Source organism: Halolamina pelagica, from assembly GCF_900115675.1.
GTDB classification, from domain to species: Archaea; Halobacteriota; Halobacteria; order Halobacteriales; family Haloferacaceae; genus Halolamina; species Halolamina pelagica.
The window spans coordinates 1-54,722 of record NZ_FOXI01000001.1 but is presented as its reverse complement, the minus strand read 5'-3'; the positions used below and the strand labels follow the sequence as shown (position 1 = coordinate 54,722).

The window sequence follows — 54,722 nt, the reverse complement described above, 5'->3', positions numbered from 1 at the left end:
CGTCGGGTTCATCTTCGTCATCATCGCACGCTCGGAACTGTTCACCGAACACACGACGCTCGCAGTGATGCCAGTCCTTGACAAGCGGGAGTCGCTCGGGAATCTAGGGCGCCTCTGGGGACTGATTTGGCTCAGTAACGTGCTGGGGGGCGCCGTGTTCGTCGTGTTCGTCGTCACGTTGCTGCCGGATCTCGGGGTCGCGAACGCGGAGGCGTTCGTCACCATCGCCGGAAAGATGATTTCTCACGGGCCCAGATGGCTGTTCGTTGCAGGCATCCTCGCGGGGTGGCTCATGGGTCTGTTAGCGTGGCTGATTACCGCCGCGAAAGAGACCACAAGTCGCCTGCTCATCATCTGGCTCGTCACCGCCTCGATCGGTCTCCTCCACCTCCCGCACTCGATCGCCGGCAACGTCGAGGTGCTGTTCGGGGTGTTTATTTCTACCGAGATAACGGTACTCGACTACGTCACGTTCCTCGGGTTCGCGACTGTCGGGAACGTGGTTGGTGGGGGCGTCTTTGTGAGCCTACTGAAGTACGGGCACGTCGTTCGTGGTGGGGGCTGAACGTGTCGAAAGTCATCCCCACAGATCGTTCGAACCGCGGGTATGGTGGACTTCGTCCATCTGACCAGGGTGGAGCAAAGAGAGTAGATAGCCAAAAGTGGACGAGTTACTCTTCCTTCCGAACAGGAGAGATCGACGAGAGGGAGAACGGTTCCCCGGTCGGTGTTCGATAAATCCGGTTCGATCAACGATCGGCCGACGGTACATCAGCGTACAGGGGCCCGATACCGTTCCTCGTCGATCCCGACTGAAGTAGCAAAACAGCGTGATCATCGAAGCGGAGAGTACAGTCGTTCGTGAGGGAGAGACGAGCGATGGTCACGGGCAGCGCGCTGAATACGGGGAACGAGTTCAACAGTGCGTAATCGGTGGACGAGAGCCCCAACGGTGGCGACATGTTCGACGATCGGCAGCACAGGCTTACTGGATGGGGGGTACGTCGTGCTGAACCTCCGCCTCAGCCGCACTGGGTGGATCTGAGACCGATCACCCCTCGCTCGGGGGCTCAGTGTCAAACGGATGTCGCTCTATATAGAGGAACTCGAGCAGCAGGAGGGAGCTGAAAATGCCGACGATCCAGAGCAGTATTTCGATATCAGTCCGATAGAGATGATAGAGGACGATCGGTATCGCGGCCACGGTACCGACCAGGCCGAGGACGGGAACGAGGCGGTTCGATCCCGTTTCGTCGGCGAGTCGGAGGTTGACGAAGTTCGTCACGGCATCCGCGATCAGGAAGGCGACAGAGCCGAACTCGGTGATCTGCTTGAGCGTCCCGAGTGCGGCGAACGCCGCAGTCAACCCCCCCATCAGCAGCAGGGCATAGACGGGGATCCCCTCCCGGTTACGGAAGGAGAATAACCGGGGAATGGCACCTTCCGTTGCGATCTCGTGGACGAGCCGGGAGGTGCCAAAGAGCGTTGCGTTGATCCCCGAAGACGTGCTTTTCATCGCCGAGAGGATCACGAGCACGAACCCGACGGCGCCCAGGAGTGGAATGTTCGAGACGGCGGCTGCGAGTGCCGTCTCCTCGTGGGCCATGAGTTGTTCGGGGGACAGCTGGAGCGTAGCCATGAACGACACCGAGACGTAGATCAGGATGGCGATCGCGATCGAGATGTACATCCCGACCGGGAGGGTCTGTTCGACGTTTTCGATGTCGTCGTAGTCGTAGACCAGCAGCTGAAAGCCTTCGTACGAGACGAAAATGATTGCAAAGGCCGTGATGGGACTGAGATGTCCTCTATTGAAGAAGTCAACCGAGACGGGATCACCCCCGTAGAAGGCGATCCCGAGCGTGGCGAGCGAGAGCAGGATGACGATCTTGACATAGACCGCGATGTCCTCGAACAGGCCGGTCTCGTGAACCCCGGAGAGATTCAGCCCGACGAAGGCCCCGACCATGAGAACCGATATGATCGGCCGAAGCAACTGTGGCAGTTCGTTTCCGACGATAGCCTGTACAGCAGTGAGCGTGTACGCACCGAAGGCGAACGCGTACATCGCCATCACGCCGACGTACCCGACGACGAGCACCCAGCCAACGAAGCCTGCGATATGCACGTTGTCCGTCGCGTGTTCGACGAACGTGAACGCCCCACCGTGTTCCTCGTAGTGCAACGTGAGTTTGAGATACGAGTACGCGGTGAGGAGCGTGATGACGCCCGCGATGAGATACGAGAGCGGGACGGCGTTGCCCGCTTGGCTCATCGCGACACCCAGCACGGCATAGATCCCCCCCGAGACCATGCCCCCGACGCCCATCGCGACGACCTCCACGAGACCGAGCTTCTCCGAACGGTTTCGCCGTAGTAGGGAGCGAAGCGAAGCCATAGGATGTCCTGGTCAGTCGTTCGGTCTACTCCTCGGATTACCGGAACAGGTTATACAGCCATGCGAGGAGGGACGCCCCCACGAACCCCTCCGCGAACGCCCAGACAGCACCGACCAGCAATCCTTGATTCGTCGGGTCATACCCCAGATACACGTCGGAGAGGAGGTCCCGCCACTCATCACCCCACCCCCGACGCGCGGTCAACCCGAGCACGACGACGGCTCCGGCCCAGAGCGAACCCACTGCTTTCCCGAGTGCGTGCCCATCGACTCGACGGCTACTCGGAGCGCCCATACGTTCCGGTCCGTCAGCCTTCCACTTAATCAGTTGGCCGCGTTCCCACCGTCCGAAAACGGGGGAGTTGGACTACGAAGCATCGAGTCACTCCCGTAGTTCGAGATCCAGGGGATCCTCGATTTCCCCCATCACCGCTTCCAGAGCATCCGTCGCGGTGATCAACCCGACGATGTCCCCCTCGGTTTCCTCGGACACGAGAGCGAGTTCCTGATGTTCGTCCTGGAACCGATCGACCGCTTCGCTGATGTACGTGTCCTTGGGGATGGTCATCGGGGCTGCGGCGACGTCTTCAAACGTCACGTCGCCACGTCGCAACTCGTCTATCTTGTCGACGACCGCTGCGACATAGACGATGCCGCGAAAGTCCTCCGGGTCCTCCCCGATCACTGGAAACCGCGTGTGGGGGCTATTACCGATCCGTTCGAGGTTGGTCTCGACGGACGCGGTCGTCGAGAGGAAGACGATGCTCTCCCGGTCGGTCATGACCTCGCTCACGGGCCGCTCACCCACCGTGAAGGCGTTGATGATCTCCGATCTCCGTTCCTCGGCTATCCCCCCCTTTTCGAGCGTGGAACCGAGCCGATGGCGGAGGTCGGCCCGGGATTCGACACGGTCGCCCTCGGTTTCAAGCCACGCGCCGGTCATCTCGATGCCGAAGAGTCGGAGCGTCCACTTGGCGACGCCGTCCCCGATCCAGATGACCGGGTAGAGGGCCTTGGCAAACCAATAGAGTGGTGTTGCACCGTAACGAGCGACGAACTTCGTTCGTTCGACGCCGAGATACGTCGGGGTCTGTTCCCCGTGAGTCAGGTGAAGGAGGTTAATGATGAGGAATCCGAGAATGCCACCGGCACCGATCGACGCGAGCACCGTGTTCTCGAAAAACGGGGCGATCAGTGTCGCCAATGCTGGTTCCGCCACGATGCCGACGGCGATGCTCGTCGCGGAGATCCCGACCTGACAGCTCGTGAGATAGATCTCGAGGTCGTCGGTCATTGCCCATGCCCGCCGTAGTCCCGGCGTATCGAACTCCGATTCCGAGTACTGTCGGACGCGGGTGAGTGCGAACTCGATCGCGACGAAAAACCCGTTCGCCAGGATGAGCAAGAGGCCCGCAGACAGGCGGAGCGCTAGTTCAAGCCCGTTCATGGGTCATCGCTTCATTTCGAAGTTCCAAGACTTTTCGCGTTCGAACGGCGGCGGCCCATCTTTGCATAAACGTGGACGAAGAACTCGTGGTACCTGTCGAAGTCTGCTCACTCGAGTGATGTAGCCCGTGGCCCACCGTTTTCGGTGACTCCCTCGGTTCGGTTGCGTACCGTTCGGACGTCCTCATCAGCGGCACCGGCGTCGGTCACCCGATCGTGAGCAGTTCGTCGGCGTCCTCGACGACTCGTAAGCAGTCCGCCATCGTCGACCGCGGTCGGAGGTCGTCCGGTTCGATGTCCCGCGAGTCCAGGCAGGTGCCACACGCCAACAGCGTTCCGCCGTCGTTCGTGTACTTGCGCATCACCCCGTGGGGGTTGAACTTCTCGTGGTCGAGGTCGGGCGCGTCGACGCCGTCCCCGAGGAGGAACGTCTCCACCGAGTGGCCCGCGTCGAGCGCCGTGTTCGCCAGTCGAAACGCGTTCCAAACCCGTTCCGGATCGTTCGTCTCCAGGATCAGTCCGAGCTGCATGGTCGGGAGGAGGCAGAGCGAGCGCAAAGCGGTTGTGGCGATTCCCGCGGAGTAAGAAAGCCCGGCTGCGGACCGTGAGTATCCATCGCGGGGGCAGCATCGCCCGTGGGGCAGTACCGCGATCAGTTAGACGTACGGTTCCGGATCGAGGTCACGCTCGTCGCGGTACTGGTCGACGAACTCGGTCACGTCGAACTCCAGCATCTGCTCCTCGAACTCGGTCAGCGCGCGGTCGCTCTCGGCGTGGGAGACGGCGTGCTCCATCATCTCGACGACCAGTTCCACGATCACCTCGTGGAGCCGCCGGGCGTCGAAGTCGGTGATCCACACCATCGCGAAGCCCACGTCGCCCTCGTCCGTCGCGTCGGCGACGGCGATCCGTTCGGGGAACTCCTCCATCACCATTCCCATCAGGTGGGGGGTCCCGAAGTCCGGCATCTCCTCGCTGGTCGTCTCGACCACGTCGTCGAGGGTCTCCACCAGGAACTCCGGGAAGAACCGTGTCGGGGGGTGCATGTCCATCACGACGCCGTGGGAGTCCCCGCAGTCACAGTCGAGTTCGCGCATCCCGAGGTCGAGCGACGTGAGCGCGACCGTCTGGCCACACGGGAGCTCCAGCCGCCCGACGCCTGCGTTCGACATGGTCGAGGGAGGGGGCTGGCGGGCTAAAAGGCCGCCGTTCGCGGGTCGCTCCGCCCACCGGTCGACGTACCGAGGCTGCTTGCCTCCGCTCCTTCGGGTTCCCCGGTCCCGCCTCCGACACGCTTTACCCCGGAACACCCCCACCCTAAGCCATGCAAGAGGAGACCCGCGTCGAGTGGCGTCAGTGGGGCCAGGACGCCTTCGACGAGGCCCGCGAGCGCGCCGTTCCCGTACTGCTCTCGCTCTCGACGACGTGGTGTGTGGACTGCCACGAGATGGACGCCACCACCTACGCCGACCCCAACATCGCGGCCAACGTCAACGACCGGTTCGTCCCGATCCGCGTCGACGCCGACCGCCACCCGCGGGTGCGCGAGCGCTACGCCGCCGGCGGCTTCCCCTCCACCGTGTTCCTCACCCCGGACGGCGAGGTGCTCTCGACGGCCACCGCGCTCGCGCCGGACGGGATGCGCCAGGTGCTGGATCGCGTCGCCGAGAACTACGCCGAGAAGGGCGACGACGCCGGCCGCGTCCCGCGCGCGCTCTCGGGCGACCTCCCGCCCGCGGGCGAGGTCGACGCCGCGATCGAGGAGCAGCTGGCCGGCCAGCTCGGCGAGAAGTTCGACGAGCGGTTCGCCGGGTGGGGGCAGAACGCGAAGTTCCCCCTGGCCCGCACCGTCGAGTTCGCGCTCAAACGCGAGCGCGACCAAGCGCTCCGCAGCCTCGACGCCGTCCGGGATCACCTCCACGACGAGGTCGCCGGCGGCTTCTTCCGCTACGCTGGCCGCCAGGACTGGGGCGACATCCACCACGCGAAACTGCTGGACACGAACGCGACCCTGCTCCGGGCGTTCGCTCACGCCTACGTCTACACCGGCGAGGAGGTCTACCGGGAACCCGCAGCGTCGACCGTCGAGTTCCTCACCGACGACCTCTGGGCCGGCGTCGCGGTCGGCGGCAGTCAGGGGCCTGGCGAGGGCGCGGAGTACTGGCGGAAGGACGCCGCGGAACGGGCGAACGACCGCTCGCCCCGGACCGACCTCACGGCCTACGCCGGCGGCAACGCGCTCGCGGCCGACGCGCTGCTCACCTACCACGGCTACACCGACGACGAGCGGGCCCGCGAGTACGCCGACCGCGTGCTCGACTACCTCGAGCGCGACCTGCTCGAACACGGGTCCGTGGTCCACTTCCGGGAGCGCGGACGGACCGGCCCGCGTGACGTACTCTCCGACATCGCCGCCGTCGTCGGCGCGTTCACCCGCGCCGAGCAGGTCCTCGGCTACGGCGCCGACGTGGCCAGCACGGTCGCCGACCACGCGATCGAGACGCTCCACGCGGACGGCTCGTTCCGCGACGGGCCCATCGAGGGCCCCGGACTTCTCGACCGCCCGCTGCGGCCGCTGGACGGCAACGCCGCGATGGCGAACGCGCTGGTCGACCTCGCGACGCTGACCGGCGAGGAGTCGTACCGCGAGATCGCCCGCGAGACCGTCGGCGCCTTCGCCGGCGCCTCCCACCGCGTCGGCGTGCAGGTCGCGGAGTACGGAACGGCGGCGAGCCGACTCGTCCACGATCCACTGACCGTCGCCGTCGCCGACGACCCCGGGAGCGACCTCCACCGCGCTGCGCTCCGGGTCGCGGACCACGAGAAGGTGGTCGTCCCCGACGCCGACGAGTCGATCGCGCCGGATCTCGACCGTGGGACCGCACGCGTCGTCGGCGTCGACGGGACCGCGAGCGACCCCGAGGCGCTGATGGAGCGCGTCGCCCAGCGGGAGTAGTTAAGAAAACTCGACGAAACAGTCTTCACGAGTAAACGTCCGGTGAGTTTTTGAGGTACCGGCGTGTGAGAGGTGGTCATGGCAAGCTTGCGTGATCTCGGGCTCTCGGAGTACGAAGCCCGGGCCTACCGGGCGCTGCTGGACGACTCTCCCAGTACGGCGAAGGAGCTCTCGAAGTCCAGTGACGTCCCCATGGGCCGGGTGTACGACGTGCTGAAGGATCTGGAACGGCGGGGGCTGGCACGGAGTCAGGCCGCGAGCCGGCCCAAGAAGTACGTCGCCGTCGAGCCCGAGGCCGCGCTGGACCGCCTGCTGGAGGCCAAACGCGACGAGTTATCGGAGCAGGAGTCCCAGTACGAGGCCGCCGTCGACGAACTGGAGGGCGACCTCGAGGCCGGCGTCCCCACCGAGGAGGGGTTCTGGACCGCCGTCGTCGGCCCCGAGGAGAGCGCCGATCTCCTGCTGGAGCGTCTCGACACCGCCAGCGAGCACGTGATCACCGTCGCGGGCGGCCCGACCCCGCAGTTCGACGTGGGCGAGTACGGCGACGAGGTGGCGGCGGCGCTCCAGCGCGCGCTCGAACGGGGCGCCGAGGTCGACGTGCTGCTCGGCCCGGAGCTGATCGAGACGCTGCCGAACACGGTGTTGAAACGCTACGAGAAGGAACTGGCCGACCACCCGGCCTTCGAGGTGCGCACGACCGAGCAGGTCAGCGGCTCGTTCCACCTGATCGACGGCGTGGAGGCGTGCATCGAGATCCCCAACCCGCTGACGCCGCGTGACCCGTTCGCGATGCTCGACCTGAAGGATCGGGCGTTCACCGCCGACGTTCGGGAGACGTTCGACCCGCGGTGGGACGACGCGGAGCCGTTGACGACGGATTAGGCCGCGAGCTCCTCGCGGAGCCGCGCCATCGCGACCTCGCGCTCGGCGACGGCGTCGTGCTGGTGGATCGACTCGTCGTTCTCCTGCTTCACGTGGATGACCGCCTCGTCGTCGAGGTCGGGGTAGGCGTCGACGACCCCCTCGGCCAGCGAGCGCACGCAGTCCTCGACGAACTTCGCGTTCGCGTGAGCCGCGTAGGTCATGTGGTCCTCGTCCGGGCGCTTGGCCATGTTGTAGATCCGGGCGCTCATGCTGTCCCGCGCGATCTCGATCAGCTCCATCAGGTCGACCTCGGGCTCGGTGTCCTGGGTGACCGTCAGCGTCGCGTGGCCGCGCTGGGAGTGGCCGGGCTGGGGCACCTCGTCGAGGAACGCCTCGGCGGTCTCGTCGTCGACGCCCAGCTCCGCGAGCGTGTCTCGGGCACGGGACTCGGACATCCCCTGCGAGCAGGGACAGACCGTCATCCCCGTGACGCGGCAGCCGATCTCCTCCTCGATCCCCTCCTCGGTGGCGGTCGCGGAGGCGATGATGTCGACGGTGCTCTGGGTGGGCCGGCCGCTTGCGGGCGTCTCCTCCTTGAGCATCCACTCCGCCTCCATCTGCACTTCGGCGGTGGTGGTGTACTCGTGTTTGGCCAGCAGGCGCTCGGCCGCCTCGCCACAGAGCGCCTCGACGCGGTCGGTCTCCCCGTCGACGGCGTCCTCGAGCACCTCGTCGATGACCTCCATGTTCCGGCTCATGTCGATCCCCTTGCGACGGCTGGGGAGGTCGACGTAGACGGAGAACTCCGCGGTCAGCACGTACGGTCGGTCGTCGCCCTCGAGTTCGACGAGCTTCTCGACTCCGGTGACGCCGACCTGACTCAGCCCCACGGTCACGTCGGGCTCGTCGGCCTGCACGTCCGGAAGCTGGTGACTCATTACCAGCACTCTGTCCCCCGGGGCGATTAGTGTTGTTGAAAGCGGCACGCGCGCGGCGCACGCGCGTGTAAGGAGTGCCGCGAGCGGTCGTTAGCTACGACCAAGCCACGGCAAGTCTCCCAGACGCCGACCGTCGTCGGCGTCGGTCGAGAGCCGTGATTGGCTACGGCACAGCCACGGCACAGGCTCGTGGGAGCGACACGGAGGTCGCTCCAGTTCGTGAGCCGTGGCTGGCTATGGCCAGTCGTCGCGCTGCTCGCCTTCCTCGAAGTGGTCGGTCTCGTCCCCCTCCTCGGCCCGCTCCCACCCCGCCGCCTCGGCGGCGTCGTCGAGCGGGAGGTACTCCCAGCCGGTCGCCTCCGCCTGCTCGCGGTGCGCCTCGTCGGTACCGACGAACACGTGGCGCTCGGTGTCGAACTGGCGTTTCACGTTCTCCAGGCTCTCCTCGACGCCGCGGGGGCCCGAGAAGAAGTCCTGTCGGATGCGCTCCTTTCGCGTGAAGTTGGTGACGACGTAGGTGGGTTTGTCGCTCACCACGCCGACGTAGCTCGTCCACCCGCGGGCGTCGTTGAACACCGCGTTGGGGTCGACGAGCGACTTCAGCGCGTCCAGTTCGAACGCGAGCGTCATGTCGGAGGAGCCGCCGGAGTCCATACCCGCACTGGGGGCGGTCTCCGCAAAACGACTTCGGTGTCGTCAGCGCGCGAGTTGGCAGGCAGTCGTTCGCCGGAGAAGTCGTCGCCGTGACGGAAGGAATAGCGTTGCGACGCGATCACGGCAAAGGCTCCGACGGGCGACACGGAGGTCGCTCGCGGTCGCGATCCGCGATCGGTGTATCAGTCGTCCGTCACGGTAGCCCTCACCGTGAGGATCAGTCGTCCGCGACGGGGGCTTCCAGATCGTCGACGCTGAAGGACTTCTCGACCAGCGTCTCCTTCTCGTTGCCGACGTGGGTGCCCTCACGCATCAGCTGCTTGTACGCCGACTGGGGCGCGAGGTCGCCGATCAGGACGCCGCCGACGATGCGGCCGTCCTTGAGCGCCAGGCGGCGCCACTCCGTGTCGGAGTACTTCCGCTCGACGCTGTCGTCGCCCATCGTCGGGTGACCGAAGGAGAGGAACGGGAAGTCGAAGTGCGTGATCGAGTACGAGGAGACCCAGCGGAACTCGTCGTCGCCGTAGTCGAGCATGTTCTTCGCCGCGCACTCGCCCTGGGCCTTCGCCGAGCCCCACGCGCCGTTCTGGGCCTGCTCGCCCAGGATTAGGTCGTCGAACTTGGTGCAGTCCCCCGCCGCGTACACGTCGTCGAGGTTGGTCCGCATGTACTCGTCGACGACGATTCCCTGGCCGTCGTACTCCAGGCCGGTCCCGCGGAGGATCTCGGTGTTGATGTCCAGCCCGATCGCGACCCCGACGAAGTCGGCGTCGTACTCCTCGCCGTTGGGGTCGATCGCGCTGTCGACGTGGCCGTCGTCGTCGACCTCGAAGTGGTCGACGCCGGAGTCGAAGACGGGCGTGACACCCCGCTCCCGCAGCGCGTCGTGGATGATCTCGGCACCGTCCTCGCTCAGCGCGTAGCGCCACCACGCGTTGCCCCGCATCAGGTAGTTGGCGTCGACGTCCTGCGCGCCACAGATGGCCGCGAAGTCGATGCCCAGTAGCCCCGCGCCGACGATGACGCCGGTGTCGGCCGCCTCCACGTCGGCCTTGATACCCCGGGCGTCCTCGAACGTCCAGAAGTGGTGGACGCCCTCGGCGTCGGAGTTGTCGACCGGGAGCTGCGCGGGCGTCCCGCCGGTGGCGATCAGGAGTTTGTCGTACTCGTAGGTGTCGCCCTGGTGGCTCGTGACGGAGTGGCCGTCGGTGTCGATGTCGACGACGAGCGTGTTGAGCCGGAGGTCGATGTCCCGCTCGGCGTACCACTCCTCGTCGTGGATGGAGATTGGGGCTTCGGGGAGCTTCCCCTTCGCGAACTCCTTGATCAGGATGCGGTTGTAGAGAGCTTCCCCCTCGTCGGTGATGACCGTGATGTCGGCGTCCGGAGCGTTCTCCCGTAACGTCTCCGCCGCCGAACTCCCAGCGACCCCATCGCCGATGATCACGAACGATTCGCTCATGGCCACCAGTTTGGCAGTGGGGGTTAATGTGGGTTGCCATACGGTTTTCGGTAGGGGAACCGTACCCACATCTCGCACTCTCGGAGGGTTGAAGGCCGTCGCGCCGCGACGTTCGATCGATGAAGCTCCGCCAGAACGTTCGCCACTTCGCGGCGAAGCAGGCGCTGACCATGCCGGTCGTCGGGGAGAAGATGAACGAGAAACTGGTCGATCTCCACGTCGACGTGTTCGGCGACCGCGCCGAGGAGGGCGCCCGCGAGGAGCGCGAGCCCCACATGGAGGCCTTCTTCGACTGCACGATGGCGACCTACCTCGCCGCGCTCTCGGCCGGCTACCCCGAGGCCGAGGCCCGCGAGATCACCCACCTGCAGGCGAACTTCGACTTCTACAACCACGGCTGGACGGAGATGATGGAGTTCCCGGTCGACGAGGTGGCGGAGCACTACGACCGCTACGCCGAGTTCTTCGAGGCCCACGACATCACCATCGACGAGCCGCTGGGGGAGTTCCGCGACCGCGAGATCCCCGACGCGCCCTCGACGCCGGGGAAACTCGACGATCCGGAGCACCCCCACGCCGCGGAGGGGTTCGCCGACGACGTGTACGTCGAGACCGGGGACGGCGTCGTCGCCGGTGACCGGGGCGACGAGATCCAGGAGTCGATGAACTGAGTAAGGTCGCACGTCGCTCGGCAGTCCCTGAGAGGGAGCGAACGGGAGCCGCAAGTCGGTGAGCGCCGCGACGACGGCTACGGCGGACGAATTCACACCCCCGAGGCCCGTCACGGTACATTAGGTCACGGGGAGGCAGGTCCCGCTCTTCTACTCGAGTTCCGGCCCCCAGTCAGTCCGCCTTCCGGTCGATCCGCTTCGCGCACTCGAAGCCGGCGACGATGCCGCCGTCGAGGGAGCGCTCCGGGTACTGGGCCTCGCTCGCCATCCCGGCGTAGTAGAGCCCGTCCGCCACGTCGTCCTGCAGGTCGTAGGGAACAACCATGTCGAGGTACCCCCGCTCGTAGATCGGCGCCGCCCGCGGCGCCTTCGCGAGGCGGAACTGCTCGACGTGGTCCCGGTCGAAATCGGGGAACATTCCGGCGATGGCGTCGAGCCAGCGGTCCTCGATCTCGTCGTCGTCGGCCGTCGCCAGCCACTCCTCGTCGCTCTGGACGTAGGAGGCGACGTAGAGCAGGTGGTCGCCGCCGTAGCGCGCCGGGGGGACGAAGTTCGTGTGCTCGATCAGCGCGCCGAAGGGGGCCTCGTCGGCGATGTTGAGCCAGTAGGTGTCCGTCAGCGGTCGGTCCATCGTCACCACCGCACAGACGGCGCCCTGGAAGTCGATCTCGCAGGTGTAACCCGCGAGCTCCTCGAGCACGTTCGGCATCGTCGCGACGACGACGCCGTCGGTGTCGTGGGTGGTCGTCTCGCCGGCGGTCTCCGTGGTGACGGTCGTGACTTCCCCGTTCTCGATCCCGAGGCCGGTGACGCGGGTCTCGGTCCGGACCGTATCGCGGCCCACCGACTCGACCAGGGGGTCGAGGAGTGCCTCGAACCCGCCCTTCGGGTAGCCGAGGATCTCGCCGCGGAGCAGGTCGCGCTCGCCGCGGAACTTGATGCGGGCGAGCAGCCACGCCGCGCTCACGTCCTCCTTCCGGTCGCCAAACTTCGCGTCGAGCAGCGGCTCGAAGAACGTGTCGTAGACGTTCTCGGTGGTGTGTTCCTTCGCGAACTCGACGGCCGACTGGTCCTCGAAGTCCTCGAGCCGCTCGTAGGTGTCGAACGAGGGGATCCCGCCGCGCACGTCGATGTCCAGCGTGAGCATCCCGAGCCGGAACTTGTCGTAGACGCTCCAGTGGGGGAACGCGAGGATCTGCCACGGCGTGTCCATCGGGTACGTCTCCCCCTCGATGTGGTAGGCGTTCTCCCCGACCAGCCACTCGATCCGGCTGCCCGCGCCGAGTTCGTCCGCGAGGCGGACGATCGTCTCCTCGGACTTCGAGAGGTGGTGGTAGAACTTCTCGATCGGGTCGCCGGCGGTCTCGTAGCTCGCGGCGAGGCCGCCGAGGTCGCTGCTACCCTCGAAGATCTCCACCTCGTGGCCGCGCTGTTGGAGGCTGTACGCGGCCGCGAGTCCGGCGATACCGCCGCCGACGACGTGGTACATACTGGGAAGACGGGGGTGGCGGCGGAAAAACCCTCCCGGTATCGCCGACGGCCGTCGACGCCGCCCGCACACGACCCTTTTTGTCCGACGCGCCGGAGATATCCGTATGGACTCGCACACGAACATCGTCGGTCCGGGCGAACGATGGTAGACCTCGCGCTGTCGCTGGGCCGGCTCGCCGTCGCACTGGTACTGGTCGCGGTGAACGGCTTCTTCGTCGCCGCGGAGTTCGCCTTCGTCAGGGTTCGCGCCACCTCGGTCGAACAGCTCGTCGACGAGGGCCGTACCGGCGCGGGGGCGCTCCAGGACGTGATGACCGACCTCGACAACTACCTGGCGACCACCCAACTCGGCATCACCCTCGCCTCGCTGGGGCTGGGGTGGGCCGGCGAACCCGCCATCGCGTCGCTACTCGAGCCCGTTCTGGGCTCTCTACTGCCGCCGGGAATGGTCCACCTCGTCGCCATCGCGATCGGCTTCTCCATCATCACGTTCCTCCACGTCGTGTTCGGCGAGCTCGCGCCGAAGACGTTCGCCATCGCCCGGACCGAACGCCTCTCGCTGCTGCTCGCGCCGCCGATGAAGCTGTGCTACTACGTGCTCTACCCCGGCATCGTCGTCTTCAACGGCGCGGCCAACGCGTTCACGAATCTGCTCGGCGTCGCGCCGGCCTCGGAGTCCGACGAGACGCTGGGGGAGCGAGAGATCCGCCGCGTGCTGGCGCGCTCCGGCGAGGAAGGCGACGTCGACGTGGCGGAGGTCGCGATGATCGAGCGCGTGTTCGAACTCGACGACACCGCCGTGCGGGAGGTGATGGTGCCGCTGCCGGACGTGATCAGCGTGCCGGCCGACGCCACGCTCCCCGAACTGCGAGAGACCGTCTTCGAGTGGGAGCACACCCGCTATCCCGTCGTCGCGGCCGAAGACTCGACGCAGGTCGTCGGGTTCGTCGACGTGAAAGACGTGCTTCGGGCGAGCGAGGCCGACCGTGACGAGGGGACGACGGCCGCCGACATCGCACGGGAGGTGCTCGTCGTGCCCGAGACGACGACGATCAACGACCTCCTGTTGCAGTTCCAGGCCGACAGCCAACAGATGGCCGCCGTCATCGACGAGTGGGGCGCCTTCGAGGGGATGGCCACCGTCGAGGACGTGGTCGAAGCCGTCGTCGGCGACCTCCGGGACGAGTTCGACGCCGCGGACCGCGAGCACTCGATCCGCCAAGGCGACGCCGGCGAGTTCGACGTGGACGGCGGCGTCACCATCTCCGCGGTCAACGACGCGCTCGGGACCGACCGCGACCACGACGCCGTCGAGACCATCGCGGGGCTGATCCTCAGCCAGCTCGACCGTGCCCCCGAGCGCGGCGACAGCGTCGATATCGACGGCTACGTCGCCGAGGTGACGGGCGTCGACGGCACCCGGATCGACACCGTCCGGATCTCCGAGCGCGACGCGGACGGCGGGAACGACGAGAAGTCAGGGACGGACGACTGAGCCGTTCCCGCGAGCGCGTTTTCAAACCCGACCGTCGGCGACGTTCCAGCACTCAGTTCCGCGCGACCAGCAGCGTCGTCGCGCCCCCGCCGAGCAGTCGCACGTCGGACAGCCCGGCGCCCTCGGCGGCCGCTCGAAGCGATTCGGCGTCGTGGACCGGGACCTGGACCGTCTCGCTCGTCGTCGCGGCGTCGCCGCTCGACTCGTCGGTCGCGCGGTAGCCCATCCGGAGGCCGACGCCGCCGTCGGCCGGCAGGTCCGTCACCGAGCGTTCGAGCCGGTAGCCGCTGCCGGTGAGTACGCCGACGGACTCGACGGCGTCGCGGACCGCTCCCGCGTCCGTGACCGCCCGCAGGAGGAAGGTCCCCTCGGGTGCGAGTCGGTCGGCTGCGGTCTCGATCAGCGCCGCGGGATCGTCGACGGCCGGCGGCGCCGCCGGCCCGGCCATCGCGACGACGGCGTCGAACGCCGTCTCGGTCGGCGGCTGTAGCGGGTCGCCGACCGTGACCTCGGCCGCCGGCGCGCGGTGGGCCGTGAACCTGAGCAGGTCGTGGTGGCCGTCGACGCCCAGCGCGCGGTCGAAGCGGTCGGTCAGGTGAGCGAGGAGCGCGCCGACGCCACAGCCGAGTTCGAGCGCGTCGCCGGACTCGGGGGCGAACGCCCGGACGGCCTCGAAGTCGCCGGCGACGCGCTCCTCGTCGGTCAGGCGGTCGAAGACGGGGGCGAGCGAGGTGTACAGCGAGTGATCTCCTTCCGGGTTCCGAAGGAGCCGCTCGCAGGCGTCGGCGAACGTGGGTGCCGCGGGCCGGGGCATCTACGTGTCCCCGGCGTGGCCGGCATCCTCGGTGCCGTCGCCGGACGCGTCCGACCCCTCGCCGTCGGCGTCCTCCTCACGCAGCCGCACCCGGACGCTCTCGGCGTGGGCCTCCAGCCCCTCAGCCTCGGCCAGCGTGGTGACCGTCGGCGCGAGGTCGTCGAGCGCGTCGCGGTCGAGTCGCTGGACCGTCGAGGAGCGCAGGAACTCGTCGACCGAGAGGCCGCCGTGGACCTTCGCGCCGCCGCCGGTCGGGAGCACGTGGTTCGTCCCGGTGCCGTAGTCGCCGGCGGCGACGGGCGCGTACCCGCCGAGGAACACGCTGCCGGCGTTGTCGACGCGGTCGAGCAGCGCCTCGTCGTTCTCGGCCTGGATCGAGAGGTGCTCGGCGGCGTACTCCTCGGTGAACAGCACCGCCTCGGGCATCGAGCGCGCGACCAGCACGCCCGAGGCGTCGTTGTCCAGCGCGCCGCGGATGATCTCCTCGCGCTCGCGATCGCTCGCCTGTCGGTCCACTTCGGCGACGATCGCCTCGGCCAGTGCCTCGTCGTCGGTGACGGCGACGGCGCTGGCCTCGGGGTCGTGTTCGGCCTGCGCGAGCAGGTCGGCCGCGACGTACTCGGGATCGGCAGTGTCGTCAGCCAGGACGAGGATCTCGCTCGGCCCCGCGAGGAAGTCGATCTCGACTTCGCCCCGGACCTCGGCCTTCGCGGCAGTGACCCAGGGGTTGCCCGGGCCGACGACCTTCTGGACGGCGTCGACGGTCTCGGTGCCGTACGCGAGCGCACCGATGGCCTGTGCGCCCCCCACGGAGTAGACCGCGTCGGCGCCGGCCTCGTGGATCGCCGCCAGCGTGACCGGGTTGATCTCCTCCGCGGGCGGCGTGGCGACGGCGACGTGATCGACGCCCGCGACCTTCGCGGGCACGACGCCCATGATCGCACTCGAGGGGTAGGCCGCGGTACCGCCGGGGACGTAGACGCCGACGCGGTCGATCGGCCGGAACCGGCGGCCCAGTTCGCGGCCCTCGAACTCCTCGCGCCAGTCCTCGGGGAGCTGTCGCTCGTGGAACGCCCGGACGTTCCCGATGGCGTCACGGATGGCCTCGAGGGTGTCGTCGTCCACCTCGTCGACGGCGCGCTCGGCCTCGGCGGTCACGTCGACGTTGGCGACTTCCACGCCGTCGAACTCCGAAGAGAACTCCCGGAGCGCGACGTCACCCTCCTCGCGCACCCGGGGCAGAATCTCGCGAACGTCCTCGCGGGCGCTCTCGACGCCGGCGTCCCGATCGAAGAACGCCCGGCGCTCGGCCGTCGAGAGGTCCGCGATCGATCGTGGTTGCATGGCTCGGGGTTGCGCGGCGCGGCCTAAGGCGGTTGCGGATAGCCGACGCTCCGTGGTTGGGAACGCGAGCAGCGAGAAACCGCGGGTCGGTAGCGCCGCCGCTCGAACGTGTGAGTTCAGGGGTCCGCGCGTGCGGACGCCCGAATAGTTACTGCGCTGCGAAGAACCGAATCCGACTTACAGGCGGGTCAGGTTCGTCGCGCGGGGGCCCTTATCGGCCTGTTCGATGTCGAACTCGACCTCCTGGCCCTCCTCCAGGTCGGGACCGCCGACGTCTTCCATGTGGAAGAACACGTCGTCGTCCGCGTCCTCAGTCTCGATGAATCCGTAACCGCCCGTGTCGTTGAAGAAATCAACCGTACCAGTCGCCATTACGTTCCTACAAACCTGCCGATGGATGTTAACCCCTTCGGTCCGTTCTCGCGAGAACCGCGGGTTTCGACCGGCGAGTTCCGGAACCGACCCCGGGCCCGGGCCGACGGGTCTTTACTCGCCCGTCCACGACCTGGGGGCAGTGAACCCAGAGGACGTGCGCGAGGAGTGGGCCGAGCGAACCGGCGAGTTCTCCCCGACGTACTACGCCCACAAGGGCCCCAACGAGGCCAGCGAGTCGGTCCGCGACCTGCTGGAGCACTTCCTCGACCCCTCGGCGCGCGTCCTGGAGATCGGCTGTAGCTCCGGGCGCCACCTCGCCCACCTCCACGACGGCGGCTTCGAGAGCCTCCACGGGATCGAGATCAACGCGGACGCGATCGACGTGCTGCGGGAGGAGTACCCCGACCTCGCTGCCGACGCCGAGTTCCACGTCGGCGACGCCAGGGAGATCCTGCCCGAGTTCGACGACCGCGCCTTCGACGCGGTCTACTCCGTCGAGACGCTCCAGCACATCCACCCCGACGAGGCGGAGACGGTGTTCGACCAGGTGGCCCGGGTGACGGGCGACCTGCTGATCACCGTCGAGAACGAGTCCGCCCGGGGCGCGGGGGCCCGCGAGGACGCCGAGGTCTCGTACGTCAACGACGAGTTCCCGCTGTACCACCGCGACTGGAAGGCGATCTTCGAGGATCGGGGGTTCGCCCAACTGCTCTCGGAATCGAGCAAACGCCGGGACACGCTGCGCGCGTTCCGGCGGCCGTAGTCGCCGCGGAACTGCGCGCGTTCCGCCGGCCCTGAGACGGCTTACTCCCCGTGCGGGACCGAGAGCACGACCGCCTCGCCGTCGATCACGGTGGTCGCGTCGTCGACGACCTCGGCCACCGTCTCGACGCGCACGCGGTCGTCCCCCAGCTCCTCGACGACCTCGACGGTCGCCCGGACCGTGTCGCCGGGTCTGACCGGCGCCTCGAAATCGAGGTCCTGGGAGAGGTAGACGATATCGCCCGGCAGCGCCGCGAGCGCGGCGCTGATCAGCCCCGCCCCCAGCATCCCGTGGGCGACGACGCCGCCGAAGAACCCCTCGGCGGCGTACGCCTCGTCGGTGTGGAGCCGGTTCTCGTCGCCGGTGAGATCGGCGTACCGGTCGATGGTCTCTCGGGTCACTTCGCGCGCTACCTCGGCGTCGTCGCCGGCGGCCGCGACAGGCATATCCTGATCCAGTCACGGCGGCACCGTAGCCTCCCCGGTTCACATGTGAATACGGCCCTTGATAGACGGGGCGAAACACGGTAGGGGTATGCCAACCGCGCACAACGGCGACGTGGCGCTCTCCTACGACCGGGAGGGGCCGAAGTCGGCGCCGACGGTCGTCTTCGTGGAGGGCCTGGGCTACGGGACGTGGATGTGGCAGTTCCAACGCGACCCGCTCTCGGAGACCTACGACACCATCGTCTTCGACAACCGCGGGACCGGGGACTCGGACTGTCCGGAGGGACCCTACACCATCGCGGAGATGGCCGGCGACCTGGCGGCCGTCCTCGACGACGCCGGCGTCGAGGAGGCCCACGTCGTCGGCGCCAGCATGGGCGGGATGATCGCCCAGCGCTTCGCGCTGGACGACGACCGCGCCCGGTCGCTCGCGCTGCTGTGTACCTCCCACGGCGGCGAGGACGCCGTCCCGGTTCCCGAGGAGACGCAGGCGTTCATGTTCGACGTGCCGGAGGACGCCGACGAGCGCGAGGCGATCCGGTACAAGATGACGCCCGCGATCTCCGACGGTTTCGCCGAGGAACACCCCGACCTCGTCGAGCGGATCGTGGACTGGCGGCTCGACTCCGACGCCAGCGAAGCCGGCCGGACCGCGCAGGCCGCCGCGGTACAGGCGTTCGACGCCAGCGACGAACTCGACGAGCTTTCCGTGCCGACGCTGATCATGCACGGCACCGACGACGAGGTGCTCCCCGTCGAGAACGCCCACGCGCTCGCGGAGCGACTCCCGCACGCCGAACTCGAACTGTTCGAGGGCGGCCCGCACCTCTTCTTCGTCGAACAGCCCGACGCCGTGGCCGACCGACTCCGGACGTTCCTCGATGCACATGCCCGGTAGCGAGTTCACGCCGGTCCACAGCCACAGCTCGCGCCCCTACGACTGGGTGGGCGCCTGGAGCGAGAAGCGCACCGAGCTCTCCCCCGACCGCGTCGGCCTCGTCGACGACACCACGGGGCGGGAGTTCACGTACGCCGACCTCGACGCCCGGGCGAACCGGACCGCGCGCCTGCTCCGCGAACACGGCGTGGACGACGGCGAGCGCGTCGCGGTTGTCTCGCGGAACCGCCCGGCGCTGGTCGACCTCTTCTTCGCCTGCGGGAAGACCGGCGGCGTGCTCGCGCCGCTCTCGCACCGACTCGCGGCGCGGGAACTGGGCGAGCTGCTCGGGAACGTGGACCCCGAACTGCTGGTCGTCGAAGCGCCGTTCGCCGACGCCGTCGACGACGCGCTCGATCACGTCGACGTGGCGACGACGGTCCGGTCGCTGCCGGCCGAGGGCGAGCGGGCGGTCGACCACCCCTCCCTCCTCGACGAGCGCCCCGACGACGACTCGCCAGTCGAGACGGCCGACCTCTCGATGGACGACCCCGCCCTCCTTCTCCACACCGGCGGCTCGACCGGGACCCCGAAGGAGACGGTGCTGACCCACGGCGGGCTGCTCTGGAACTCGTTCAACACCATCACGGCGTGGGGGCTGCGCGAGGACGACACCACGCCGATGGTGTTCCCGATGTTCCACACCGGCGGCTGGAACGTGCTCACCCTCCCGCTGTTCCACATGGGCGGCGAGGTGGTGATCGCCCGGGAGTTCGACCCCGCGGAGGTGCTGGACCTGGTCGAACGCACGGGCGCGACGGTGCTCGTCGCGGTGCCCGCCGTCCTGCGGATGATGACCGAACACGACGACTGGGCCGACACCGACCTGTCGTCGCTGCGGTTCGCGAAATCCGGCGGCGGCCCCTGTCGCGACGCGGTGCTCCGGACGTGGTGGGACCGCGGCGTCGACCTCTCGCAGGGGTACGGGCTGACCGAGTGCGGCCCGAACAACTTCACCATGCCGGAGGGCTGGCCCCGAGAGAAGGCTGACAGCGTCGGCGTGCCGGCGATGCACGTCGACGCCCGGGTCGTCGACGACGCCGGCGAGGTGGTCGACCGGGGCGAGGTCGGCGAACTCGAACTCGCCTCGCCCCACGCCGCCGACCGCTACTGGGGGAACGAGTCCGAGACGCGCGGGACGTTCGGGCCGACGGGCGACGCCGACGACGGCTGGGTCTCGACGGGTGACCTCGTCCGCGTCGACGACGAGGGGTACTACTACATCGAGGGTCGCAAAAAGAACATGTTCGTCTCCGGCGGCGAGAACGTCTACCCCGCCGCCGTCGAGAACGCCCTCACCGACCACGCGAAGGTCGAGGAGGCGGTCGTGGTGCCGATCCCCGACGAGACGTGGGGCGAAGTGGGGAAGGCCGTCGTCGTCGGCGACGAGTCACTGACGCTCGAGGAGCTGAACGACTTCCTCGACGGTCGGCTGGCACGGTTCAAGCACCCGAAGGCGCTCGCGTTCGTCGACGAGATGCCGACCTCCGGCCCCTCGAAGATCGACCGCGGCGCGGTCGACGACCGGTTCGGGGAGTGAGCGGTTCGGGACCGGCCGAGTACCGCCCGCGGCGGGCTACTCGTAGGTGTTCGTCATCCCGCCGTCGAACAGCAGATCCCCGCCGTTGAGGTGTTTCGCGTGTCGGGAGAAGCCGAAGACGAACAGGTTCGCCACCTCGACGGGGCTCATCATCCGCTCGGTTCGGGACTGGCCCAGCATCACGTCCTCGACCACCTCCTGCTCGGTCAGGCCGCGCTGTTCGGCCGTGTCGGGGATCTGGGCCGTCACCAGCGGCGTCGAGACGTAGCCCGTCGACACCGAGAACGCCCGGACGGTGCCGTCGCCCTCGGCGGCCAGCGACTGGGTGAGGCCGCGGACCCCGAACTTGCAGACGTTGTACGCCACCTTGTCGCTCGTGGTGTAGTGGCCGTGGACCGACGCCATGTTGCCGACGGCGCCGCCGCCGGCCTCGCGGATGTGGGGGACGGCGTGCTTGGACAGGAGCGTGGGCGCCCGGAGCATCACCTCCTGCATCAGGTCGTACTGCTCGGCCGGGAACTCCTCGATCGGCGCGACGTGCTGGAGGCCGGCGACGTTGGCCAGGAACCGTAGATCCCCGTACTCGGCAGCCGTGTCGACGACGTCCTCGATATCGCCGTCGTCGGTCAGGTCGCCCTCGATCGGGTGGACCGTCCCGTCGGCGTCGAGCTCGGCCGCGCGGTCGACCGTCCCGGCGAGCCCGTCGGCGTCCACGTCGGTCGCGGCGACGGTACAGCCGTTGACCGCGAGCGCGACGGCGGTGGCCCGGCCGATCCCCGAGGCCGCGCCGGTGACCAGTGCGACCGAACCGGCGGCGTAGCGGTCGTCGTCGACGTCGAGTACGTTCGCGGCGGTGAGGTCCGGCCCGTCCGCACCCGGGATGGAGTCGTCCGACATGGCCGACGGGAGTTGCCGGACGACCCAATAAGGGAGGGTTCAGGTGTGAACCCGTACCGGACTTGAATGCCCCACGGAAACCCTTAACACGATATAGGCGGATCGTTCATGACAGTGCAGTCCCACCCCCCATGATCGACATCGCACTCGATATGCGGCAGTACGACTGCCCCTTCATCGACACGACCGACGACGCCGAGCTGAGCTTCGCGGCGTCGTACTGGGAGTTCAACCCCGCGGCCGGGGAGCTCGAGACCCGGATGGTCGTGGAGGCGCCCGACCGCCACGAACTCGATCAGGGGCTGTCGGAGCTCCGTGACCACCGGGGGATGCAGGGGTTCGACCTGCTGGCCAAGCGCGACGGCGCCGCGCGGATACGGACCACGATCGAGGAGACGAGCGCGATGCGCACGATCCGCCAGAACGACGGCTACGTCACCGGCCCGTTCTACATCGAGGACGGCCGCGAGACGTGGCACGTCGGGTTCGACAACGACGGGCTCGCCGACGGCGCGCTCGCGGGGTTGGAACGCAACAACGACTTCTCCGTCCTCTCCCGTGAGGACACCAGCATCCCGGAGGTCTCCGAACTGATGAGCAACGCGGGTGCCGCGATGACGCTGATCGACGGCTGCCGGGAGCTCTCGGAGACCGAGCGCGAGACGCTCGAAACCGCGGTGGAGGGCGGCTACTTCGAGAGCCCACGTGACGCGACGTTGGGCGATCTCGCCGACGAGTTCGACGTCTCCAAGCCCGCAGCTTCGAAGAACCTCCGACGGGCCGAGCGGAAGCTGATCGAGCGGGTCGTCGACGCCCTGGGGGACCTGGAGTAGCGCCCGGAGGGCCGCCCACGGCCGGATTATTCACATGTTAACCCACCCATCCATAGGGAGAGAGTGTCTCACGATGAGGATATGGCGCGAAAGCTATCCCGACGCGGAATGCTTCGAGCGACCGGCGCGGCCGGCGTCGCCGGACTCGCAGGTTGTACAGACGCACTCGGAGGGGGCGGCGGGTCGATGAAGATCGGCGTGCTCCAGCCGGTATCGGGCGACCTCGGTTACTACGGGAAACAGGCGCTCTGGGGGTTCTTCTCCGGGCTCGCCTACAAGGGCGACACCGACCCCGTCGAGGAGTCGACCACGGGGAGCTACACCGTCACCGCCGGCGACACCGACTACGAACTGCTGGTACGTGACACGCAGTTCAGCGCGGACACCGCGCAGTCGGCGGCGACGGACCTCGTCGAGAACGAGAGCGTGGACATGCTGTTCGGCACCGCGTCCTCGGGCGCGGCCGGCCGGGTGATCGACACGGTCGTCGACACCGCCGACGTGCCGTTCATGGCCGGCCCCGCGGCGTCGGCCGGGATCTCCTCGAACGAGGGGACCTGTTCGGACATCGTGTTCCGGGCCTCCGAGAACACCGCGATGGACGCCCGCTCGGGCGGGAAGTACGTCGCCCAGGAGACCGACATCTCCTCGGTGTACCTGTTCGGCGCCGACTACTCCTTCGGCCGCGCGGTCGTCAACAACTACGAGCAGGTGCTGTCGAACAACGGCGTCGAGATCGCCGGCAAGCGCTTCGTCCCGCAGGGGTACAGCGAGTGGGAGGGGCTGCTCGACAACGCCGAGGAGGCCGGCGCCGACGGCGTGGTCGGCGGTTTCACCGTCGCGACGCTGCCCGCCATGTTCACCTCCTACCTGCAGGGCGACTACAGCTACTCGGTGTTCGGCGGCCTCGCGACCCGTATCACCAACGCGGTCGTGGGCCAGACGCTCCAGCAGGCGCTGGGGGAGCCCCTGACACAGGAGAAGATCGACAACTCCGGGCTCGGACCGTTCACGACTCGCTACCACTGGAACCAGTACGACAACGACATCAACAGCTCCTTCGTCGAGAGCTACACCGACGCCTACGGCACCGTGCCCGACCTCTTCTCCTCGGGGACGTTCACCGCCGCCTCCGCGATCGTCCAGGCCGTCCAGTCCGCCGGTTCCACGAGCGGCAGCGACGTGGCCGAGGCGCTCCGTGGGATGACCGTGACGGACACGCCGAAAGGCGAGGACGGGTACACGTTCCAGGAGTACAACAACCAGGCCCGATCGGCGATGACTGTCGCGGACCTCGCACCCACCAGCGACGAGTGGAGCGACAGCTGGCAGGCCGCGATCCAGCCCGGCGAGCCGCTCGCGACGATCGGGAAGGACGAGACCACGATCCCCGCCGACGCGCCGGGGATGAACTGCTCGCTCTAGATGCTCCGCACCGCCGGACTGACCAAACGCTTCGGCGGGCTCACCGCCGTCGACAGCGTCGACTTCCAGCTTCGTGACGGGGAACTCTGCTCGCTGATCGGCCCCAACGGCGCCGGCAAGACGACGTTCTTCGACCTCCTGACCGGTGCGCTCGAACCCACCGCCGGCAGTATCGAACTCCGCCGGGACGGCGAGTGGGAACCGCTCACCGACGCCTCCCCGGCCGAGGTCGCGCAGGCGGGGGTCCACCGATCCTACCAGATCACGAACGTCTTCCCCGAACGGACCGTGCTGGAGAACGTCCGCGTGGCCGCGCAGGCGGCCGGCCCGAACGACTGGAAGGGGTGGCGGAACGCCGCCGCGTTCGAGGAACACGTCGAGGAGGCCTACCGCATCCTCGACCGCGTGGGGCTCGACGCGCTGGCCGATCGCCCCGCGAGCGCGCTCTCCCACGGCGAGAAGCGCCAACTCGAGGTCGGCATCGCGCTCGCGGGCGACCCCGACGTGTTGCTGCTCGACGAGCCGAACGCCGGCGTCTCCAGCGAGAGCGTCGACGACATCATCGACCTGATCGTCGACGTGGCCCGCGACCACGCGGTGTTGCTGGTCGAGCACAACATGGACATCGTGATGAACGTCTCCGATCGGATCGTCGTGCTGAACCAGGGCGCCGTCATCGCCGACGACGAGCCCGAGGCCGTGCAGGACGATCCCGCGGTCCAGCGGGCGTATCTCGGCGGCTACGGCGAGGACGGCAGGGAGGCACCCACGACCAGTGGGGCGACGACGGGCGACAGTGCGGACGACGGAACGGATGCCGGCGAGGGGGCCGAGCCGTGAGCCTGCTCGAACTCGACGGCGTCGAGACGTACTACGGCGAGAGCCACATCCTCGAGGGCGTCGACCTCGAGATCGAGGAGGGCGAGGTGGTCGCGCTGATGGGTCGCAACGGCGTCGGCAAGACCACCACGCTGCGGAGCATCCTCCAGCTCACCCCGCCCCGCGAAGGGTCGATCCGCTACCGGGGCGAGGAGCTGGTCGGCAAGGAGACCCACGAGGTCGCCGACGCCGGCGTGGGGTGGATCCCGGAGGACCGCCGGATGTTCAGCCAGCTCACCGTCGAGGAGAACGTCCGCATCGCCGTCCCGAAGGGCTCGGACGTCGAGGCGGGGCTCGAACTCGCGTGGGACGCGTTCCCCGACCTCGAGGAGATCCGCGACCGCGACGCCGGCGACCTCTCCGGCGGGCAACAGCAGATGCTCGCCATCGCCCGCGGGCTCGTGGGTGAGAACGATCTGCTGCTTGTCGACGAGCCCAGCGAGGGGCTGGCGCCGCTGATCGTCGAGGCCGTCCACGACGCGCTCGAGGCGGTGGCCGGCGAGACCACGATCCTGCTCGTCGAGCAGAACCTCCCCATGGCGCTCGACTTGGCGGACCGCTTCTACGTACTGGACCACGGCGTCGTCGTCGACAGCGGCGACGCCGACGAGGTGTCGACCGACTCGGAACGGCTCAGGAGGCACCTCTCGGCATGACGGGGACCGTACTCGCACCGCTGTTCGTCGACGCGCTGGGGGAGTTCTTCCGGCCGGGGACGCTGTCGGAGGTGCTCCTGAACGGGCTCTCGAAGGCCGCGCTGTACGCGATGATCGCCAGCGGCCTGACGCTCGTGTTCGGGCTGCTCGGCGTGCTCAACTTCGCCCACGGCTCGTTCACCATGCTCGGCGCCTACCTCGGCGGGCTGGTGATGGTGGTGCTGGTCGGGAGCGCGACGGGCGACCTCGCCCGCGTGCTCTTCTTCCTCGTCGGGACGCTGGTCGTCTTCGCCGCCATCGGCGCGCTGGGCGGCGCCGTCGAGGTGGGGCTGATCCGCCAGCTCTACGACCGGCCGCCGATCTACCAGATCCTGCTGACGTTCGGGCTGGCGCTCGTACTCGACGAGGGGGCCCGCATCGTCGTCGCGTTCTACGGGCTCCAGCCGATCACCGACTGGCGGGACGCGCTGGGCACCAAGCCCGGCTTCATGGCCGAGAACCTGGAGGTCGCCGGGCTCACGGTCGCACCCCTCGCGCTGTTCCAGATCGTCTTCGGCGTCGTCACCATCGGCGCCGTCTGGCTGTTCCTCACCCGGACCCGCTACGGGATGGTGGTCCGGGCCGGCAGCGAGGACGACGAGATGACCGCCGCGCTGGGGATCGACGTGAACCGCGTGTTCACCACCGTGTTCGCGCTCGGCTCCGCGGTCGCCGGCGTCGCCGGCATGCTGCTGATGTGGGACCCCGTCTGGGGCGCGAGCCTCCCGCTGGCCCACGAGACGCTGCTGCCCGCGTTCGTCGTCGTGATCGTCGGCGGCCTCGGCACGTTCCGTGGCACCGTCGTCGCGGCGGGGCTCGTCGGCCTGGTCGACGCGACGATGACGTGGTGGTTCCAGAACGCGATCACCTTCACCGGGCTCCCAGAGATGATGATCTTCCTCGTACTGGTACTGACGCTGATCGTACGGCCGCAGGGACTGTTCGGCGTCGAGGAGGTGGGGGGCCATTAGCGACCCTGTCGACCCGCCCAGGGAAAACGACGCGCACGAGGGGGGCGCCCATCCGCCCGACGAGGCCGATCCGACCGTCCCGGAGAGCGACACGCTCGCGGCCACCAGCGGGACCGAGTGGTGGCGTCGCTACCTTCGCGAGCACACCGCGCACGCGCTCGTGGTCGCGGCGCTGGCGCTGTACCCGTTCGTCTACGCGCTGCTCGTGGCGTCGCCGCTGGGCACCGAGGCCGAGACGCTGCTGCCGCGGGTCGACACGATGGTCGGGGTGTTCTACTTCGGCCTGTTCGCGATGTCGTTCGACTTCGTCTCGGGCTACACCGGCTACCTCTCCTTCGGCCACGCGATCTTCTACGGCACGGGCGCGTACTTCGTCGTGCTCGCGGCCAACGGACAGGTGCCGCTGCTCGCGCCGGGGACGCCGTTCATGCTCATGCTGCTGCTGGCGGGGCTGCTGGCGGTCGCCATCGCGCTGGCCATCGGCGCGCTCTCCTTCCGGCTCTCGGGGGTGTACTTCGCGATGATCACCCTCGGCTTCGCCCAGGTCGCGTACGTGTTCGTCCGCGGCTGGGACTACGTGAGCGAGAACCCGAAGGACGGCGCCGCGGTGTCGACGGACGTCCACCCCGACGGGTTCGACGTCGGGATCCCGTGGATCGACGCGCTCAACCTCGAGATCGGCCGACTGACGGGCGACACCGTGGAGTTCCTGTTCGTCTCGCTCTCCGGGACGGAGGTGTCGTACTACATGGTCGGGCTGGTGGTGCTCGTCTGCTACCTCGCGATGCAGCGCCTGATCCACTCCCCGTTCGGCACGGTGCTGCTGGCGATCCGGGAGAACGAGGAGCGCGCCGAGGCGGTCGGCTACGAGCCGTTCCAGTTCAAGCTCGCGGCGTTCGCGATCAGCGGGTTCTTCGCCGCGGTCGCGGGCGGACTGAGCGGCGGCTACGGCCGCTCGGTCGCGCCCGACAGCTCGATGTACTTCCTCGTGACCGGCGACGCGCTGTTGGCGTCGATCATCGGCGGCTTCGGCACGCTGGCCGGGCCGCTGTACGGCCGACTGTTCGACGAGACCGTCCGGGAGTTCCTCTCGAAACGCGGCTCCGGCGGCGGGTTGCTGCCGTACCTCCGGGACCACCTCCCGGCGAGCGTGATCGAGGCCGACCTCGTCGGCGGCCTCACCGTCGGCGGCGCCATCGAGACGTTCCTCAACGGCCACGCCAGCCTCTACGTCGGCGTGATCTTCGTGCTGTTCGTGCTCTACGTCCCGAACGGCCTGCTCGGCACCGTCCGTGACCGCCTCGGCGGCACGGTCGCGAAACAGCTCCCCGACTACCTCGACCGCTACCGGCGCGACTGATCGGTCGAGGCTCCCTTTCGACGACAACGCTATGACCGTCTCACTCACTGGCTACGGGCGCGACGTACCGCAGGAAACGATCACCGGCGAGGCGATCGCCGACCGCTCGGGCGTCCCCGAGTCGGTGGTCGTCGAGAAGATGGGCGTCGCCGGGAAACACGTCTGTCCGCCCGACGGCGACCACGTCACCGACATGGGCGTGGCCGCGGCCCGCGAGGCGCTCGCCGACGCCGGCGTCGACGCGAGCGCGGTCGATCTGGTGCTGTACCACGGCTCGGAGTACAAGGACCACGTCGTCTGGTCGGCGGCGGCGGACATCGCCGAGCGCCTCGGCGCCGAGAACGCGTTCGCGACCGAGAGCTACTCGCTGTGTGCCGGCCAGCCGATCGCGTTCCGGCAGGTGGCCGCACAGATCCGGACGGGAGATGTGGACACCGCGCTGCTCGTGGGCGCCAGCCGCGAGGAGGACCTCGTGGACTACACGGACGCCGACGCCTCCTTCATGTTCAACTTCGGGTCGGGCGCGTGTGCGACCGTCCTCGAACGCGACGCCGGCGACCGCGCGCGGGCGACCGTCCACGGCCACGCCGCGAAGACCGACGGCTCGTTCTCCCGGGACGTGATCATGCCCGCCGGCGGTTCCGAGCGCCCGCCCAGCCCGGCGACCGTCGACGAGGGGCTCCACAGGCTGACGGTGCCGGACCCCGAGGGGATGAAGGAACGGCTGGGCGAGGTGAGCCTCGCGAACTTCCTCGAAGTCGCCGACGACGCGCTCGCCGAGGCGGGGTTGACCCGCGAGGATATCGACTTCGTCGCGCTCACCCACATGAAGCGCTCGTTCCACGACTACCTCACCGACGAACTGGGCGTCGGCGACGGCCACCACTACCTCGACGGGTACGGGCACGTCCAGAGCGTCGATCAGGTGCTCGCACTCGACGAAGGGCTGGATCGCGGGTTGGTCGAGGACGGCGACGTGGTTCTGTTCCTCGCCGCGGGGACGGGCTACACGTGGGCGGCGAGTGTGCTGCGCTGGGTCGACTGAGCGGGGGAGGGAGCTATCGCCCCAGCGCCATCCCCGTCGCCACGCCGACGAGCAAGCCGGCGGTGGCCGTCGGGAACGCCGCCGCGAACAGCACAGCCAGCGGCAGGGCGGCGAACGGCAGCATCATACCGAGGGTGGGTGGGTGGCGATACGGTCGGTGGTCCGTGTTCGGGGTTGGAACGTACATCGTCTGTGGAGGGGTTGCGTCGTGCGTCAGCGGGGCGATACGAGCCACGTCGCCGTATCCACTGTATCCGAGCGTACGAGCCCGAAGAAGTCGGGATCGGGACGGGTCCGTCGGGGACGAACTGCGTCAGATCGCCCACCGGACGGCGGGAACGACGACGCGCGCGATCCGGGCAGGGGACCGCGGGTCTACGACCGGATATCGGTCGCGCGACTGGGTCCCCTGGCCGGGGAGAAGCGCGCTCGTGGGGATGCGTGATGGCACGTCGTCGTCACCTCACCCACTGGTAGTCGAGACGACAGTATAAAGCTGAGTAGGGGTTGGTAACGTACGACGTGCCGGGAATCATCGAAACGATTGCGACTACTACTGTCGGGAGGATGTGAGCATCCGCGAGCGAAGCGAGCGGTTCCCCGGCCGAGCGGGCGAGGCCGGCTTTTTGGCATGAACGGGTTTTAGGGGGTTCGACCGAGCGAAGCGAGGGAGGACCCTCCTAAAAGAGGTTCAGGTTCAGACGAACGCCTGGCGGATCACCGCCGCCAGCACGCGCGCAAACCCCGTCCCGTCGCTCCAGAACGCCGACTCGTCGGCGACCGACTGCATCTCGGCGGTCGGTCGGACGCTCAGCAACACCGTGTCGTCGTCGACGAGCAGCACGCGGCCGACGCTGAGTTCGGGCGTCGCGTCCGCCACCGCGACCGCCGAGAGCCCGGCCTCGCTGGCGGCCTCGCGCACGGCCGCGTCGGCGCTGGCGACGATCACGTCCACGCCCGCCGCGTCGGCGTCGGCGAGCCCGTCGGCCACGTCGCCGGACAGCAGCGAGGGGCGGCTGGTCGCGAACAGCACCCGTTCGTCCGCGCCCGCGACCAGCGAGGTGACCCGGGCGGTGACGTTCTCCCGGCCCTCGGTCGTCCAGATGGCCTCCCGGTCGTCGGTGGGGGCCTGCTGGCCGCGCACGGTCTCCAGGTGATCGAACGCGCCCTCGGTGGTCGAGTGCAGCCGGTCGTACAGCAGTTCCCGGGCCTCGTCGATGTCGACCGGGCGGTAGCGCGTGGGCGAGCCCTCCTGGACGTCGATCAGGCCGAGTTCCTCCAGTTCGTCGGCCGCGCCGTACACCTGCGACCGGGGCACGTCCGCGACCTGCGCGATCTCGCTGGCGCTCGCGACGCCGAGCTTCTGGAGGCCGACGAACGTCCGGGCCGCGTACGTCGACAGCCCGAGTTCGGTCAGCGCCGCCGCGGCGTCGGCGTCGTCCATCACTCCTCCTCGCGGGTCCAGGCCTGGTTTACGCGGTTGAGCTGTCCCTCGCTCAGCGTGCCCTGGTCGAAGCTCTCGTAGGCGTCGTCGAGGTCCGCCGCCGAGACCGTCCCGGATGCGGTCACGCGCTCGAACACGTCCGCCACGACCTCAACCGCCTCGGCGCCGTCGACCGGGTAGTACTCGCCGTCGACCACCAGCGCGCCGTCGAAGCCGAGCCGGTCGCCGTCGCCCGCCTCCGCGGGCACGCCGGTCGTGTACCGCAGCGTCGGGTTCTCGTCGTCGAACGCGACCGAGACCACCTCGTCGGTTTCGGCCGTCCGGACCGGCTCCGGGCTGGCTGACTCGACGGTCGGACCCTCGCCGGCGCGCTCGTAGAGCACTGCGCGGCCGTCGACGCCGGCGGTCTCGAGGGTCACCGTGACCCGCTCGCCGGGCGCGACGACGCGGCGGTCGAGGCGTCGTTCCGCTCGCGGGCCGTCGCCCGCCACAGCGGCGCCGGCGCCCGTCGGCGCGTCACCGTCGTCGGGCGCGGGGAACACGCCGTCGGGCCCGACGTACTTGGTCCAGACTGCGAGCAGCGAGGGCAACACCAGCACGCTCGCGAGGAACGCGTAGACGATCGTGAGCCCGGTGATCTGCCCGAACTGCTGGAGCGGCGGCAGGATCGCGAACACCAGCACGCCGAAGCCGCCGACCGTGGTGGCCGCCGAGCCGAGCAGCGCGCCGCCGGTGCCGGTGACCGCGCGCTCCATCGCCGTCCAGATCTCGCCGGTGCGCTCGAGCTCCTGGTTGTAGCGCTCGGAGAGGTGGATGCTGTAGGCGACCCCGAGCCCGACGGTGAGGCTGGTGATCATCCCCGTGATGACGTTGAACGGGATCTCCAGCAGGTGCATCGTCCCCAGGATCCACGTCACGCTGAACGCGACGGGAAGCAGCGTCACCGCGCCCAGCGTCGCGCTGCCCTCGGTGATCCGGTAGGCGATCATCAGGAAGACGAACGTCGCCACGAGCGTGATGAGCAGGCTCTCGACGACCGTCTCGAGCAGCTGGTCCTGGACGATCTTGTTCAGGACTGCGCTGCCGGTGGCGGTCGCGTCCAGCCCGTCGCCACGGACTTCGTCGGCGACCGACCGCATCGACTCGGTCACCGCGTCGCCGCCGGCGCCGCCCTGCACGGAGACCACGATCCGCATGGCGGTGTACTCGCCGTCGTCGCGCTCGATCACGCCCGCGGCGCGGTCCGGCGCGGCCTCGTAGAGGTCGTCGTACAGCACGCCGAGGTTCCGGTCGGGCACGCCGTCGCCGTCGGTGTCGGCGGCGACGAAGCTCTCGTTGAACGACTCGTTCTCGGCGGCCACCGACTCCATCACCGACAGCGGGCTCTCGATCCGTGCCTCACCGTTCGAGAGCGTCTGGGTGACGTTCTCCTGGGCGGCGGCCTCGCGCTCGGCGGCGGCGACGCGTTCCAACACGTCGTCTTGTGTGAGCGCGCCGGAGCTGTTCTGGCGTATCAGGATCTGTGCCTGCGAGTCCTGCCGGACGAAGTTGTCGTTGACGTACTCCAGGTTCGCCTTCGCGGTGTACGTGCTCGGGGCGAACGGTTCGGGGAGGTCCTTCATCCAGTCGTCGGGGTCCTCCGCGATGAAGTCGGTCTGGTCGAAGGAGGTGTCGACCTGGGTCGCGCCGTAGCCGCCGCCGGCGCTGAGCAGCAGCGCGGCGACGATGACCAGGTACGGGCTCTTGCGCGCGGCGGTCGCGCCGACGGCGAGCACCGACGAGAACGCGCCGCCGCCGGTGCCGAAGGCTTGCTTCCGTCGGTCGATGCCGCGGGCTTCGAGGAACTCGTCGAGTTCGACCTTGAGTGCCGGGATCAGCAGGCCGAACACCAGCAGCGCCGCGGTGATCCCCGCGGCGCTGACGATGCCGAACTCGCGGATCGGCGGCACCGGGCTGGTGAGGTTCGAGAGGAAGCCGATCACGGTCGTCGCCGTGACGTACAGCAGCGCGATCCCGACGCCGACCAGCGCGGTCCGCATCGAGCCGCGGGGGGCGCTCCCGCCGGCGTTCCCGCGCTCCTCGCGGTGGCGCATGAAGATGTGGATGGCGTAGTCGATGCTGAGCCCGATCAACAGCACCGGGACGGCGATGAAGATCTGGTTGAACGCGATCCCCGTCCAGCCCATGAAGCCGAACGTCCACGCGAGCACCGCGCCGATGCCGAACAGCCCCAGCAGGATGTCGAGCACGTCGCGGTAGGCGACGATCAGCGCGATCAGCACGAAGACGATCGCCAGCGGCCCGACGATCAGGAGGCTGTCGGCCATCGAGTTGTTGATCTCGTCGAAGATGATCCCGGCGCCGAAGACGAGGTACTCGCCGCCCTCGGCGTCCTCACCGAGCTCCTGCATCGCGAGCTGGGCGTCGGTCACGTCCTCGCCGGCGGTCCCCTGCGAGGCCGAGCCCTCGCCCTCCATCGTCACGATCAGCATCGTGGCCTCGGCCTCGGTCGAGCCGGGCTCGTAGTCGGTCGGCATGAGCGCGAACGTCCCCACGCCCTCGCCGCCGTCGTTCCCGGCGTCCTCACCGAGCACTAGCTGGATGGTGTCGTGGAGCTCCGACTCGTTCATCGAGCGGATCTCCTCCTGCTGCTCAGCGAGCGTCGCGTTGGAGGCGTTGCGGTACTGCTGTCGCTCGGTCTCGAGTTCGTCAGCCAACTCCTGCAGGCGCTCGGCGTCCGCCTGGAGCTCCTGCGAGCGCTCCTGCAGCGTAGCGTACTGGTCCTCGAGGACGCCACGCGTCCCGAGCCGGTACGCCTGCTGGACCTCCTCCTCGGACTCGGCGTTCCGGAGCTGTTGGGCCGCCTGCTCGAACGTCGCGGCGTCCTCGTCGGTGAACTCGACGCTCGTGTTCGCCTGCACGTCCGCGAAGACGGCGTCGACGCTCGCGTTAGGGTTCTCCCGCAGCGTCGTCAGCCCCGTACGGAGGAGGCCGGCGGTCCGAGTCAACGTCTCGTTGCGCTGCTCGATCGCCGCGCGTTCCTCGCTCACGCTCTCGTTGAGCGCCTGCAGTTCGGCGGCGGTCCGCTGCACGTCCTCGCCCTCCTCGGCGGTGATCGACGCGATCGCGATCACGTTCGCGATGCTCGAGGTGGGCCGATCGCCCGAGAGCGTCGCGTTGACGGTTTCGTTGTCGTGGAGTGACTGCTGGTACTCGAGTAAGCCGACCAGCGACCCCTCGTCCAACACGTCGTCGTCGCGCTGGATCACCTGCGCGGTCGTGGTGGCCTCGTCGCCGGTCGAGAAGTTCTCCTCGGCGTAGTCGAGCGCGTCGCCCTCCGGCGACTCGCTCTGGAACTGATCCAGCGAGGAGGTCTGCTCGACCATCGCGGCCCCGCTACCCAGTACGACGGTCAGCACCAGCATCACCGCGATGACCACCTTGCTGTGGTCCATCACGGCGTCGACGACGGTGTCGACCCCCCTCATCCGCACCTCCGATCGCTCGCCGCACTCTGGCTGGACATCTGTCTGTACTCTCGTACTAACAGCTTGTGGTTAACCCTTCCGACTTCGCTGAACGGTCGTTCAGTCGGGGAGGAGACCGGCCCGACGGCGGCGGTCACAGACGGAACCCCTTTTGCCGACCGGCCGTTCCACGACGGTATGTCGCTGGTTCCGGAGCGCTTACGCCCGTATCTGGCCGGGGTGCTCGGCACGCTCGCGACCGGCTTCGGCCACTTCTACCTGCGCCGCTGGCTGCGCGGGCTGGGCTGGATCGCGCTGGCGTTCGCCGCGACCGTCGCGTTCGTGCCGGAGGGAACCCTGCAGACGATCAGCGCCGGCGAGGCGGTGGCCGACCGGGCCGACCTCTACCCCGCGATGGTCGTCCAGTTGATCGGCGCCCTCGACGCGTTCCTACTCGCGTACCGTGAGAACACCGGGACCGGCGTCGATCCCGATATCGACGTGCCGATCGTCTCCGAGGGCGAGGCGAACACGGTCACCTGCCCCAACTGCGGGAAGGAGGTCGACGCCGACCTCGAGTTCTGTCACTGGTGTACCACCGAGTTCGCGACGGCCGACTCCGACTCGGCCTGAGTGGGCCGGGAACCGCCCCCCGACTCGAGTAGTCCGCGAACCGACACGCATATCTATCTGACTGAACGTTCGATCAGTATGGGGGAGACACCGCCGTTCCTGGCGAACCCCGAGACTACCCGGGAGTCGATCATGCGGGCGACGTACCTCGCACTGTGTGAACACGGCTACGCCGGGCTGACGATCCAGCGCATCGCCGAGTCCTTCGGGAAGAGCAAGTCGCTGCTCTATCACCACTACGACGACAAGGACGAGCTGCTGCTCGCCTTCCTGCAGTTCATGCTCGAGGAACACGAGTCGTCGGTCCCCGAGACGGCCGACGACGACCCTCGCGAGCGCCTCGACGCCCTGGTCGACGCGATGCTTCCCCCCGAACTCTCCGCGGAGCACCGCGGGTTCACCGCCGCGATGGTCGAGCTTCGGGCCCAGGCCGCCCACGACGAGCGCTACAGCGAGCAGTTCGCCGAGCACGACCGGGCGTTCCAGGACCACCTCGTCGACGTGATCGAGGACGGGATCGAGGCGGGCACGTTCCGCGATGTGGACGCGGAGCGCGTCGCCGAGTTCGTCGGCACCACCGTCGCCGGCGCGATGACGCGGCGGGTCACCGGCGGCGACGATCGGGCCGCGACGACCGCCCGCGACGCGCTCGAAAGCTACGTCGAACAGGTCCTGCTAGCCGACGACACGGGGGCGGACACGTGACCGACGCCGCCGTCGAACTGCACGACGTTCGCAAGACCTACCGGATGGGTGACCAGACGGTCCACGCGCTCGACGGTGTCTCCCTCACGATCGGGCGGGGCTCCTACACCGCCGTGATGGGTCCGAGCGGTTCCGGGAAGTCGACGCTGATGAACGTCGTCGGCTGTCTGGACACCCCCACCGAGGGCGTCGTCGAGGTCGACGGCGTCGACGTGACCGAACTCTCCGACGCCGAGCGCACCGGCCTCCGGGGCGACGAGATCGGGTTCGTGTTCCAGACGTTCAACCTCATGCCCCAACAGACCGCTCGCGAGAACGTCGAACTCCCGATGACGTTCCAGGGCGTCGGCCGGAGCGAGCGCCGCGAGCGCGCGACCGAACTGCTCGAGAGCGTGGGACTGGGCGACCGGATGGACCACAAGCCCAACGAGCTCTCGGGCGGCCAGCGCCAGCGGGTCGCGATCGCCCGCGCGCTCGCGAACGACCCCGCGATCGTCCTCGCCGACGAGCCCACGGGGAACTTGGACAGCGACACCGAGGCCGACATCCTCGCGCTGTTCGAGGAGCTCAACGCCGCCGGCAACACGATCCTGACGGTGACCCACGAGCGCCTGGTCGCCGAACACGCCGAGCGGATCGTCCACCTGTTCGACGGGGAGATCGAGGAGATCGAGGAGATCGCCGAGCGCCGGATCGCCGGGGAGGCGAACCGATGAACGTCCTCGAGAGCGTCCGGATGAGCTGGCGCGCGATCACCGGCCACCGGCTCCGCTCCGTGCTGACGGTGCTCGGCGTCGTGATCGGCGTCGGCTCGGTCATCACCTTCGTCACGCTGGGGGCGAGCCTGCAGGCCGCGATCGTCGGCGACGTCGCCACCTCCAGCCCGGACATCGCCGCCACGGTCGGGCCGGCAGGCGGCCCCGAGGGCGGCCCCGGCTCCGCCGAGTCGATCCCGGTGTTCACCGAGCACGACATCGAGCAGCTACAGGGCATCGAGGGCGTCGACGCCGTCATCCCCACCGGGCAAGTCGGGATCGCGGGGCTCGAGTACCGGGACGACCGGATCAGGTGGCCGGCGGTGACCGCCACCACCGCCGCCTCCTTCGACGAGGACGAGTTCGCCGACGGCGGCCCGTTCACGGCGGGGGCGAACGAGACCGTGCTCAACCCCGCCGCAGCGCGGATGTTCGAGCGGAACGTCTCCGCGGGCGACGAGATCACCGTCGAGTTCGCCGAGAACGACTCCCGGACGCTCACCGTCGCCGGCGTGCTGAACGAGTCGACCGGCTTCGCCGCCGTCGGCGGGGGCGGCGGGACGCCCGCGATCTACGTCCCGACCGACCCGTTCTACACGACCACCGCCGAGAGCCCGGCGACCGGCGAGCGCCAGCGGGCCTACCCGCAGCTCACGATCCGGGCGGCCAGCTACGAGCAGGTGGGCGCAGTCGAGGGGCCGGCGCGTGACTACCTGCGGAACGAGTCCGACGCCAGCCAGCTCAAACCGGCGTCCTACGAGGTCTCGCTCACGACCAACGACGCGCTGGTCGAGCAGATCCAGGGCATCCTCAGCACCTTCACCAACTTCATCACCGGGATCGCGGTGATCTCGCTGCTCGTGGGCGCCATCGGCATCGCGAACATGATGCTCGTCAGCGTCACCGAGCGCACCCGCGAGATCGGGATCATGAAGGCCGTCGGCGCCACCCGCCGCGACGTCGTCCAGCTGTTCCTCGTCGAGTCCATCATCCTCGGCGTCATCGGCTCGGTACTCGGGACGGTGGTCGGGCTGGCCGGCGGCTACGCGGCCGCGGAGCTGATCGACCTCCCGGTGTCGTTCGCGCCCGAGTGGTTCGCGATCGCGATCGCCGTCGGCGTCGGCGTGGGCATCGTCTCCGGGATCTACCCGGCGTGGGACGCCGCCCGTACCGACCCGATCGACGCGCTGCGCCACGAGTAGTCCCCCGCTTCGGCCCTCCCCTTCGCCCCGCGGATCGTTTTCCTCCCGGTTCAGACGCCCAGTTCGTCGGCGAGGTCGTGAAGCCCCTCCACCGTCAGGTCGGGGTCGCCGGCGAAGCCGTCCCACGGGTCGCCCTTCCGATCGACCCACACCCCCTGCATCCCCGCGTGGCTCGCGCCCAGCACGTCGAACCAGCCCGCCGTGGCGTGGGCGATCTCGTCGATCGGCGTCCCCGTCCGGGCGGCGGCGTGGCGGTAGAGTTCCGCGGCCGGCTTGAACGTGGCCACCTCGTCGGCGCTGACGGTGTCCTCGACCAGGTCGGCGATGTCGGCGTGTTCGACCATCGACGCCAGCATCTCCGGGTTCCCGTTCGAGACGACGTAGGTGTCGTAACCGCCGTCACGGAGGCGCCCGATCGCCGCGCGGACGTCGTCGAACACGTCGAGTTCGTGGTAGACCGCGAGGATCTCGTCGCGCTCCTCGGTCGAGATCTCGATCCCGTGGGCGTCGAGGGCGTACTGGAGCGCGTCCCGGTTCATCTCGTAGAACGGCTGGTACGCGTCGATCTGGTTCGCGACGAACGTGTACGCCAGCGAGCGCGAGCGCCACAGTGCCGAGACCGGTTCGGGGTCGGGCACGCGGTCGGCGAGTGCGGTCTCCGCGGCCTCGACGTCGACGAGCGTGCTGTAGGAGTCGAACGTGACGGTCGTGACGCGGTTCGGGTCGAACGACATGGCCGCACATGGGGGCGCGCCGGGAATAGCCCTGCCGGCGACGGCACGCCGGGGCGGGCGTTTAAGCGACTGCCGGCCCGATCGCCCGTATGGTCTCGGACACGCGGCTGTACGGCGCCGCCATCGCGGTCGTCTCGGGCGGCTACTCGCTGTGGAGCGCGTCGACGGCGACGGCGATGGGGACGAGCGGCTGGCTGATGGCGCTCCTCGGGGTGGTCGTGATCGTCCACGGCGCCGTGTTGTTGACCGGCTCGGCCGACCGACTCGGCGACGCCAGCGGTCCGCTGATGATCGGCTACTCGGTTCTGATGCTGCTGAACCAGGTGCTGGTCGGGACGGGGGTGACCGGCGGGATGGGCGGCGGCATGAACGGCGGGATGGACGGCGGAACCATGGGCGGTACCACCGCCGGAACGGCCGGCATGGGCTGGGACGCGGGGATGGTCGCGCTCGCGATCCTGATGCTGGTCAGCGGCGTCATCATGACCCAGCAGCGCGATCCCGACGGGGCGATGTAGCTCGCCGCCGCGATCCGAAGGCTTTTGTCTTTAGGCAGCCCTAAATCGAGTCGATGCCGACCAAGGAGCGGGTTCAGAACGCGGCGGCCGACGATCTGCCGGTCGTGAACACCCACTGTCTCTCGACCGATCGGACCGTGTTCACCGAGGAGGGCAACGAGGACGGCTGGATCTCGACGGACCTGACGGTCACAATCCGCCGCTAGAGGCTGTCGTCCCCGAGGTAGCGTTCGACGGCGTGTGCGTCCTGTTCGATAGCGAGTAGCCCTTCCTGCAGCGTTTCGACCGTGCGCTCGTCGCCGACTTCGAGCGCGGTCTCGATCGCCTCGCGGAACACGACCGCGAGCGTCGCGTAGCCGTCGAGGTCGTTCGCGAGTGCGTCGCGCACGCCGTAGACGTCACCGGCCTCGATCTGCATCGGCGCGTGCTCGCGGATACCCATCGGGCCGTTGACCGGGACGCCACCCAGCGCGTGGACGCGGATCGCGAGGTCGTCGGTCAGGTCGCTGAGCCGGTCGGCCCGGTCCCGCAGTCGCTGCTCGACCTGCCTGAATTCGGCGCCCTCGACGGTCCAGTAGTGCTTTCGGAGCTGGTTGAACAGGATGTACAGCCCCGAGAGACACCGGTTCACGTCCTCGATCACCACCGCGGCGGCCTCCGGGTCGAGGCGGAGTTCGTTCTCGCCGACCTCGCTCCACTCACGGCGCAGTTCCGAATCGGCCGGGCGTCGAAGGTGTGGCGCGCTCATCGGTCCACCTCCACGAGCGAGTCGTCCTCGACGAAGCGCTCGATGGTGTGGGCGTCGTCCTCGATGGTTTCGAGCCGGTCCTCCAGCAGTTCGCGGCTGGCCTCGTCGTCGATCCCGGCCGCCACGTCGACGGCGTCGCGCATGCTCGCCGCCAGCGTCGCGTACGCCGCCAGATCACCCTCCAGGGAAGCGCGGAGACCGTAGAGGTGCTCGGCCTCGAGGTGGACCGGGGCGTACTCCTGGATCTCCGGCGGCGTGCTCACCGGAACGCCGCCCAGCGCCGTGATTCGATCGGCGACCGCGTCGTCGATCCCGCGGAGTCGCCCGTAGGCCTCCCCGAGGAAGTCGGCGACGGCTCCGGACTCCGCGCCCTCGGCGCTCCAGTAGTGTTTCCGGACGAGATAGAAGAGGTTGAACGTGCCCGCGTGGACGACGTTCAGTGCCTCCACCATCTCGGCGGCCGCCCCGGCGTCGAGGCGGACCGGGTTCCCGTCCACCGTCCCGCGGTCCTGTCGGACGGTCCCGCCCTCTAACTCGCGGACGAGCCGTCCGCGTTTGGGCTCGGACACGGTTACCCCTGGACGAGCGTGTCGGTCTCGAGGTAGTGGTCGATGTCGTGGGCGTCGTCCTCCAGGTCCTCCAGCACCTCGCGGAGGAGTTCGGCGGTCGCGTAGTCACCGAGGTCCGTGGCGAGCCCGACGTGTTCGCGGACGTTCTCGATCACGTCGCCGTAGGCCTCGAGGTCCGCTTCGAGCGAGTCACGGATGCCGTAGACGTCCTCGCCCTCGAACTCGACGTAGGCGTGTTCCTCCTGTGCGGCCGGGCCCGCGACGGGCACGCCCCCGAGCGCCTGCGCGCGCTCGGCGATGGCGTCCGCGTGGTCCTCGAGCGTCGCCGCAGCCTGGTCGAGGAAGTCGTGCAGGTCGCCGGACTCGGCGCCCTCGACGTTCCAGTGGTGCTTGCGAACCTGGTGGTAGAGGACGTACGTCGACGCCAGGTCGCGGTTGAGCGCGTCGACGATCTGCTCGGCCTTCTCGACGTCGATGCGGACGGGATTCTCCTCGACGGTACCGGCCTGCTGGCGGGCGGTTTTCTGGGTGCTCATCGCTGTCCGTAGCTAGGGCGGCGACACTGATAAATCTTGTATCCGTGAAAACCCGTATACTCGGGGTTTCGGCCGGTCGAAACCACCGTTTCCTGTTCGCACCGAGTCGGTTTTCTTTCAGCAGTGTCTTTTTCGTTTAAAGAGTCGCCCGGAACCCTACCGGGCGAGTTTCTACGGGTAGGACCGGTGGAACCAGAAACGAGCGTTCCGTGGTTAGTGTTCGATGGTCGTTACAGTGAACAGCGAGTCGTCGGAGAGGACACTCCGGACGCGGCCGTGCCACACGTCGGCGAACAGCTCGCGGTCCTCGTTGCTCGCCGTCCCCTCGATGATCCGTTGGAGGTTGCCGAGTGCTGGCCCGCCATCCGGAACGTCGCCGACGTGGTAGGTCACCTCGACGGTTTCGTCAGTGTCGGTCCGGCGGAAGCGGAACGTCGGGGCAGCACTATCGGGGTCGAACGCGTCGAACGTCAGCATGTTCCGGCGATCACCGTAGCCGCCGGCGAGCCCACCGAAGCCGTCTTCCTGGGCCGCGCCGGTCACGTACGAGATGAGGCGTCCCATCACGCCGTACGTGGCGTCGTCACGCGGTCCCGCAGCGAGTACCTCGACCTCGCTTCGGACCGGGAGATCGTCCGGGTACAGCGCGTCGAGGCCCATCTGGGCGATGCGATAGGCTCCCGACGCGGTCGGGCAGGAGTGGCCCGCCGCCGTCACCACGTCCTCGTAGGTGACGATGAACGGGTCGCCGGGATCGAGGACGGCGAGCGCTTCCGCGACGGGGTCACGGATCCGAATCGGTTCGACGTCGTATTCGACGGCCATGTTCGAGTCGGTACGGTTCGTGCCGGTCCGAGTCGTGTTCTCTGACATTGTGAGTCGGTCGTAGTCGCCGGTCTGTGATTCGATTCAGTACCGCAGCAGCCGCATCCCGTTGCCGATCACGGCGAGGACGCTTGCCTCGTGGACGAGCATCCCGAGCGCGAGCGTGACGTAGCTCGTCAGGACCCCTGCCAGCAGGATCGTCACCGTCAGCACCGCGAGGCCGACGTTCTCGTAGATGTTCCATCTGGTGGCCTTGCTGAGTGTCACCGCGTAGGGAATGCGTTCGAGGTCGTCCGCCATCAGCGCCATATCCGCCGTCTCGATGGCGGTGTCGGTCCCGGCGGCGCCCATGGCGATGCCGACGTCGGCAGTCGCCAGCGACGGCGCGTCGTTGATGCCGTCGCCGACCATCGCCACGACGTGACCCGCCTCGCGGTATTCCTCGATGACCGCCTGTTTGTCTTCGGGGAGCAGTTCCGCGCGGTAGTCGTCGATGCCGACCTCCCCGGCGACCGCGCGGGCGGTGCGCTCGTTGTCGCCGGTGAGCATCACCGTCTCGATGCCCGCGTCTCGCAGTTGGGCGGCGACGCCGGGCGCGGCCTCGCGCAGTTCGTCCCGGAGCGCAATCGCACCGACGACCACGCCGTCGCGGACGACGTGGACGGCAGTTTCGCCGCGCTCCTCGCGCTTGCGAACGTACTCCGCGACCTCGTCGGGGAGCTCGATCCCCCGCTCGTCGAGGAGTGCGCGGTTCCCGACGACGATCTCGCGGCCGTCGTGGTGAGCGACGACGCCCTTCCCGGCGACCACGTCGAAATCCTCCGGGTCAGGGAGCGACCGCGCGTCCGTGGTTGCTGAGTCGTCGTCTGGCCGGGAGATCGTCGTCCCGCCATCGGTTACGGTGCCCTGTCGGGTCTGTGCCGCCTCGAGGATGGCGTCGCCGAGGTGGTGTTCGCTCTTCTTCTCGGCGACGGCTGCGAGCTCCAGCACCTCGCTGACTTCGGCGTCGAACCCGGCGACGTCGGCGACGGTCGTCTCGCCCTTCGTGAGCGTGCCCGTCTTGTCGAAGGCGACGAGGTCGATCTTGCCGGCCCGTTCGAGGTGCTCGCCGCCCTTCATCAGAACGCCGCTTCGGGCAGCGTTGCCGATCGCGGAGACGATGCTGACCGGCGGCCCGATCACCAGGGCCCCGGGACAACCGATGACCAGCAGCGTCAGCGACAGGATCGCGTTCTGCGTGACTGCGTAGGCCCCGATGGACAGTGCGATCACACCGGGCGTGTAGTACTTGGCGAAGCGGTCGATGAGGCTTTCCGTGGGGGACTGGGCCTCCTGGGCCTCCTCGACGCGCTGAATGATCCGTTGGAGCGTCGTGTCCGACCCGGCGCCCGTCGTCTCGATCTCCAGTGAGCCTTCCTGGTTGATGGTGCCGGCGTACACTTCGTCGCCGTCGGCCTTGTGGACGGGCGCGCTCTCGCCGGTGACCGGGGCCTGGTTGACGGCGCTCTCCCCGTCGACGACGTCGCCGTCAACGGGGATCTTCTCGCCGGGTTTGACGATGACGACCTCGCCCGCTTCGACCTCGCGGGCAGGCACCTCCCGTTGCTCGCCGCCGCGGCGCACGGTGGCCGTGTCGGGCGTCATCTCCAGCAGTTCTTCGAGGGCGTTGCGCGTCTTGCGCATCGTCCGCCCCTCGAGGTACGACCCCAGCGCGAACAGGAAGACCACCGCGGCGGCCTCCCAGTAGGAGCCGATACCGATCGCGCCGACGGCGGCCAGCGTCACCAGCGTCTTGATGCCGAGCGTCCGGCTTTTGACCTCGTGGTAGGCGGTCTTGGCGATGTCGTAGCCGCCGACGATAGCTGCGAGGACGAGTATGGCGGCACTCGCGGTATCGAGGGCGGTGAGGTAGCCGAGGGTCCAGCCGCCGGCGTACAGCAGGCCGCTCACCGCGACGATGATGACCTTCCGACGTTTGCGATAGTATCGTTTGACTGATTGGGTATCCATGGCTCTTCTCCTCAGGCGGGCTGGGGCGTGTAGCCCTGGTTTTCGATGGTCCGTTCGAACGTGGCGGGGTCGGCGACGCTGTCGTCGTAGTCGATCTCGACACGACCGGTCGAGTAGTGTACCTCGACGTCTTCGACGCCCTCCTGATTCGACAGGGCGCGTTCGACGGTGCTCGCACAGCTCGGACAGTCGAAGTCCATCACGCGGAGTTGCGTCGTTTCGCTCATTGCAGTTCAACGTAGCACCCGGATCCCCCTAAGTATTTTTTAGATGATATGTTTGAGCGGAGATACGAGCTGTTTGAACGGACAAACGAGCCGTCGAGGGCTTTCAGAAGTCCCCTGAGAGCGGGCGGCAAGCGAAGTTCGAACGGCGGTCGTTATTACTTAGCGTGTACAGGCCGTTAGTTCACGTATGAGCGAGTCCGATGTCGGTCACGACCTTGAGGACATTGCCGTTCGAGATACGCGGGTCTCTGACGCCATCGACGAACCGATGCGGGCGATGATTCTCGACGCTCTCGCTGACGAAGCGCTGACGGCGAGCGACGTACACGAGCGCCTCGCTGACCGCGGGATCGACCGGACCGAAAACACCGTGCGCCACCACATCAACGAACTTCGGGACGCCGGCCTCGTCGATGTGGTTCGATTCGAGGAGGGGCGGGGTGGGACAACGAAATACTACGGGGCAAACACGACCGTCCTCTCGTACTCGCTGCCAGAATCAGCCGATCCTGCTATCGAGGAGATGATCGACGCGGTCCAGCCACAGATCGAGAGAGTACTCGCCACGCTGACCGACGAGTACGACGACGTGATCGACGGGATCACGACAGAGATGCAACCCTGCGAGCACTGTCGGACCCAAAAATACGAAACGTACGTGCTCTTGACGGTCCTCCGCCGGGCCTTCGTCCGAGCACATCAGGACGGGGAGTCCGCATCCCCCACGAAGGAACGCTGAGACGTATCGTTTTACCCTGAAACACAGGACGCCGTTCGTTCGCACGGTGGATGCAGCATGGACGGCCGAACCCGACGGACGTGAGTACTCCCGGTAGACCTCTTCCCGGGCTCGTCATCATCGACTGTTGTCACAGATCCGGGTGGAAAGAGGCGTCGATACGGAAGAATCCCGTCCAACGATGACGGTAGCTGAAGTGGTCCATGTTCTTTACGTACAATCTTCTATAGGATGTTCGAAAGTGTCGCCCGGAACACTAACTGCCAGCCTCATTCCGGGGCTGCGTGCCGCGTCGGCTGGCTAACCCTCGTGCCGGGCGGCCGGGTACGCCCCGGCGGGCGGTCGCTCTCGCGACGGTGTGCCGCGCCCGGGTTCGCCACGCTGTCATCGCTCCCTGACGGGAGTACTCGGGTGGGGACTAGAGGCGCGAACTGAACCTACTCGACGCAGCGGGTTAAAAGGAGCGCCGAGGTCGTCGCAGTCGTCCGGCGCCTCCGAACCGTCCTGTGGCGTCGACGTCGACCGTGAGCGCGTAGTACATCCGGTAACGCTGCTGGGGAACTGTACGCGGCGGGGGACCCGAGTTCGGGGTGTTCCACCGGGGACGACGCCCCCGATCGTCGCCGCGTCGAGGATCCATCAGCCACACGGTCGCTGCTTCGACGATCCGTGACCGTCGACCCACGATTACCCCGAAACCCTCGAAATCCCGCCGCTATCGCCCTCTCGCGGCGGGGACCCGAACGCACTTAGGCACGCCTCTCCGATGCCGTGGTAATGTCTGTCCGTGTCGGCCTCCTCGGCGCCACCGGCGCCGTGGGGCAACGATTCGTCCAACTGCTCGACGACCACCCGACGTTCGAGATCGCCGCGGTGACCGCCAGCCCCGACAGCGCCGGGGAGTCCTACCGCGACGCCGCCAAGTGGCGCGTCGACACCCCGATCCCCGAGGGGATCGCCGAGATGACCGTCCGCGAGACCAGCCCCGACGCGCTCCCCGACGACCTGGACCTGCTGTTCTCCTCGCTGCCCTCGAGCGTCGGCGCCGAGGTCGAACCCGAACTCTGTGAGGCGGGCTACGTCGTCTCCTCGAACTCCTCGAACGAGCGCATGGCCGAGGACGTGCCCCTCACGATCCCGGAGGTCAACCCCGACCACCTCGACCTGATCGAGACCCAGCGCGAGCAGCGCGGCTGGGACGGCGCGCTCGTCAAGAACCCCAACTGCTCGACCATCACGATGGTTCCCACCCTCGCCGCGCTCGATCAGTTCGGCTTGGATCGCGTCCACGTCGCCACCCTGCAGGCGGTCTCCGGCGCCGGCTACTCCGGGGTCACGTCGATGGAGATCATCGACAACGTCCTGCCCCACATCGGCGGCGAGGAGGAGAAGATGGAGACCGAGTCCCGGAAGCTGCTCGGCAGCGTCGACGACGGCGAGCTCTCGCTGCACGAAGTGGACGTCTCCGCGTCCTGCAACCGGGTTCCGTCACTTGACGGCCACCTGGAGAACGTGTTCGCCGAACTCGACGAGGACCCCAGTGCTGCGGAGGTCCACGAGGCGCTCGAAAGCCTCGACGCCGCCGACCTGCCGTCGGCGCCCGGGCAGCCGATCCACGTCTTCGACGACCCCGAACGTCCGCAGCCGCGGCTCGACCGGATGCGCGGCAAGGGGATGCAGATCTCGGCCGGCGGGCTGCGGGAGACCGCCGAGGGGATCCGGTACAACTGTCTCGCCCACAACACGATCCGCGGCGCCGCCGGGGCGTCGGTGCTCAACGGCGAACTGCTGGTCGAGGACGGCTGGGTCTGAGTCGACCGGTTCAGACGACGCGGTTCTCGATCGCGTCGCCGTCCTGTAGCGCCTCGTAGTTCGCCGCCACGATGGCGGCCAGTCGCTCGAAGTACTCCGGCGAGTGGCCCGCGTTGTGCGGCGTGATCCGGACGTTGTCGAACCCCCAGAGCGGGTGGTCCGCCGGCAGCGGCTCGGGGTCGGTCACGTCGAGGAACGCGGCGTCGATGTCGTTGCTCCGGAGCGCGTTCACGAGCGCGTCGGTGTCGACGACGCCCCCGCGGGCGACGTTGACGAGGTGGGCGTGCGGCGGCAGCGTCTTGAACGCCTCGTCGTCGAGCAGGTTCCGGGTCGCGTCCGTGAGCGGGCAGGCGAGCACGACCGCGTCCGTGCGCCGGAGCGCGTCGTGGATCTCGTCGAAGCCGAGCACCTCGTCGGTCGGGCCGCCCTTCTCGGGGGTGTAGCGCACGCCGATGGTGTCGACGCCGAACGGCTCGAGGCGCTCGACGACGGCCTGCCCGATCGCGCCGAGGCCCACGACGGTCACCGTCGAACCCTGGAGCTCCCGGCTGCCGTAGGACTGCCAGACGTGTTCCTCCTGCTGGCGGGCCGCGCGGGGGAAGTCCCGCGCCAGCGAGATCAGCGCGCCGATGACGTACTCCGAGATGTTCGGCCCGTGGACGCCCGAGGCGTTGGTGACCGCGACGCCGGCCTCCTCCAGCGCGTTCATCGGGAGGTGGCCGGTGCCGGCGAAGGAACAGGCGAACAGTTCGAGGTTCTCGGCGCGGTCCAGCAGGTCGTCGTCGATGGTGAAGCCGGCGACGATCCGGGCGTGGGTGATCAGTTCGTGCTCCTGCTCGGGCGTCTCGGCGACGGCGACCTCGGCGTCGGGGAGGCGCTCGCGCATCGCGTCGGCGTAGTTGTCGACCGATAGCCCGTGGATCTTCTGGCGCAACAGGAGGATGTCCGGCTCGCTCATGGACGCGAGTCCGAGCGGGGGCGAAAAGAGTGTACCCTTCTCCGCCGCCCGAAACTGGCCGGGATCAGTCGGGCTTTAGGCTCCCTCCCCCAACCGCGACTGTGCTCTCCGCGGACACGCGTCAGCGCCTGCTCATCGCCGTCGCCGCCGCCACGCGGTTCGGCTCCGGCATCCTCCTGGGGACGGGGCTGGCGTTCTACCTCGGGCGGAACGACGCCTCCGCGCTGGTGGTGGGGCTGGTCACCACCGCCTACTTCCTGGGGATGACGGTCTTCTCGCCGTTCTGGGGCGCCGTCGCCGACGTGACGGGACGGCGTCGCACGGTACTGGTGGCGACGGGGCTGGGCGCGACGCTGGCGCTCGCCCCGCTCTTCCTGTTCTCGGGCGTCTGGGTCCCCATCCTCAGCCGCGGGCTCTACGCGGTGTTCGCGGTCGGCTTCGCGCCGGTAATGCTCGCGGTGGTCTCGGCCCGGGGCGGCGACGAGGACCGGGGGCGCTCGCTCGGCTTCTTCAACGCCGCGCGGGCCACCGGCTTCACCGGCGGCCAGCTCGCGGTTGGGATGCTGCTCGGCCTGCTCGCGCCCGAGGGCGTCTACTCGGTCATCGTCGCCGTCAGCCTCCTGTCGACGCTCGTGGTCGTCTTCCTCGACGACAGCGTCGCGCCCAAGCCCGACAGCCAGCCGACCGTCGGCGAACTGCTCGCGGAGGTCCGCCGACGCCTGCTGCCGGCCGTCGACGACCGCGACCACCTGCGCCGGAACGGGCTCTGGATGCTCTACGTCGCGCTCGCGCTCCGGAACGGCACGGTCATGGGGCTGATGGGGCTGATGCCCGTGTACCTCCCCGAGACGCTGGGGATCTCCGAGTTCCTGATGGGCACGCTGCTGGCGATCAACCCCGCCGGCCAGATGGTGTTCATGCTGCTGTTCGGCCGGGTCGCCGACGCCTGGGGGCGCAAGCCGCTGGTCGTCGTCGGGATGGTGGGGTCGGGGCTGTTCGCGCTGGTCGCGGCCGCGGCGACGCTGTTCTCCGGCCCGCTGCGGCTGGTGATCGCCGGGCTCTCGTTCGTCGTCATCGCCGCCGCCTTCTCGGCGATGACGACTGGTGCGCTGGCGTTCATCGGCGACGTGGCACCCGACGAGCGCGAGTCGGAGCTGATGGGCCTGCGCTCGACGGCGAAGGGCATCGGCGGCGTGTTCGGCCCGGTCGTGATCGGCGGGCTCGCGGGCGTCGTCGGCTACGCGGCCGCCTTCGCCGTCGGCTCCTCGATGGCCTTCCTCGCGGCTGCCCTCGCGGGCTGGAAGCTCGTCGAGAGTCGCGAGGGTGTGGTGTTCCCGGGCCGGGAGCCCGCTCCGGTGGACGACTGATCCCGTCGGCGACCGTCTACCGAGCGGCCGACTGATCGCCGCGGCACGCTTTCAACCCCGTTTGCGGGACAACACTCAATTCCGTGCCCACCAACGACCACACATGAGCCCAGAAGCGACCGCACGACGCTACTACGACCTGGTCGACGCCGGCGACTACGACGAACTCGTCGCGCTGTTCACCGAGGACGTCGTCTACGAACGCCCCGGGCAGGCGTCGATCGAGGGGGAGGCGGCGCTCCGGCGGTTCTACGAGGAGGAGCGCCCGCTCTCGAACGGCACGCACGAACTCCACGCCGTCGTTCCGGACGGCGACACCGTCGCGGTCCGCGGGACGTTCCGCGGCGAGCAGGACGGCGAAACGGTCGAACTCGGCTTCGCGGACTTCCACGAGTTCGAGGACGGCGAGATCGCGCGGCGCTACACGTACACCGATCGGGACACGGTCTGAGCCGGCGGGGCGGCGACGCTCACCATTATCCCCCCACCGCGCTAACCCCCGTGCATGACCGATATGCAGTACACCCGGCTCGGATCGACCGGGCTGGAGGTCTCACGGCTCTGTCTCGGCTGTATGAACTTCGGCTCCGGGTCGGAGTGGATGATGAACGACCGCGACGGGAGCCTCGACCTGCTCCACGAGGCGATGGACGCGGGGATCAACTTCCTCGACACCGCGAACGTCTACTCGACCGGCGAGAGCGAGGAGATCGTCGGCGAGGCCATCGACTCCCGGAACCGCGAGGAACTGGTCGTGGCGACGAAGGTCCGCGGCGAGATGCACGACGGGCCGAACGGCTCCGGCCTCTCCCGCAAGCACGTCCTCGATCAGGTGGCGGCCAGCCTCGACCGGCTCGGCACCGACTACATCGACCTCTACCAGATCCACCACTGGGACGACGACACGCCGATCGAGGAGACCCTCGCCGCGCTGGACCACCTCGTCGAGACCGGGCGGGTGCGCTACATCGGCGCCTCGACGATGTCGGCCTACCAGTTCACGAAGGCACTGTACACGAGCGACATCGAGGACTACAGCCGCTTCACCTGCATGCAGCCGGAGTACTCCGCGGTCGCGCGCCACGAGGAGGCGAACCTCCTGCCCGTCTGCGAGGGCGAGGACGTGGGCGTCATCCCGTGGTCGCCGCTCTCGGGCGGGTTCCTCACCGGGAAGTACGAGCGCGACGCCGACGCCCCCGAGGGGTCCCGCGGCGAGGTCAGCGACCACGTCCGGGACAAGTTCATCGAGGCGAACTGGGCGGTCCTGGAGGAGATCCGCGCGGTCGCCGACGACCACGGCGCCACGCCCGCACAGGTGAGTCTCGCGTGGCTGCTGGCGCAGGACGTCGTGACCGCCCCGATCATCGGCCCCAAGAGCAGCGAGCAGCTACGGGAGAACCTCGGCGCGCTCGACGTCGACCTGACCGACGAGGAGGTCGAACGCATCGCGGCGCCGAAGACGCCGCGGTATCCGGCACGGTAGCCGTCCGATCAGGCCACCGTGCCGTGGTTCGCGGCCTCGCACAGGTCGACCCGCGCTCGAAGAACACGGGATCGGGGATCGGAGTGACTCTCTGAACCGGGAACCCACCCAACGGCTCGCGTAGGCGACGGGACGGGTCTCGGCACCCCGTCGTGTGCGAAGCGAGAGCGCCGGAGTCCCCGACTTACGGCTCGCCGACCCCCTCGTCGGTGATGAGCGTGTCCACCAGTTCCACCGGCGTCGCGTCGTAGGCGGGGTTCTCGATCTCGACGCCCTCGACTGGTTCGCGCATCACCTCGCTGCCCGCGCGGAACTCGTTCTCGAAGCGGAACTCGTCGATCACCTTCGTCGAGGAGCCGACGACGGTGACGGGCACGTCCTCGCGGTCGGCGACGGCCGCGATGGGGTAGGTGCCGATCCGGTTGTACAGCGTGTCCTCGACGATGCAGTCCATGCCGACGACGACGCGGTCGATCTCGTCCATCACGTAGCCGGCGGCGCTGTCGACCAGCAGGTGGGACTCGACGCGGTCCATCCCCGCCAGCGTGCGGGCGGTCTTGCGCCCGAGGTAGCGCGGGCGGGCCTCGGTGACGTAGGCGGTCAGGTGACAGCCCTCGGCGCAGGCGGTCTCCAGCGCCTCGAGGACCGTCGAGGAGTAGTCGTGGGTCAGGATCGTCTCGCCGTCCTCGAACGTCTCGGCGGCGTGGGCGGCCGCGCGGCGCTTCCCGGCGTCGACGCGCTCGACGGCGTCCTCGATGGCGTCCTCGAGCAGTTCCTTCGCCTCCTCGGGCGTGTCGGCCTCGCCCAGCACCGCGTCAGTGATGCTCCGCATCGCGGTGTGCAGCGAGGCGTGGGAGGGGTTCGCCCGCCGGAGCGCGCCGGCGTTGTGTTCCAGATCGCGGTCGAACGCGTCGGCGGCGGCGTACTCGCGGTCGAGCAGTTCCCGGAGCGCGGTGGCGGCCTTCACCGCGACCGCGGAGGAGGAGTGGCTCCGCATCTCCCGGATCTCGGCGACCGTCTCGTCGATCATGGTCGCGGCGTGGGGCGCTCGCCCGATAGGTGTTGCTACTCGGCCGGTGGAGGAACGGGCGAGGGCAACCCCGAGCGGGAAACTTATCTCCCTCACCCCGGCAGTGACACACGATGACGGGCGACGGCGCCGACCCGACGCGAACGCCGGCGACGGCCATCGACCCCCCATCGTGGTTCCGGGAGGGCGCGGCAGTCTCCGACTCGGGCATCTACGACTCGTTCGACCGGGACTGGCCCGACTGCTGGGACCGAGCCGGCGACCTGCTCGACTGGAAGGCCGAGTACGAGACCGTGTTCCGGGGTGGCGACGCCCCGCCGTTCGAGTGGTTCCCCGGCGGCGAACTCAACGCCTCGGTCAACTGCCTCGACCGGCACCTCCCGGAGCGCAAGAACCAGCGCGCGCTGGTCTGGGAGGGGCAACTCGACGAGCGCCGGAGCTACACCTACCTCGAACTCTACCGCGAGGTGAACGCGCTCGCGGCCGGGCTGCGCGACCTCGGCGTCGAGGCGGGCGACGTGGTGACGCTGTACCTCCCGATGGTGCCCGAACTCCCGGCGGCGATGCTCGCCTGCGCCCGCCTGGGCGCGGTCCACAACGTCGTCTTCGCGGGCTTCTCCGCCGACGCGCTGGCCGACCGAATGGAGCGCGCCGACTCGGCGTACCTCCTGACCTGCGACGGCTACTACCGCCGCGGCGACGCCATCGCCCAGAAGAACAAGGCCGACAACGCCCGCCTCGCGGTCGACCGCGAGGTGGAAGTGGTCGTGCTGGATCACCTCGGCGAGGGCGTCCACCTCGGCGACGGCTACCACGACTACGACGACCTCGTCGACGCCCACGAGGGCGAGACAGTCGACCCCGTCCCGAGGGCCGCCGCCGACCCGCTGTTCCGCATCTACACCTCCGGTACCACCGGGGAACCCCGGGGCGTCACCCACACCACGGGCGGCTACCTCGCTCACGTCGCGTGGACGGCCCAGTCGGTCCTGGACATCCGGCCCGAGGACACCCACTGGTGTGCGGCCGACATCGGCTGGATCACGGGCCACTCCTACGTCGTCTACGGCCCGCTGGCGCTCGGCGCGACCACGGTGCTGTCGGCCGGCACCGCCGACCACCCCGAGCGCGACCGGCTCTGGAAGCTGATCGACCGCCACGCTGTCGACGTGTTCTACACCGCGCCGACGGCGATCCGGGCGTTCATGAAGTGGGGCGCTGAGTACCCCGAGCGCCACGACCTCTCCAGCCTCCGCCTGCTCGGCACGGTCGGCGAACCGATCGACCAGCGCGCCTGGCACTGGTACCGGGAGCACATCGGCGGCGGCGACTGCCCGATCGTCGACACCTGGTGGCAGACCGAGACCGGCGCCATCCTCGTCTCGACGCTGCCGGGCGTCGACGCGATGAAGCCCGGCGCCGCCGGCAAGCCACTGCCCGGGATCGAAGCCGAAGTGGTCGGCCCGACCGGCGACCCGGTCGCCCCGGGCGAGCGCGGCGAGCTCGTCGTCACTCGCCCGTGGCCGGGGATGCCGGTCGCGCTGGCGGAAGGGACCGACTGGGGCGAACACGCCGTCTCCCGGCGCGACGGCTGGCGCTACCACCCCGAGGACGCCGCGACCGTCGACGACGACGGCTACGTCACCTTCCTCGGGCGCGCCGACGAGGCGGTCAACGTCGCCGGCCGGCGGTTCAGCACGATGGAGCTCGAGTCGACCATCGTCGGCGTCCCCGGCGTCGCCGAGGCCGCGGTCGTCGGCGCCGACCACGAGGCGACCGGGAGCGCCATCTACGCCTACGTCGCGCCCGAGCACGGCGTCGACGAGGCCACGCTCCGGGAGCGCGTCCGCGACGCGGTCGAGGACGCCGTCGGCGGCGTCGCGGTCCCCGAGGCGGTCGTGTTCACGCCGGATCTCCCCAAGACGCGCTCGGGGAAGATCATGCGCCGACTGCTGGAGGACGTGGCCAACGGCGCGGCCCTCGGCGACACCTCGGCGCTGCGCAACCCCGAGATCGTCGGCGAACTCCAGTCCCGGACCCCGGACGACCCCTGACTCGACTCGTTTCGGTTTGTGTGAGTATCCGAAACGGGTTTCACTACGTCTACTGCGCCGATACCGGAGGATAGTCGGTCCCCCTGGAGCGATAGTTCGGTGGACTTATTTCGGAACGGCGAGGAGATCGAAACCGATGTCGCTCGACGCCGAGGACTACCGGCGCGTCCGGCAGGCGGCGCGCACCCACCGCGAGGAGTTGGTCGTCCGCCTCTGTGGCGAGGCCGGACTCCGACCGGCCGAGCAGGCGCGCGTCCGGCCGGGCGACGCGTTCGAACACGGCGGCGGCCACCTGCTCGCGGTGTTCGACACGGACCGGACGGACGAGACCCGCGAGACCGCGCTCCCGGCGGACGTGGCTCGCGACCTGCGACAGTACGCGGCGAGCAACGGGATCGACGACGACGAGGCGCTGTTCCCGGTGTCGGGCCGCCGGCTGTCGATGCTACTCGGGGAGGTGATCGACCGCACCACCGGTGTCGACGCCTCGGCGACGGACCTCCGCCGGCACTTCGCCGCGCAGTTGCTCGAAGACGGTGTCTCCCCGGAAACGGTCGTCGAACTCGGGGGGTGGGAGCGGTTGGACAGTCTCGCCCCCGTCCTCCCCGATCCCGACCGTGACGACCTGATCGACGCGGTCGCCGGCGCCGAGGCCAGCGGCTCGGCGTCGCAAGCGGGGGATCCCGCTGGCCTGACCAACGGGCTCCTGGACGCATCAGTCGACCTCGCGGGCGAACTCGGCGACGGCGACCGCCAGGAGGCGGTGGCGGCGACGGCGTGTGAGCGCCTCGCCGGCGTCACCGGCGTCCGGTTCGCGTGGCTGGCCGAACGAGTCGGCGACGCGTTCACGCTGCAGGCGATCGCCGGCGTCGCCGAACGGACGGTCCGCCGCCATCTGGACGACCACGGCGACGCCGTCGACGCCGCCGTCGCCGACGGGGAGATCCGGCAGGTCGACGGGGGGAACGGGCCGGTGGTGATCGTTCCGGTGCCGACCGACGATTCGGCGGGAGTGCTGGCGCTCGGGACGACCGTCGAGTCCGACGGGAGGACCACCGACACGCTGACCGCGCTCGCCGGACAGGTCGGCCACGCGCTGACCGCCGTCGAGCGCAAGCGCCTGCTGCTCGCCGACGCGGTCGTCGAACTCGACTTCCGCTGTCCGGCGAGCGCGTCGGTCGTGGCCGACCTCTCGGCGGCGCTCGACTGCCGGGTCGAACTCTCCGGGGTCGTCCCGGTGGACGACGGGTTGCTGCTGTACTACCTCGACGTGGAGGGAGCGGGCGCCGAGGCGGTGATGGATCGGGCCGAAGCCGCCGACGGCGTCGACGACGTTCGGGTGCTGGCGGAGTACGGCGACGGCGCGACCGTCGAGGTCGTGGTGACCGACACCCCGGCGATGGCGCTGCTCGACGCCGGCGGTCGGGTGCACTCGCTGGTCGCGACCGGCGGGACGGCGACGCTCACGGGAGAACTCGCGGGCGACGCCGACGTGCGGGCGGCCGTCGACGCCGTGACCGCGGTCCACCCCGACGTGGCGCTGCTCGCGAAGCGCCGGACGGACCACCCCGCCGAGACCGCGGCCGGGTTCCGGGAGCGCCTGGCCGACCGGCTCTCGGACCGGCAGGCGACCGTGCTCCGGGCGGCCTACCACGCCGGCTACTTCGAGTGGCCCCGGGACTCGACCGCGGAGGAGCTCGCCGACTCCGTCGGCGTCTCCTCGCCCACGCTCCACAACCACCTCCGAAATGCGGAGGGGAAACTGCTCACTGCGTTCTTCGACGATCTCCCGTCCGGCGAGGCCGATCGCTGACCCCCGCGGGATGATTTGACCCGTCGGCTTTGGATAATTAGCTCGTCCGTTTATGGTGGGTGGTGGGGGATCGTTGATGGTAGATCATGGGAGAGGAAGACACTGAACTCGAAGCGCGGCTCGAAGCGCAGGACGTGTTCGAGCCGCCGGAATCGTTCGTCGAGCAGGCAAACGTCGCCGATCCGGGCGTCTACGAGGAGTTCGAGGAGAACTGGCCCGACTGCTGGGAGGGGGCGGCGGAGATGCTCGACTGGGAGACCGAGTACGACCAGACGTTCGACGGCTCGAACCCGCCGTTCTTCGAGTGGTTCACGGGCGGCGAACTCAACGCCTCGGCCAACTGCCTCGACCGCCATCTCGACGAGCGCGGCGACGAGGCCGCGATCGAGTG

55 protein-coding genes (1 of these 55 running past the window's edge) are annotated in these 54,722 nt (G+C 68.7%); 29 read left to right on the top strand and 26 right to left on the bottom strand.

Features of this window, described 5'->3' with window-relative positions; all coding sequences use genetic code 11:
- Positions 1-565, top strand: partial view of a formate/nitrite transporter family protein gene (locus BMZ83_RS00265; RefSeq protein ID WP_074874438.1) — the 3' portion only. 245 nt of this gene lie to the left of the window's left edge; 565 of the gene's 810 nt are visible here — the last part of the coding sequence; the start codon falls outside the window, past its left edge; the stop codon is at positions 563-565.
- Positions 566-1,051: 486 nt separating this feature from the next.
- On the opposite strand, the gene BMZ83_RS00260 is transcribed toward BMZ83_RS00265, so the two are convergent.
- The 5 genes from BMZ83_RS00260 to BMZ83_RS00240 form a co-directional block, all read right to left on the bottom strand.
- Entirely contained in the window at positions 1,052-2,398 is a 1,347-nt protein-coding gene (locus BMZ83_RS00260) for an APC family permease (RefSeq protein WP_074874436.1), read from the bottom strand.
- 37 nt (positions 2,399-2,435) lie between these two features.
- Positions 2,436-2,693, bottom strand: a complete 258-nt coding sequence (locus tag BMZ83_RS00255; RefSeq protein WP_074874435.1) for a bacteriophage holin — start codon at positions 2,691-2,693, stop codon at positions 2,436-2,438.
- 87 nt (positions 2,694-2,780) lie between these two features.
- Positions 2,781-3,845: a hemolysin family protein gene (locus BMZ83_RS00250; protein WP_074874432.1), complete on the bottom strand. Its 1,065-nt coding sequence runs from the start codon at positions 3,843-3,845 to the stop codon at positions 2,781-2,783.
- A 205-nt stretch (positions 3,846-4,050) separates the two neighbouring features.
- A complete protein-coding gene (locus BMZ83_RS00245) occupies positions 4,051-4,374 on the bottom strand; it encodes a DsrE family protein (protein WP_074874430.1) in 324 nt (107 codons plus the stop codon).
- Positions 4,375-4,500: 126 nt separating this feature from the next.
- Positions 4,501-5,016 (bottom strand): DUF5815 family protein, encoded by a 516-nt coding sequence (locus tag BMZ83_RS00240; protein WP_074874426.1) that lies wholly within the window; start codon positions 5,014-5,016, stop codon positions 4,501-4,503.
- 152 nt (positions 5,017-5,168) lie between these two features.
- Between BMZ83_RS00240 and BMZ83_RS00235 the strand changes: the two genes are divergently transcribed.
- Both BMZ83_RS00235 and BMZ83_RS00230 read left to right on the top strand, forming a co-directional pair.
- Entirely contained in the window at positions 5,169-6,800 is a 1,632-nt protein-coding gene (locus BMZ83_RS00235) for a DUF255 domain-containing protein (RefSeq protein ID WP_074874424.1), read from the top strand.
- 78 nt (positions 6,801-6,878) lie between these two features.
- Entirely contained in the window at positions 6,879-7,685 is an 807-nt protein-coding gene (locus BMZ83_RS00230) for a TrmB family transcriptional regulator (protein WP_074874422.1), read from the top strand.
- Here BMZ83_RS00230 and mptA read toward each other — a convergent pair.
- The 3 genes from mptA to BMZ83_RS00215 form a co-directional block, all read right to left on the bottom strand.
- A complete protein-coding gene (gene mptA / locus BMZ83_RS00225) occupies positions 7,682-8,605 on the bottom strand; it encodes a GTP cyclohydrolase MptA (RefSeq protein WP_074874420.1) in 924 nt (307 codons plus the stop codon). The genes BMZ83_RS00230 and mptA overlap by 4 nt on opposite strands.
- Positions 8,606-8,839: 234 nt before the next feature.
- Positions 8,840-9,259: a DUF7124 domain-containing protein gene (locus BMZ83_RS00220; protein WP_074874418.1), complete on the bottom strand. Its 420-nt coding sequence runs from the start codon at positions 9,257-9,259 to the stop codon at positions 8,840-8,842.
- Between the two features lie 217 nt (positions 9,260-9,476).
- Positions 9,477-10,721 carry an NAD(P)/FAD-dependent oxidoreductase gene (locus tag BMZ83_RS00215; protein ID WP_074874416.1) on the bottom strand — a complete coding sequence of 415 codons (1,245 nt, stop codon included), beginning with the start codon at positions 10,719-10,721 and terminating at the stop codon, positions 9,477-9,479.
- A 119-nt stretch (positions 10,722-10,840) separates the two neighbouring features.
- Between BMZ83_RS00215 and BMZ83_RS00210 the strand changes: the two genes are divergently transcribed.
- On the top strand, positions 10,841-11,392 hold the full coding sequence (locus BMZ83_RS00210) for a DUF6149 family protein (protein WP_074874414.1): 552 nt from the start codon (positions 10,841-10,843) through the stop codon (positions 11,390-11,392).
- A 172-nt stretch (positions 11,393-11,564) separates the two neighbouring features.
- On the opposite strand, the gene BMZ83_RS00205 is transcribed toward BMZ83_RS00210, so the two are convergent.
- Entirely contained in the window at positions 11,565-12,881 is a 1,317-nt protein-coding gene (locus BMZ83_RS00205; protein ID WP_074874413.1) for an NAD(P)/FAD-dependent oxidoreductase, read from the bottom strand.
- A 144-nt stretch (positions 12,882-13,025) separates the two neighbouring features.
- On the opposite strand from BMZ83_RS00205, the gene BMZ83_RS00200 reads away from it, so the two are divergent.
- On the top strand, positions 13,026-14,378 hold the full coding sequence (locus BMZ83_RS00200; RefSeq protein WP_074874411.1) for a hemolysin family protein: 1,353 nt from the start codon (positions 13,026-13,028) through the stop codon (positions 14,376-14,378).
- A gap of 52 nt (positions 14,379-14,430) precedes the next feature.
- Here BMZ83_RS00200 and BMZ83_RS00195 read toward each other — a convergent pair whose 3' ends face one another.
- The 3 genes from BMZ83_RS00195 to BMZ83_RS00185 form a co-directional block, all read right to left on the bottom strand.
- Positions 14,431-15,192 carry a class I SAM-dependent methyltransferase gene (locus BMZ83_RS00195; RefSeq protein WP_074874409.1) on the bottom strand — a complete coding sequence of 254 codons (762 nt, stop codon included), beginning with the start codon at positions 15,190-15,192 and terminating at the stop codon, positions 14,431-14,433.
- Positions 15,193-16,536, bottom strand: a complete 1,344-nt coding sequence (gene hisD / locus BMZ83_RS00190; RefSeq protein ID WP_074874407.1) for a histidinol dehydrogenase — start codon at positions 16,534-16,536, stop codon at positions 15,193-15,195. It lies immediately after the preceding gene.
- Between the two features lie 177 nt (positions 16,537-16,713).
- On the bottom strand, positions 16,714-16,908 hold the full coding sequence (locus BMZ83_RS00185; protein ID WP_049980416.1) for a cold-shock protein: 195 nt from the start codon (positions 16,906-16,908) through the stop codon (positions 16,714-16,716).
- Between the two features lie 142 nt (positions 16,909-17,050).
- Between BMZ83_RS00185 and BMZ83_RS00180 the strand changes: the two genes are divergently transcribed.
- Positions 17,051-17,674: a class I SAM-dependent methyltransferase gene (locus tag BMZ83_RS00180; RefSeq protein WP_074874405.1), complete on the top strand. Its 624-nt coding sequence runs from the start codon at positions 17,051-17,053 to the stop codon at positions 17,672-17,674.
- Between the two features lie 41 nt (positions 17,675-17,715).
- Here BMZ83_RS00180 and BMZ83_RS00175 read toward each other — a convergent pair whose 3' ends face one another.
- Positions 17,716-18,120 (bottom strand): MaoC family dehydratase, encoded by a 405-nt coding sequence (locus BMZ83_RS00175; RefSeq protein WP_074874403.1) that lies wholly within the window; start codon positions 18,118-18,120, stop codon positions 17,716-17,718.
- A gap of 88 nt (positions 18,121-18,208) precedes the next feature.
- On the opposite strand from BMZ83_RS00175, the gene BMZ83_RS00170 reads away from it, so the two are divergent.
- Together BMZ83_RS00170 and BMZ83_RS00165 are read left to right on the top strand one after the other, a co-directional pair.
- A complete protein-coding gene (locus BMZ83_RS00170; protein WP_074874401.1) occupies positions 18,209-19,018 on the top strand; it encodes an alpha/beta fold hydrolase in 810 nt (269 codons plus the stop codon).
- A complete protein-coding gene (locus BMZ83_RS00165) occupies positions 19,008-20,597 on the top strand; it encodes an AMP-binding protein (protein ID WP_074874399.1) in 1,590 nt (529 codons plus the stop codon). The genes BMZ83_RS00170 and BMZ83_RS00165 overlap by 11 nt, the downstream gene beginning before the upstream one ends.
- 36 nt (positions 20,598-20,633) lie before the next feature.
- Here the strand turns inward: BMZ83_RS00165 and BMZ83_RS00160 are convergent, their stop codons facing one another.
- Positions 20,634-21,494, bottom strand: a complete 861-nt coding sequence (locus tag BMZ83_RS00160; protein ID WP_074874397.1) for an SDR family oxidoreductase — start codon at positions 21,492-21,494, stop codon at positions 20,634-20,636.
- Positions 21,495-21,625: 131 nt separating this feature from the next.
- Between BMZ83_RS00160 and BMZ83_RS00155 the strand changes: the two genes are divergently transcribed.
- The 7 genes from BMZ83_RS00155 to BMZ83_RS00125 all read left to right on the top strand — a co-directional run bounded on the left by BMZ83_RS00155 (position 21,626) and on the right by BMZ83_RS00125 (position 28,702).
- Complete coding sequence (locus tag BMZ83_RS00155) at positions 21,626-22,327, top strand: helix-turn-helix domain-containing protein (protein WP_074874396.1); 702 nt, start codon at positions 21,626-21,628, stop codon at positions 22,325-22,327.
- An 81-nt stretch (positions 22,328-22,408) separates the two neighbouring features.
- The gene (locus tag BMZ83_RS00150) at positions 22,409-23,752 is read left to right on the top strand and encodes an ABC transporter substrate-binding protein (protein WP_074874394.1); all 1,344 of its coding nucleotides are present in this window, start codon (positions 22,409-22,411) and stop codon (positions 23,750-23,752) included.
- Positions 23,753-24,592, top strand: a complete 840-nt coding sequence (locus tag BMZ83_RS00145; RefSeq protein WP_074874392.1) for an ABC transporter ATP-binding protein — start codon at positions 23,753-23,755, stop codon at positions 24,590-24,592. It abuts the gene before it with no gap.
- The gene (locus BMZ83_RS00140) at positions 24,589-25,287 is read left to right on the top strand and encodes an ABC transporter ATP-binding protein (protein WP_074874390.1); all 699 of its coding nucleotides are present in this window, start codon (positions 24,589-24,591) and stop codon (positions 25,285-25,287) included. Before BMZ83_RS00145 ends, BMZ83_RS00140 begins: the two co-directional genes overlap by 4 nt.
- The gene (locus BMZ83_RS00135; protein ID WP_074874389.1) at positions 25,284-26,297 is read left to right on the top strand and encodes a branched-chain amino acid ABC transporter permease; all 1,014 of its coding nucleotides are present in this window, start codon (positions 25,284-25,286) and stop codon (positions 26,295-26,297) included. Before BMZ83_RS00140 ends, BMZ83_RS00135 begins: the two co-directional genes overlap by 4 nt.
- A gap of 160 nt (positions 26,298-26,457) precedes the next feature.
- Complete coding sequence (locus BMZ83_RS00130) at positions 26,458-27,657, top strand: branched-chain amino acid ABC transporter permease (protein WP_177191568.1); 1,200 nt, start codon at positions 26,458-26,460, stop codon at positions 27,655-27,657.
- Positions 27,658-27,688: 31 nt separating this feature from the next.
- Positions 27,689-28,702, top strand: coding sequence for a 3-oxoacyl-ACP synthase (locus tag BMZ83_RS00125; protein WP_074874387.1), 1,014 nt, complete (start codon positions 27,689-27,691; stop codon positions 28,700-28,702).
- A 13-nt stretch (positions 28,703-28,715) separates the two neighbouring features.
- Here the strand turns inward: BMZ83_RS00125 and BMZ83_RS16665 are convergent, their stop codons facing one another.
- From BMZ83_RS16665 to BMZ83_RS00115, 3 genes are all read right to left on the bottom strand, one after another.
- Positions 28,716-28,889: a hypothetical protein gene (locus tag BMZ83_RS16665; protein WP_166623236.1), complete on the bottom strand. Its 174-nt coding sequence runs from the start codon at positions 28,887-28,889 to the stop codon at positions 28,716-28,718.
- A gap of 510 nt (positions 28,890-29,399) precedes the next feature.
- Positions 29,400-30,146 carry a TrmB family transcriptional regulator gene (locus BMZ83_RS00120; RefSeq protein ID WP_074874385.1) on the bottom strand — a complete coding sequence of 249 codons (747 nt, stop codon included), beginning with the start codon at positions 30,144-30,146 and terminating at the stop codon, positions 29,400-29,402.
- Positions 30,146-33,634 carry an MMPL family transporter gene (locus BMZ83_RS00115; protein ID WP_074874382.1) on the bottom strand — a complete coding sequence of 1,163 codons (3,489 nt, stop codon included), beginning with the start codon at positions 33,632-33,634 and terminating at the stop codon, positions 30,146-30,148. Before BMZ83_RS00115 ends, BMZ83_RS00120 begins: the two co-directional genes overlap by 1 nt.
- 177 nt (positions 33,635-33,811) lie before the next feature.
- On the opposite strand from BMZ83_RS00115, the gene BMZ83_RS00110 reads away from it, so the two are divergent.
- From BMZ83_RS00110 to BMZ83_RS00095, 4 genes are all read left to right on the top strand, one after another.
- Complete coding sequence (locus BMZ83_RS00110; RefSeq protein ID WP_074874380.1) at positions 33,812-34,246, top strand: DUF7575 domain-containing protein; 435 nt, start codon at positions 33,812-33,814, stop codon at positions 34,244-34,246.
- A 78-nt stretch (positions 34,247-34,324) separates the two neighbouring features.
- Positions 34,325-34,951 carry a TetR/AcrR family transcriptional regulator gene (locus tag BMZ83_RS00105; protein ID WP_074874378.1) on the top strand — a complete coding sequence of 209 codons (627 nt, stop codon included), beginning with the start codon at positions 34,325-34,327 and terminating at the stop codon, positions 34,949-34,951.
- A gap of 44 nt (positions 34,952-34,995) precedes the next feature.
- The gene (locus tag BMZ83_RS00100) at positions 34,996-35,667 is read left to right on the top strand and encodes an ABC transporter ATP-binding protein (RefSeq protein ID WP_079990082.1); all 672 of its coding nucleotides are present in this window, start codon (positions 34,996-34,998) and stop codon (positions 35,665-35,667) included.
- Entirely contained in the window at positions 35,664-36,908 is a 1,245-nt protein-coding gene (locus BMZ83_RS00095; protein WP_074874374.1) for an ABC transporter permease, read from the top strand. The genes BMZ83_RS00100 and BMZ83_RS00095 overlap by 4 nt, the downstream gene beginning before the upstream one ends.
- 50 nt (positions 36,909-36,958) lie before the next feature.
- Here BMZ83_RS00095 and BMZ83_RS00090 read toward each other — a convergent pair whose 3' ends face one another.
- Positions 36,959-37,642, bottom strand: coding sequence for a haloacid dehalogenase type II (locus BMZ83_RS00090; protein ID WP_074874372.1), 684 nt, complete (start codon positions 37,640-37,642; stop codon positions 36,959-36,961).
- 89 nt (positions 37,643-37,731) lie between these two features.
- Here BMZ83_RS00090 and BMZ83_RS00085 point away from each other — a divergent pair, with 89 nt between their 5' ends.
- Positions 37,732-38,160, top strand: coding sequence for a hypothetical protein (locus BMZ83_RS00085; RefSeq protein ID WP_074874369.1), 429 nt, complete (start codon positions 37,732-37,734; stop codon positions 38,158-38,160).
- Between the two features lie 53 nt (positions 38,161-38,213).
- Positions 38,214-38,366, top strand: coding sequence for a hypothetical protein (locus BMZ83_RS16660; protein WP_166623235.1), 153 nt, complete (start codon positions 38,214-38,216; stop codon positions 38,364-38,366).
- Here BMZ83_RS16660 and BMZ83_RS00080 read toward each other — a convergent pair.
- The 6 genes from BMZ83_RS00080 to BMZ83_RS00055 form a co-directional block, all read right to left on the bottom strand.
- Positions 38,363-38,908 (bottom strand): ferritin-like domain-containing protein, encoded by a 546-nt coding sequence (locus BMZ83_RS00080; protein WP_074874367.1) that lies wholly within the window; start codon positions 38,906-38,908, stop codon positions 38,363-38,365. The genes BMZ83_RS16660 and BMZ83_RS00080 overlap by 4 nt on opposite strands.
- A complete protein-coding gene (locus BMZ83_RS00075; protein WP_074874364.1) occupies positions 38,905-39,477 on the bottom strand; it encodes a ferritin-like domain-containing protein in 573 nt (190 codons plus the stop codon). The genes BMZ83_RS00080 and BMZ83_RS00075 overlap by 4 nt, the downstream gene beginning before the upstream one ends.
- Before the next feature lie 2 nt (positions 39,478-39,479).
- Entirely contained in the window at positions 39,480-40,013 is a 534-nt protein-coding gene (gene dpsA, locus BMZ83_RS00070; protein ID WP_074874361.1) for a DNA starvation/stationary phase protection protein DpsA, read from the bottom strand.
- A 213-nt stretch (positions 40,014-40,226) separates the two neighbouring features.
- Complete coding sequence (locus BMZ83_RS00065) at positions 40,227-40,886, bottom strand: hypothetical protein (protein WP_074874359.1); 660 nt, start codon at positions 40,884-40,886, stop codon at positions 40,227-40,229.
- A 36-nt stretch (positions 40,887-40,922) separates the two neighbouring features.
- Positions 40,923-42,848: a heavy metal translocating P-type ATPase gene (locus BMZ83_RS00060; RefSeq protein WP_074874358.1), complete on the bottom strand. Its 1,926-nt coding sequence runs from the start codon at positions 42,846-42,848 to the stop codon at positions 40,923-40,925.
- A gap of 11 nt (positions 42,849-42,859) precedes the next feature.
- Positions 42,860-43,075: a heavy-metal-associated domain-containing protein gene (locus BMZ83_RS00055; RefSeq protein ID WP_074874356.1), complete on the bottom strand. Its 216-nt coding sequence runs from the start codon at positions 43,073-43,075 to the stop codon at positions 42,860-42,862.
- A 187-nt stretch (positions 43,076-43,262) separates the two neighbouring features.
- Between BMZ83_RS00055 and BMZ83_RS00050 the strand changes: the two genes are divergently transcribed.
- Positions 43,263-43,814 (top strand): ArsR/SmtB family transcription factor, encoded by a 552-nt coding sequence (locus tag BMZ83_RS00050; protein ID WP_074874354.1) that lies wholly within the window; start codon positions 43,263-43,265, stop codon positions 43,812-43,814.
- Between the two features lie 777 nt (positions 43,815-44,591).
- Positions 44,592-45,626, top strand: a complete 1,035-nt coding sequence (asd, locus tag BMZ83_RS00045; protein WP_074874353.1) for an aspartate-semialdehyde dehydrogenase — start codon at positions 44,592-44,594, stop codon at positions 45,624-45,626.
- Between the two features lie 10 nt (positions 45,627-45,636).
- On the opposite strand, the gene BMZ83_RS00040 is transcribed toward asd, so the two are convergent.
- Positions 45,637-46,584, bottom strand: coding sequence for a D-2-hydroxyacid dehydrogenase (locus tag BMZ83_RS00040; RefSeq protein WP_074874351.1), 948 nt, complete (start codon positions 46,582-46,584; stop codon positions 45,637-45,639).
- Between the two features lie 101 nt (positions 46,585-46,685).
- Between BMZ83_RS00040 and BMZ83_RS00035 the strand changes: the two genes are divergently transcribed.
- The 3 genes from BMZ83_RS00035 (at position 46,686) to BMZ83_RS00025 (ending at position 49,434) form a co-directional block, all read left to right on the top strand.
- A complete protein-coding gene (locus BMZ83_RS00035) occupies positions 46,686-47,951 on the top strand; it encodes an MFS transporter (RefSeq protein ID WP_166623234.1) in 1,266 nt (421 codons plus the stop codon).
- A 103-nt stretch (positions 47,952-48,054) separates the two neighbouring features.
- Positions 48,055-48,402 carry a nuclear transport factor 2 family protein gene (locus tag BMZ83_RS00030; protein WP_074874349.1) on the top strand — a complete coding sequence of 116 codons (348 nt, stop codon included), beginning with the start codon at positions 48,055-48,057 and terminating at the stop codon, positions 48,400-48,402.
- A gap of 54 nt (positions 48,403-48,456) precedes the next feature.
- The gene (locus BMZ83_RS00025; protein ID WP_074874346.1) at positions 48,457-49,434 is read left to right on the top strand and encodes an aldo/keto reductase; all 978 of its coding nucleotides are present in this window, start codon (positions 48,457-48,459) and stop codon (positions 49,432-49,434) included.
- A 184-nt stretch (positions 49,435-49,618) separates the two neighbouring features.
- On the opposite strand, the gene BMZ83_RS00020 is transcribed toward BMZ83_RS00025, so the two are convergent.
- Positions 49,619-50,464, bottom strand: coding sequence for a translation initiation factor eIF-2B (locus BMZ83_RS00020; protein WP_074874344.1), 846 nt, complete (start codon positions 50,462-50,464; stop codon positions 49,619-49,621).
- 113 nt (positions 50,465-50,577) lie between these two features.
- On the opposite strand from BMZ83_RS00020, the gene BMZ83_RS00015 reads away from it, so the two are divergent.
- From BMZ83_RS00015 to BMZ83_RS00005, 3 genes are all read left to right on the top strand, one after another.
- The gene (locus BMZ83_RS00015; protein WP_074874342.1) at positions 50,578-52,518 is read left to right on the top strand and encodes an acetate--CoA ligase; all 1,941 of its coding nucleotides are present in this window, start codon (positions 50,578-50,580) and stop codon (positions 52,516-52,518) included.
- A 136-nt stretch (positions 52,519-52,654) separates the two neighbouring features.
- A complete protein-coding gene (locus BMZ83_RS00010; protein ID WP_074874340.1) occupies positions 52,655-54,331 on the top strand; it encodes a bacterio-opsin activator domain-containing protein in 1,677 nt (558 codons plus the stop codon).
- A gap of 86 nt (positions 54,332-54,417) precedes the next feature.
- A partial coding sequence (locus BMZ83_RS00005; protein ID WP_281243247.1) for an acetyl-coenzyme A synthetase N-terminal domain-containing protein occupies positions 54,418-54,722 on the top strand: 305 nt, incomplete at its 3' end.

What these genes read in the sequence shown, in the direction of transcription:
- hisD (WP_074874407.1), bottom strand. Translation starts at nt 16,536, where the DNA reads ATGCAACCACGATCGATCGCGGACCTCTCGACGGCCGAGCGCCGGGCG.
- BMZ83_RS00260 (WP_074874436.1), bottom strand. Translation starts at nt 2,398, where the DNA reads ATGGCTTCGCTTCGCTCCCTACTACGGCGAAACCGTTCGGAGAAGCTC.
- BMZ83_RS00170 (WP_074874401.1), top strand. Translation starts at nt 18,209, where the DNA reads ATGCCAACCGCGCACAACGGCGACGTGGCGCTCTCCTACGACCGGGAG.
- BMZ83_RS00050 (WP_074874354.1), top strand. Translation starts at nt 43,263, where the DNA reads ATGAGCGAGTCCGATGTCGGTCACGACCTTGAGGACATTGCCGTTCGA.
- BMZ83_RS00220 (WP_074874418.1), bottom strand. Translation starts at nt 9,259, where the DNA reads ATGGACTCCGGCGGCTCCTCCGACATGACGCTCGCGTTCGAACTGGAC.
- BMZ83_RS00210 (WP_074874414.1), top strand. Translation starts at nt 10,841, where the DNA reads ATGAAGCTCCGCCAGAACGTTCGCCACTTCGCGGCGAAGCAGGCGCTG.
- BMZ83_RS00030 (WP_074874349.1), top strand. Translation starts at nt 48,055, where the DNA reads ATGAGCCCAGAAGCGACCGCACGACGCTACTACGACCTGGTCGACGCC.
- BMZ83_RS00240 (WP_074874426.1), bottom strand. Translation starts at nt 5,016, where the DNA reads ATGTCGAACGCAGGCGTCGGGCGGCTGGAGCTCCCGTGTGGCCAGACG.
- BMZ83_RS00160 (WP_074874397.1), bottom strand. Translation starts at nt 21,494, where the DNA reads ATGTCGGACGACTCCATCCCGGGTGCGGACGGGCCGGACCTCACCGCC.
- BMZ83_RS00135 (WP_074874389.1), top strand. Translation starts at nt 25,284, where the DNA reads ATGACGGGGACCGTACTCGCACCGCTGTTCGTCGACGCGCTGGGGGAG.
- BMZ83_RS00125 (WP_074874387.1), top strand. Translation starts at nt 27,689, where the DNA reads ATGACCGTCTCACTCACTGGCTACGGGCGCGACGTACCGCAGGAAACG.
- BMZ83_RS00120 (WP_074874385.1), bottom strand. Translation starts at nt 30,146, where the DNA reads ATGGACGACGCCGACGCCGCGGCGGCGCTGACCGAACTCGGGCTGTCG.
- BMZ83_RS00195 (WP_074874409.1), bottom strand. Translation starts at nt 15,192, where the DNA reads ATGCCCCGGCCCGCGGCACCCACGTTCGCCGACGCCTGCGAGCGGCTC.
- BMZ83_RS00020 (WP_074874344.1), bottom strand. Translation starts at nt 50,464, where the DNA reads ATGATCGACGAGACGGTCGCCGAGATCCGGGAGATGCGGAGCCACTCC.
- BMZ83_RS00080 (WP_074874367.1), bottom strand. Translation starts at nt 38,908, where the DNA reads ATGAGCGCGCCACACCTTCGACGCCCGGCCGATTCGGAACTGCGCCGT.
- BMZ83_RS00150 (WP_074874394.1), top strand. Translation starts at nt 22,409, where the DNA reads ATGGCGCGAAAGCTATCCCGACGCGGAATGCTTCGAGCGACCGGCGCG.
- BMZ83_RS16665 (WP_166623236.1), bottom strand. Translation starts at nt 28,889, where the DNA reads ATGTACGTTCCAACCCCGAACACGGACCACCGACCGTATCGCCACCCA.
- BMZ83_RS00015 (WP_074874342.1), top strand. Translation starts at nt 50,578, where the DNA reads ATGACGGGCGACGGCGCCGACCCGACGCGAACGCCGGCGACGGCCATC.
- BMZ83_RS00115 (WP_074874382.1), bottom strand. Translation starts at nt 33,634, where the DNA reads ATGAGGGGGGTCGACACCGTCGTCGACGCCGTGATGGACCACAGCAAG.
- BMZ83_RS00165 (WP_074874399.1), top strand. Translation starts at nt 19,008, where the DNA reads ATGCCCGGTAGCGAGTTCACGCCGGTCCACAGCCACAGCTCGCGCCCC.
- BMZ83_RS00025 (WP_074874346.1), top strand. Translation starts at nt 48,457, where the DNA reads ATGACCGATATGCAGTACACCCGGCTCGGATCGACCGGGCTGGAGGTC.
- BMZ83_RS00065 (WP_074874359.1), bottom strand. Translation starts at nt 40,886, where the DNA reads ATGTCAGAGAACACGACTCGGACCGGCACGAACCGTACCGACTCGAAC.
- BMZ83_RS00250 (WP_074874432.1), bottom strand. Translation starts at nt 3,845, where the DNA reads ATGAACGGGCTTGAACTAGCGCTCCGCCTGTCTGCGGGCCTCTTGCTC.
- BMZ83_RS00230 (WP_074874422.1), top strand. Translation starts at nt 6,879, where the DNA reads ATGGCAAGCTTGCGTGATCTCGGGCTCTCGGAGTACGAAGCCCGGGCC.
- BMZ83_RS00145 (WP_074874392.1), top strand. Translation starts at nt 23,753, where the DNA reads ATGCTCCGCACCGCCGGACTGACCAAACGCTTCGGCGGGCTCACCGCC.
- BMZ83_RS00155 (WP_074874396.1), top strand. Translation starts at nt 21,626, where the DNA reads ATGATCGACATCGCACTCGATATGCGGCAGTACGACTGCCCCTTCATC.
- BMZ83_RS00010 (WP_074874340.1), top strand. Translation starts at nt 52,655, where the DNA reads ATGTCGCTCGACGCCGAGGACTACCGGCGCGTCCGGCAGGCGGCGCGC.
- asd (WP_074874353.1), top strand. Translation starts at nt 44,592, where the DNA reads ATGTCTGTCCGTGTCGGCCTCCTCGGCGCCACCGGCGCCGTGGGGCAA.
- mptA (WP_074874420.1), bottom strand. Translation starts at nt 8,605, where the DNA reads ATGAGTCACCAGCTTCCGGACGTGCAGGCCGACGAGCCCGACGTGACC.
- dpsA (WP_074874361.1), bottom strand. Translation starts at nt 40,013, where the DNA reads ATGAGCACCCAGAAAACCGCCCGCCAGCAGGCCGGTACCGTCGAGGAG.
- BMZ83_RS16660 (WP_166623235.1), top strand. Translation starts at nt 38,214, where the DNA reads ATGCCGACCAAGGAGCGGGTTCAGAACGCGGCGGCCGACGATCTGCCG.
- BMZ83_RS00095 (WP_074874374.1), top strand. Translation starts at nt 35,664, where the DNA reads ATGAACGTCCTCGAGAGCGTCCGGATGAGCTGGCGCGCGATCACCGGC.
- BMZ83_RS00185 (WP_049980416.1), bottom strand. Translation starts at nt 16,908, where the DNA reads ATGGCGACTGGTACGGTTGATTTCTTCAACGACACGGGCGGTTACGGA.
- BMZ83_RS00085 (WP_074874369.1), top strand. Translation starts at nt 37,732, where the DNA reads ATGGTCTCGGACACGCGGCTGTACGGCGCCGCCATCGCGGTCGTCTCG.
- BMZ83_RS00235 (WP_074874424.1), top strand. Translation starts at nt 5,169, where the DNA reads ATGCAAGAGGAGACCCGCGTCGAGTGGCGTCAGTGGGGCCAGGACGCC.
- BMZ83_RS00060 (WP_074874358.1), bottom strand. Translation starts at nt 42,848, where the DNA reads ATGGATACCCAATCAGTCAAACGATACTATCGCAAACGTCGGAAGGTC.
- BMZ83_RS00255 (WP_074874435.1), bottom strand. Translation starts at nt 2,693, where the DNA reads ATGGGCGCTCCGAGTAGCCGTCGAGTCGATGGGCACGCACTCGGGAAA.
- BMZ83_RS00090 (WP_074874372.1), bottom strand. Translation starts at nt 37,642, where the DNA reads ATGTCGTTCGACCCGAACCGCGTCACGACCGTCACGTTCGACTCCTAC.
- BMZ83_RS00215 (WP_074874416.1), bottom strand. Translation starts at nt 10,721, where the DNA reads ATGAGCGAATCGTTCGTGATCATCGGCGATGGGGTCGCTGGGAGTTCG.
- BMZ83_RS00200 (WP_074874411.1), top strand. Translation starts at nt 13,026, where the DNA reads ATGGTAGACCTCGCGCTGTCGCTGGGCCGGCTCGCCGTCGCACTGGTA.
- BMZ83_RS00205 (WP_074874413.1), bottom strand. Translation starts at nt 12,881, where the DNA reads ATGTACCACGTCGTCGGCGGCGGTATCGCCGGACTCGCGGCCGCGTAC.
- BMZ83_RS00105 (WP_074874378.1), top strand. Translation starts at nt 34,325, where the DNA reads ATGGGGGAGACACCGCCGTTCCTGGCGAACCCCGAGACTACCCGGGAG.
- BMZ83_RS00055 (WP_074874356.1), bottom strand. Translation starts at nt 43,075, where the DNA reads ATGAGCGAAACGACGCAACTCCGCGTGATGGACTTCGACTGTCCGAGC.
- BMZ83_RS00110 (WP_074874380.1), top strand. Translation starts at nt 33,812, where the DNA reads ATGTCGCTGGTTCCGGAGCGCTTACGCCCGTATCTGGCCGGGGTGCTC.
- BMZ83_RS00100 (WP_079990082.1), top strand. Translation starts at nt 34,996, where the DNA reads ATGGGTGACCAGACGGTCCACGCGCTCGACGGTGTCTCCCTCACGATC.
- BMZ83_RS00245 (WP_074874430.1), bottom strand. Translation starts at nt 4,374, where the DNA reads ATGCAGCTCGGACTGATCCTGGAGACGAACGATCCGGAACGGGTTTGG.
- BMZ83_RS00175 (WP_074874403.1), bottom strand. Translation starts at nt 18,120, where the DNA reads ATGCCTGTCGCGGCCGCCGGCGACGACGCCGAGGTAGCGCGCGAAGTG.
- BMZ83_RS00040 (WP_074874351.1), bottom strand. Translation starts at nt 46,584, where the DNA reads ATGAGCGAGCCGGACATCCTCCTGTTGCGCCAGAAGATCCACGGGCTA.